Below are 57671 nucleotides of genomic sequence, written 5' to 3' on the forward strand. Positions count from 1 at the left end.
CTCCGAGAAGCGGATCTCCTCGCCCGCGCGCAGTTTGCGCAACGGCTTGGCCAGCGCCATCCAGCCGCCCTCGGGGGCCGGTTCGAGCAGCGTCACCTCGATCTTCGCCGTGACCTCACCCTGCGCCGAGTGGCGCGTGCGCGTGCCCGACAGCCGCGCCGGGATCACCTTGGTGTTGTTCAGCACCAGCCGATCCCCGGGCCGGAACAGATCCGGCAGAGCGCGCACATGCAGATCGCGGATCGTGTCGCCCTCGGCGACGAGCAGCTTGGCGCTTTCACGCGGGCTGGCGGGCCGGGTTGCGATCAGCGCCTCGGGCAGTTCGAAATCGAAATCGTCGAGTTTCATTCGCTCAGAACCTCTGGCGGTGCGCGGCGGAAAATCTCGCGGAACATGCCGGGCGTCAGGATCGAGAGCGGGTTGACCGTGATTTGCGGCGCGTCCTTGGACCCCGAGAGCCGATAGGTCACACCGAACAGCCCCTCGCCGCGACGGGTGAGGATCTGACCGATCCCGTTGAGCAAATAGAACGGCGAAACAACGCCTTGCATGTCGATCTTCCCGCTGGACGGATAGAAATTGCCCTGCATCGTCACCCCCATGGAAGCGCCGATAGCCTCGCCCCTTGTGACGCTGACCCCGTTGGGCGTCAAGCGAAAGGCCCCGTCCACCTCGGAGAAGAGCAACCCCTCTCCGTTGAGCTGTTCGAGCAGCCCGATCACCGAGGCCGCCGACAGCAGAGACGCCAGAACCGGGGCGTTGCGCACCCGCAGATTGGCCATTTTTACCTGCCCGTCATAGGTCTCGCGCCCCGACGGCGTCAGGGTCATATCGAGGCTGCCACCCCGTGCACGATCAAAGATGCCGGCCGCGGCCATCGCCTGCCCGGCATCGTCCGCGCGCAGCCGGACCGCGCTGCGGCCCGACCTGTGCGGCGCGAGCGTGCCCACAACCGGGGCCGCGCCATTGATGCGTCCGTTGAACGTGCCGCTGAACCCGCCACGCGTCGAAAACTCCCCCCGGAACCCGGTGAGCGCAATGGAGTCGCTCACCTGAAGCCGGTCTAGCGCAGCGGTGATCTTGCCTCCGCCCGCACCGCCCCCGCTGCCCGATCCGGCAGTGAACCGGCGCAGGTCGAAGCGCCCCTCGCGCACCACCACATCCGGGGCCGCGCCACCGCGCCCCACGAGATCGGCGGCACCGGTGAACCAGTTGGCGATGGCCAGCCGGTCGAACCGCGCGCGCTCCAGCCCGCCTGCCGCGCGCAGGGTCAGATTGCCCTCGGCGCTGAGCCCCGGCGCCTCAAGGGTCAGCGCCTCCACCGTCGGCGGCTGGCCAAGCGCCCCGCTGAGCGCCAAACGTCCCGTGCTCTGCGCCCCCATCGCAAAGCCGATCTGCGGGATCGAAAGCGCGATGCCCTTAAGGTCGGTTGCCACGTCATAGCGCGTCGGCTCTCCGCGTCGCAGGTCAAGCCGCACCCGCCCCCAGCCTTTCCCCGTCAGCGCCCCCCGTGGCAAAGCAATATCAAAGGCGTCAAGCGCGGCGGGGGTGATCTGCACATGGCCCTCGACGGTCGAACTCCCCTGGGCTTCGGGCCCGAATGCCTGCGACCAGCGCGCGTCGAAGGGCACGCCGGAAAGCGCGCCCTTGCCCGAGAGGCTGATCCCCGCCCGGTCGGCCCGCAAATCGAAAGCCTCGGCGGTAAGCGTGCGCCCCGGAACGATCTTTTCAGAGGACACCTCAGTCAGGCGTGCGGTCACGTCAAAGCTGACATCCTCGGGCGCAACCTTTTGGGCCAGCCGCAATTTCAGCACCGTCAACGCATCGGCCCAGCCCTCGGCCAGATCGGTCGGCTGCCCGGCCTTGCGCATGAATTCAAACGGCGGCTGATCGAGCAGCGAGAGCGCCGCCGGGATCTGTGAGCGGGTGCGCAGCTTGACCACCGCGGGCGGCGGCTTGATGCGCACATCGGGCACCACCATGACCGTGTCCGCCACCTCGACCGAGCCACCCGAAGGGGCGACGACATGGCCTTCCTCGACCATCAGCCCATGACGCTGCCCCAGGATCGCGGCAAAGCCCCGGCCCTGCTTCACATTGGGCAGCGTGCGCAAAATCCGCACATCCGCCCCGCGGAATTCGTAATTGAGTGCCAGTTCCGGCTCTTCGGCGGGCCGAATGCGCAGCGCGGCACGGACATTGTGCAGCTCGCCCGTAGTGACGTTCTGCGCCACCCAGTCACGGGTCTTGGGCACCACGAAGGTCGGCCAGAGCGCCAGCATCCGCTCGGCTCCGATCGCGTTGATCGCGGTATCCAGCGCAACATGCCAGCCCTGCGCGCGGACTCGTGCGCCGCCGCGCATCGAGATCCGCGTCTCCTCGCTGTGAAGCTGCACCTGCCCCAGTTCGACCTCGAACGGGTCGAGCCGGAGGCGCAGATCGACCTCGCCGCCCGAAAAACGCGCGGGGGATTCAAACAGGCCCTCGGGATCGAGTTGCAGATCGGTAATCTGCACCTGACCGAGGATCGAGCGCGGCAGGCCCCGCTCAAAATCGCGGATCAGGGTCTGACCATTGGCGCGCAGCCGGATCGCTCGGCTGTCAAACCGCAGATCGGTGAACGAGACCCTCTGCGCGACCGGGTCGTAACCAAGATAGACCTTGCCGCCATCGAAGGGGATCGCGGCTACCGCCGGATCAGGATGCACCGCGCCCGCCCCGATCTCGAGCACCGCATTCATCCCGGTCAGCGCCCCTGCATCGTCGAGCCCGGAGCGCAGCGAGCCGGAAATCGGCGCATCAAGCACCTGCAAGGCCGCAAGCGCAGGCGATTGCACCGCAAGATCGCGCGCCGGCACATCGGTGATCGTCGCGGCGAATTCGGCCGCGCGCCCGCGTTTGCGCGTCGCCCCTGTCACCGAAACCCGCGCGGGCACCTCGCCCGCCGCCGCGATCTGCACATCAAGCGCCATCGCGATCTTTTCGTCATCTTGCGTCAGCCGCATCTGGTCGCCGCTCAGATGCCAGACCCGCCCCAGCCGCAGATCGTCCACGCGCAGCGCGACATTCTCGATTTGCACGCGCTCGAGCATGGCAAGGGCCGGCACCTCGAAGACACGCTCGAATTCTTCGACCGCTTCGGACAGGCTCGCCACCGCGATCGCGGGCATCTCCTGCCCCTGGTTGAACCCGAAATCGAACCGTCCATCTTCCAGCCGTCGCAGCGCGATCTGCGCGCCCCGGATCCGAAAGCCGCGCGGCACGACATGGCCGCGCAGCAGCGGTTGCGCATAAAGCGTCGTGCGCAGCTCGGGAAAGACCGCGATGGTGGTGCCGTTCGCCCGCGTCAGCTCGACATCGTGAAAGCGCACCCGCGGCACGATCCCCTCGTCGACGATGACATCCGCCCCCCCCGCGAGCGTGACCGTCATCCGCCCCGCTAGCGCCGCGTTGGCGCGCGCCTCGAAGCGGGTCACCATCCAGTCAGGAAACGACAGCGCGCGATGGGTGATCGCCAGCGCCAGAAACACCACGACCAACCCGACAATCGGGAGGCTCATCAAGAGCCACAGCCCGAAATGCCCGGCCTGCCGATGCAGCCCCGGCCCGCGCCCTTGCGGGTCGGCCGCCTGCGCCTCGGGGGGCGCCGGATCGGGAAGCTGCGTCATCCTACCTCGTCCTCGGATCGGTTTTTCTTTGTCTTGAACTTTATAATTGCGCAAGGCGGGCTAGAACGTAAGCCAAAAGCAATTGACGGAGGTCCCAAATGATCGCGATTGGCGAAACCGCGCCTGATTTCACCCTGCCGCGCACCCAGACCGGAGCCGGTTCCGGTTCGGAAACGCTGACCCTCTCGGCGCTGCGGCCCGCACCGGTGGTGCTCTATTTCTACCCCAAGGACGACACCCCCGGCTGCACCACCGAGGCGCTCGATTTCACCCGGCTTGCCGAGGAATTCGCCAAGGCAGGCGCCGTTGTCGTCGGTATCTCCAAGGACACCCCCGCCAAGCACGACAAGTTCTGCACCAAGCACGGGCTGGGCATCACGCTTGTTTCGGATGCCGAGAGCGATACCTGCGAGCGTTACGGCACATGGGTCGAGAAGAACATGTATGGCAAGACCTACATGGGCATCCAGCGCGCGACCGTGCTGATCGGCGGGGATGGCAAAGTGCTCGAGGTCTGGGACAAGGTGAAGGTCAAGGGCCATGCCGAGGAGGTTCTCGCACGGCTGCGTGATCTGTCCTGAAGCTCGGCGAATAAGCCCCCGCAAATAGGCGAAAAATCGCCCAAGGCCGCCCTCGGCCCGGACAATGGGTCGCGGCACGGCCATTAACGGTTGCGCCGCGCCGCCCCCCCTTGTTAAGCCCTTGCTGCGCGCCCCTCCCTGACGGGCGCGCCTTTGCAGGTTGAGACCCGCGAAGTCGTCGGAACGAGAGCAGGACTTACGGTTTGCACAGACGCATCCTTGATCGCGCCAATTCGGGGCTTGAGAAATGGCTTCCCGAACAGCGCCTCTTCATGAAATCGGACAGCGCCACGCGCTTCGTGCGGCTGCGTCCGCTGACACAGGCCGGGGTTCTGGCCGCGGGCGGGCTGTTGTTCACATGGTCGGTGATCGCAACCGCGATGCTGTTCATCACCGGGATTTCCTCGGGTCCGGGCGACGATCAGGGCCAGATTTCCACCGCCGCTTTCGAGGCGCGTCTCGAAACCCTCTCGCAAGAGCGCGACACCCGCGCCAAGGAAGCCGCGGATGCACAAAGCCGGTTCCAGCTCGCGCTGGAGCAGGTCTCGCAAATGCAGTCGCAACTGCTCAGCTCCGAAGAGCGCCGCCGCGAGCTTGAGACCGGGATCACCGTGATCCAGTCGACCCTGCGCCGCACCATGATCGAGCGTGACAGCGCCCGCGAGGAACTCGCCACGCTACAGACCGGCGATGCCGCGACGCCGGGTCAAAGCCTCGCTGCGCGCGCCGACGAAATGGAAAAGACGCTCGACGTGCTGACCTCTGCGCTTGGCGAGACCGCCGAGGAACGCGACAGCGCCACGCTCGAAGCCGAGGCCGCGCGCCTTGAAGCCGAGCAGATCGCGCTGGAGAAACGCCTCCTCGAAGAACGCAACGACGAGATTTTCACCACGCTTGAAGGCGCTGTGAAAGTGTCGATGGAGCCGCTGGACCGCATGTTCAAGGCCGCGGGCATGAGCCCCGACACGATCCTGAACCAGGTGCGCCGCGGCTATTCCGGCACGGGCGGGCCGCTCTCGGCGATCTCGCTTTCGACCAAGGGCACGCCGGGCAGCGATCTCGACGCAGAGCGCGCCTCGGGCATTCTCGATCGGCTCGACGAGATGAACATGTATCGCATCGCTGTCGATCGCCTGCCCTTCGCCATCCCGGTCAAGCAAGGCCAATTCCGTTTCACCTCGCCCTATGGCCATCGCTGGGGCCGGCTCCACGCCGGGGTCGATCTCGCTGGCCCCGTGGGCACGCCGATCTACGCGCCCGCCGACGGTGTCGTGCTCAAGGCGGGACGCGAGTCGGGCTATGGCAACGTGATCCGCATCCAGCACGATTTCGGCATCCAGACCGTCTATGGCCACCTGTCCAAATTCCGCGTGAAGACCGGGCAAAAAGTCTCGCGCGGGGAGAGGATCGGTGATATGGGGAACACCGGTCGGTCCACCGGGCCGCATCTGCACTATGAAATCCGGGTGGGCGGTTCACCCATCAACCCGATGAAATTCATCAAGGCTGCACAAGATGTTTTCTAAGAGCAAAATCCACGAGCCCGGCCCCAAGGCCGCGCAGGACTCCGACAAGGCCAAGGGCCCCGAAACCAGCCCGATCCCGGCACGTCCGGCGGGTGACTTCACGCCCTCGATGCCGCGCACCAAACCGGCCGCTTCGGTGCTATCCTCGGATCTCACCGTGACCGGCAACATCAAGACGACCGGCGACATTCAGGTCGAAGGCGTCGTCGAAGGCGACATCCGCGCGCATCTGCTGACGGTGGGTGAAACCGCGACGATCCGCGGGGAAATCATCGCTGATGACGTGGTGGTCAATGGCCGCGTCGTGGGGCGTGTGCGTGGCCTCAAGGTCCGTCTGACCTCGACCGCCCGCGTCGAGGGCGACATCATCCACAAGACCATCGCCATTGAATCAGGCGCCCATTTCGAAGGCTCCGTTCAGCGTCAGGACGACCCGCTGCAAAGCGGTCAGGCCACGCCGAAACTCGCGCCGCCCGCGGCACCGGGCACCGAGAGCGACGCCTGAGCGCAAGACGATCCGAAACAGATGAAGGGCGGCCCCGAGGGACCGCCCTTTTTTCATGTCTGCGTGGCCCGGATCAGGCCGTCAGGTGGCGATACATATGCCAGCTCGCATGACCAAGAATCGGCAGCACTACGAAGAGGCCGATAAACGCCGGCAGCATCCCGAGGAACAGCAGACCCGCGATCGTCGCCGCCCAGATCGCCATCGAGGCCGGGTTGGCGAGCACCGCCTGCACCGAGGTGATGATCGCGGTGATAAAGTCGATCTCGCGCTCCAGCAGAAGCGGCAATCCGACCACGGTAAAGGCGAAGAGCACGGCGGCGAAAGCGGCTCCGACGGCTGTTCCAAAGCTCAGCATGGCCAGCCCGTTCGCACTCAGCAGCACGTCGATCGGGGAGGTATTCCCGCTGAACGCCTTGGTTCCGAGGAACAGCGCGAAACTGGTATGAGCGATGAAAATCCAGAACATGAACAACAGCAGGATGACCACTGACATCGAGGGCATCTGACGGTCCTTCTGGGCAAAGACCACGCCCAGCACGTCGCGCCACAAAAGCGGCTCGCCCGCCTCGATGCGACGGCTGACCTCATAAAGCCCAATCGCCGCGAAGGGCGCGAAAAGCGGGAAGCCGAGCATGAACGGCACCAGCCACCATTCCCGCCCATTGGCCGCGAAGACCAGATAAAGCACGATGCCCCCCAGCACATAGACCAGCGAGAAAAAGATCCCGAAGGCCGGGGCGCGAAGAAAATCCCGCATCCCAAGGCGCAGAACCTCGGGGATCGCCGCGACCGGCATATCCTTGATCTGCGGAAGTTCTGACGGTTCTGATGGGCGCTCCATCACTTGCTGCATCGGCTCTCTCCCTCATGCTGTAAGGCGTGGGATGCGTTGGCCCGGAACCTCTTCATGGCATTGCCGGCCCTCCCTGCCTGCTATGCCGATCCGTCCGCCTGCGGCATCCCGCCGCAGCTCCAGAATGATCGGGGCGAAGCGGATTTGGCAAGAAAATCTCTCGCGGCAGCGCAGCATCGCGGTCCGGATGCGCGGGCGCGCGCACCGGATGGCTAAAGGATTTCTGAAAAAGGAACGGGCCCTCGGGTCTCAGTGTCCCAAGGCATCAAGCGCCGATTTGAGCTGCGCTTCGACGGCCTCGCCGCCAGAAAGCTCCAGAATGGGTTCCTTGCGTCTTGCCAGCCAGTCTCGGTGGCGTTGCAGCGAGCGCCCCGAAAAATAGGGATCGTCATAACCTGCCGCCCATTTCAGAAAGGCCGCGTGGTTATGCGCCATATCGCCGCCCGGACGGATACGGTCTCCAAACCGCGCGCCTTCGCGCTTGCGCAGCCGCGCGAGCCGAAGCGGCGTCGGAGCGGTCACGAATACGATCAGGTCCAGCCCCTTGAGGATCGGCTCGCCCCAACCATCGGCGGAGCCCGACAGAACCCAATCGCCGCCCGCCTTGGCCTGCGCCTCAAGGATCATCTCGATGCGCTCGACAGCGGGGCGTTTGTCGGTGAAGGGAATGGCGCTTTCGCGCCAGTAATAGTCATCGGTATCGAGATGGGTGACCCCCAGATGCGCGGCAATCGCGCGCCCAAGGGTCGAGGTTCCAGACCCCGCAGCGCCAGTCAGATAGACCCGCGCCGCCACCCGATCAGTCGTCCGCTTGCGCGTCGGCGCGAGACTTGCCCTCGACGCCCATCGCCAATGTTGCCGCCATCAGACCGTCGAGATCACCGTCGAGCACCCCTTGCGTGTCCGAAGTCTCAAACCCCGTCCGAAGGTCCTTCACCATCTGATAGGGTTGCAAGACGTAGGACCGGATCTGGTTGCCCCAGCCCGCCTCGCCCTTGGCCTCGTGGGCCTCGTTGATGGCGGCGTTCCGCCGGTCCAGCTCCATCTGGTAGAGCCGCGATTTAAGCGCGTTCATCGCGATCTCGCGGTTCTGGTGCTGCGATTTCATCGACGAGGTCACGACGATATTGGTCGGGATATGGGTGATCCGCACCGCCGAGTCGGTGGTGTTGACGTGCTGACCGCCCGCACCCGAGGAGCGGTAGGTGTCGATCCGAATCTCGGACGGGTTGATGACGATGTCGATATTGTCGTCGACCACCGGATAAACCCAGACCGAGCAGAAGGACGTATGCCGCCGTGCCGCCGAGTCGTAAGGCGAGATCCGCACGAGCCGGTGCACGCCCGATTCCGATTTCAGCCAGCCATAGGCGTTGGGGCCGGAAATCTTGTAGGTCGCCGATTTGATGCCCGCCTCTTCGCCGGGGGTCTCGGCCTCAAGCTCGACGTCGTAGCCTTTTTTCTCGGCCCAGCGGACATACATCCGCGCAAGGATCGAGGCCCAGTCGCAGCTTTCCGTGCCGCCCGCGCCCGAGTGAATCTCGAGATAGGTGTCGTTCCCGTCCGCTTCACCATCGAGAAGCGCTTCAAGTTCCTTCGAGGCCGCATCAGCCTTCAGCGCCTTGAGCGCGGATTCGGCCTCCGAGACGATCTCGGCATCGTCCTCCATCTCGCCCAGCTCGATCAGCTCGACATTGTCGGTCAGCTCGCGCGCGATGCGTTGATAGGTCTCGTATTTGTCCATCAGCTGCTGACGGTCGCGCATCAGCTTTTGCGCGCGCGCCTGATCGTCCCACAGCGTGGGGTCCTCGATCATCGCGTTGAATTCCTCGATCCGGTGCGGCGCGGTCTCGAGATCGAGCCGCTGCCCCAGCAGGGTCAGGGATTTCTTGATCGCATCGACGGTGTTTTGCGTCTCGGCGCGCATGGGGTCGGTCCTTCGTATCGGTCTTGGGCGGGTGATAGCGCGAAGCCGGGCGGCGGGCAAGCGCCCGGCCCGGCTTTGGGTTCGCCACGCGTGTCAGTAAAGCCCGCCGGAACTCAGCGTGCCGAAATCGGCCTTCTTCGGGATCACCTTCTGCTGGCCGGTCGAGGTGGTGATGGCGGTGCCGCCGACATCGTCCTCACCCGGTGCGAAGAGCGGCAGGTTCATCCCCATCGCAAAGCCACCGTCGATCACGATCCCCAGCCCGGCCATGTCCTGACCGTCGCGCAGATATTCCGAGACGACGAAATCGCCGGTCGCGTCTGCGGACAGACGCTCACCGGTGAAGCGGTTGATCTTGACCCAGTGCCCCCCCGGCGGAACGCGGAACTGCGAGCCGCCGAATTTCTTGACGGCTTCCTTCATGAATTCGTTGAAGACCGGCACACAAAGCGTGCCGCCATAGGCGCCGCGACCAAGGCTGCGCGGGTTGTCATGGCCCATGTAGCAGCCCGCCACGATATTCGAGGTATAGCCGATGAACCAAACATCCTTGGCGTCATTGGTGGTCCCGGTCTTGCCCGCAACCGGCACCGGCAGGTTCACGCCCTTGCCCGAGCCGCGCTTGACCACGCCTTCCATCATCGAGGTCAGCTGATAGGCGGTGATCGCATCCATCACCCGCTCGCGGTTCGAGACCACGCGCGGACCGAGCCCGGCGGCGAGGTTCGGGTCGCTACAATCCGCGCAATCGCGCTGGTCGTGACGGTAGATCGTGCGCCCGTAGCGGTCCTGCACGCGGTCCACCAGCGTCGGCTCCACCCGCTCGCCGCCATTGGCGAACATCGCATAGGCCGCGACCATCTGGAACATCGTGGTTTCCTGTGCGCCAAGCGCGTTGGCGAGGAACGGACGCATCGGATTGTAGACGCCGAAGCGCTCGGCATAGCCCGCGACGGTCTCCATGCCGATTTCCTGCGCGATCCGGATCGTCATCAGGTTCCGGGATTGCTCGATCCCGGTGCGCACGGGCGTCGGGCCGTAAAACTTGTTCGACGCGTTCTTGGGGCGCCACAGGCCCTGCGGCGTGTTGATCTCGATCGGGGCGTCGACCACGATCGTGGCCGGGCTGAACCCGGAGTCGAGCGCCGCCGCATAAACGAAGGGTTTGAACGACGAGCCGGGCTGACGCATCGCCTGCGTCGCGCGGTTATAGACGCTCGCCTGATAGCTGAAGCCACCCTGCATCGCGATCACGCGGCCCGTATTCACGTCCATCGCCATGAACGAGCCCTGCACCTCGGGCACCTGACGCAGTGTCCAGCGGATGAAGCTGCCATCCGCATCCGAAGTCATGGCCCGCACCAGCACCACATCGCCGACCGCGACCAGATCCGAGGCGACCTGCGCCTTGCGGCCCAGCTTGCCGTCGGGCAGCAGCTTGCGCGCCCATTGCACATCCTTGGCGGGCACCCAGTGACCGTCGTCATCCTCCGCGATCCCCTCGATCCCGATACGCGCGTCATTCTCGCCAAGCGCGAGCACCACCGCAGGCATCCAGCCCTCGATGTCGCGCGGCGCCTTGTCGGTCGGCACTTCGGCGAGCGCGGCGCGCCAGCTTGCTTCGTCGGTCAGGCGGTCGGCGGGAATGCTCACCCCGGTGCCGCGCCAGATGCCCTGATTGCGGTCGTAATCCTCAAGCGCATGTTGCAACGCTTTGGACGCCTGATCCTGCATCGCCGGATCGACGGTCGCACGGATCGTCAGACCTCCACCAAAGAACTCATCCTCGCCGAAGGTGCGCGAAAGCTGGCGGCGAATTTCGTCGGTGAAATAGTCGCGCGGCGGCAGCGCCTCGCGGAAGGGCGGGAAGTCGCCATTCTGCACCGAGCGCACCGGCTCCAGCCGCTCGGACTGATAGGTCGCCTCCGAAATATAGCCGTTCTGCCACATCTCGCGCAGCACGTAATTCCGGCGGCCCTGAAGCCGCTCCATGTTGCGCACCGGGTGGAAATTCGACGGCGCCGCCGGCATCGAGGCAAGGGTCGCGGCCTCGTGCGGGGCAAGCTCCGCCAGCGTCTTGTTGAAATAGGTCTGCGCCGCGGCCGCCACCCCGTAAGAGTTTTGTCCGAGGAAAATCTCGTTGAGGTAAAGCTCGAGAATTCGATCCTTGGACAGCGCCTCTTCGACGCGCGAGGCGAGGATCAGTTCCTTGATCTTACGCTCGACCGAGCGGTCCGAGGACAGCAGGAAGTTCTTCATCACCTGCTGCGTGATCGTCGAGGCACCGCGCACGTTCTGACCGCGTGATTTGACCGCATCGATCAGCGCCGCCACCATGCCACGCGCATCGTAGCCCTTGTGATGGTAGAAATTCTTGTCTTCGGCCGAAACGAAGGCGTTCTTGACCAGATCCGGCATGTCCTGAATCGGCACGAACAGACGGCGCTCCTGCGCGAATTCGTCGATCAGCCGGCCCTCGCCATTATAGATCCGCGAGATGGTCTTGGGCGTGTATTGCGCAAGCTGCTCATGGCTCGGCAAGTTGCTGGAATAATACCAGAAAATCGCGCCCAGCACCAACGCGCCGAAGAACGCCGCCGTCACCAGCCACGAGAACAGCCCACCGATCGAAGACATCACGAAACGGATCAATACGCACCCCCATGGGGCCATGCGCCCCCGATTGCGCCTGCGTATACCGCGCGCGCGCGACCGGGTCAAAACAACTTGCCCTCACGTTGGCGAGAAGTTGCGCCCGGTTTCCCCCGCCCGTCGGGCTATTGCCGCAAGAGCCGTGCCTCGGCCGCATCGGCCTGTGCCCAGGACTGCACGCCCGCGACGATGGCGCGAACCATGCGCGCGCGCCAGTCGGGGTCGAGAAGGCGCTTGCGGTCCGCCTCGGAGGACATGAAGCCAAGCTCCAGCAGCGCCGAGGGGATGTCGGGCGATTTCAGCACCGAAAAGGCCGCGCCCTGCACCGGATGGCGATGCATCTTGAGCCCCTCGCCCTTGATCGCCCCGGCCAGCACCTGCCCCAGACGGGTTGCACGCGGCTGTGTCTCGGTGCGCGCCAGATCCATCAGGATCGTTGCGACCTCGTCGTCATGGCCTTCAAGATCGACCCCGGCCAAAAGGTCGGCGCGGTCGTGGCGCTCGGCCAGCTTTTGCGAGGCCGAATCCTCTGCCTGCTCATCAAGCAGATAAACCGTCGCTCCCGTCGCCTGACCTTCCAGCACGGTATCGGCATGGAGCGAAAGGAACAGGTCGGCCCCCGCAGCCCGCGCCACGGTGATCCGCGTTTCAAGCGGCACGAAAACGTCCTCCTCGCGGGACATCAGCACCTCGACCCCGGCCCGGCGCAGCCCTTCCTTCAACTCGCGCGCGAAGCGCAGCACGATGTCGGCCTCCTGAAGCCCTTCGACCTCGGCCCCCGGATCAATCCCGCCATGGCCGGGATCGAGCACGACGAAGAGCGGACGCTCTCCCATCTGACGACGATGCGGCGGATCGGTGACGGCGGGTTGCGGCAGGTCCCAAAGCGCGGAATCCGACGCGCCCGAACGCGGCGCAAAAGCATCGGCGGAGACCGGCTCAAGCCGCACCCGGATGCGCGCCGTCCCGGCCAGCCCCTCGGTCTCTTCGACCGCCTCGACCAAGCGCGCGGGTCCCGAAAGCTCGGCCACGAGGCGCGACCAACCGGGCCGGAAGCGGCCCCATCGAACGGCCTCGATCAACCCGTCAAGCGCCAGCACCTCGGGCCGCTGGCCCGCGAAGTCGACCTCCCGGAAATCCATGACAAGCCGGGGCGGCTCGCCCAGAAGGTAGGCGCGATAGGGCACTGGTTGGCTCAGCCCGAGTGTGATCTCGGTTGCCTCCGCCTTTACAGTGACGCGGCTTTCGGCCGGGTCAAGCCGCGCCAGTGCCGAGAGGTCCTGCGCAAAGCCATACCCCGACCACCACAACGCGATCAGATAGACCAGCGCCACTGCCAGAACCGTGTAAAGTGCCCGTTTCATGCCCGCTCATGCCTTGGTGTTTTGCCCGACTATAGCGGCATTCGGCGTTGGGCGAAACGGCTCAGCCGTGCTTTGCCATGAAGGCCTGCAAGCGCGCCAGCCCCTCGACGATATCCGCAGTCTGACGCGCGTAAGAGAAGCGCAGGCTCTGCGCGCCGCGATGCGGGTCGAAATCAAGCCCCGGTGTCACCGCCACGCCCGCCTCTTCGAGGATCTGCTGCGCGAAAGCCCGGCTATCCTGGGTCAACTCCGACACATCGGCATAGACGTAAAACGCCCCGTCCGGCGGCGCGATCTTGTCGAAACCGGCCTTGGGAAGCCCCTCCAGCATCAACCGACGGTTCTCGGCATAAACCGCACGGTTCGCCTCCAGCTCGTCGATGCAGTCTAGCGCAGCCAAAGCCGCGATCTGGCTTGCATGGGGCGGGCAGATGAACATGTTCTGCGCCAGCCGCTCGATGGTGCGGACGTGATCCTCGGGGACCACCATCCAGCCCACACGCCAGCCCGTCATCGAGAAGTATTTCGAGAAGGAATTGATCACATAGGCCTGATCCGAGACCTCCAGCGCACTCACCGCGCGGTGCTCGTAATGGAGACCGTGATAGATCTCATCCGAGATGAAGCTGATGCCTCGCGCCTGCGCCGTGCCCATCAACGCCGACAGCTCGGGCTTGCCCAGCATCGTGCCAGACGGATTCCCCGGAGAGGCGACGATCAGGCCCTGAACGTCCTCGGATATCTCGTCCGGCACCGGCTGATAGCGGTTCTCGGGGCGCGTCGGAATGCCTACCGGCTCGACCGACATCGCGCGCAGGATCTGGCGATAGCTCGGATAGCCCGGCTCGCCGAGGGCCACCTTGTCGCCCGCCTCAAAGAGCGCCGAGAACGCCAGCAGGAACGCCCCCGAAGAGCCAGAGGTCACGACGACCCGCGCCGGGTCGAGCTCCACCCCATACCAGCCCCCATAAAGCGCCGCGATCCCCTCGCGGAGTGCCGGAAGCCCGAGCGCCACCGTATAGCCGAGCGCATCGTTCTCCAGCGCGGCAGCCAAGGCGGCGCGGGCGCCGGCGGGCGCTGGCGTGGACGGCTGTCCGACCTCCATATGGATGATGTGACGCCCTGCCGCCTCGGCTGCGCGCGCGGCCTCCATGACATCCATCACAATAAAGGGATCAACCTGTCCGCGGCTTGAGAAACGCATCCATTGCCTCCATTCTGCGCTGGTCGTTTCAGCGCGGATAGGCTGCACCACATCCAAGGTCAATGGTGAACGCCCGATATTGGACACCCGGTCGCAGCCCCGCCCCCTTGCGCCGCGCGCCGCAAATGGCCAGTTTGGCCCGAACCGCCCGTCAGGGCTCCACGCCCCAAAGGGCCTCGACCACAGGAAGACTTGATGACCCGTTCGATCCTCGCCGCGCTCGCGCTCTCCGCCGCTACCGTGATGCCTGCAAGCGCCTTCGACATCTCGGCGATGAGCGAGGCCGAAAAGGCCGCTTTCGGCGACGCGGTGCGCGAATTCCTGATGGCCAATCCCGAAGTGCTGATCGAGTCGATCAACGTCCTCGAAGAGCGCCAGCAGGCGCAAGCGGCCGAAAACGACAAGCTGCTCGTGCAGACAAACGCGAAAGACATCTTCGAAGACGGCTACTCCTGGGTCGGTGGCAATCCCGAGGGCGATGTGACCATCGTCGAATTCATGGACTATCGCTGCACCTATTGCCGCAAGGCCTATACCGAAGTCGAAAAACTGCTCGAACAAGACGACAATATCCGCTTCGTGGTCAAGGAGTTCCCGATCCTTGGCGAAGAATCCGAATTGTCGGGACGCTTCGCCGTGGCGGTGCACCAGCTTGCGGGCGATGAGGCCTACAAGACCATCCACGACGCGCTGATCGCGTTCCGGGGGGCCGTCACGCTCGACAGCCTGAGCAAGCTCGCCGAAAGCAACGGTCTCGACGCCGATGCGATCGTGAAACGGATGAACGAGGAAGAGGTGACGGCTGTGCTGCGTGCCAATCACCAGCTGGCTGAGCGCATGCGTATCTCGGGCACGCCCGCCTTCGTGATCGGCGGCGAGCTGATGCGCGGCTATGCACCCGTCGATGTCATGGCCAAGATCGTCAAGGATCAGCGCGGCTGAGCAAAGCCCACACAGAGACAAGCAAGGGGGGCTCTGCCCCCCTCTTTACTGCGTAAATTCACCCCCCGGGATATTTGATGCGATTGGAATAGACGCTTTCTGTCCTCCAATCGCTGGAAATATCCCGGGGGAGTCTGCCGCAGGCAGGCGGGGGCAGAGCCCCCTGCCCGGCTTAGTCTTCCGACTGCGCGTCCAGCTCTGCCGCGCGCTTTTCGACCAGCTCGACAATATGGTCGATCATCTTCTCGTTGGACAGCTTGTGATCTTGCTTGCCCGCCATGTAGATCATCCCAGATCCCGCGCCGCCGCCGGTAAAACCGATATCGGTCATTAGCGCCTCACCCGGCCCGTTCACCACGCAACCGATGATCGACAGGCTCATCGGCTGCTTGATATGTTCGAGCCGTTTCTCAAGAATTTCGACGGTCTTGATCACATCAAAGCCCTGCCGCGCGCAGGAGGGGCAGGAGATGATCTGCACGCCGCGTGTGCGCAGGCCCAATGACTTGAGGATCTCGAAGCCGACCTTGACCTCTTCGACCGGGTCCGCCGAGAGCGAGACACGGATCGTGTCGCCGATGCCCATCCAGAGCAGGTTCCCAAGCCCGATCGCCGATTTCACCGTGCCCGCCATGAGACCGCCCGCCTCGGTGATACCTAGGTGGATCGGCGCGTCGGTCGCCTCGGCCAGCGCCTGATAGGCGGCAGCGGCGAGGAACACGTCGGAGGCTTTCACCGAGATCTTGAACTCGTGAAAATCGTTGTCTTGCAGGATCTTGATGTGATCGAGCCCGCTTTCCACCATAGCCTCGGGGCATGGCTCGCCATATTTGTCGAGCAGGTGTTTTTCGAGCGAGCCCGCATTCACGCCGATGCGGATCGAGCAGCCGTGGTCCTTCGCGGCCTTGACCACTTCGCGCACGCGGCTGGCGTCACCGATATTGCCCGGATTGATCCGCAAGCAGGCGGCGCCGGCCTCGGCGGCCTCGATCGCACGTTTATAGTGGAAGTGGATATCCGCCACGATCGGCACCGGGCTTTCGCGGCAGATCTCGCGCAGAGCGCGGGTCGCGGCCTCGTCGGGGGTCGAGATGCGGACGATATCGGCGCCCACATCGGCGGCGCGCAGCACCTGATCGAGCGTTGCGCGCACGTCCGAACTGTCGGTATTGGTCATCGTCTGCACCGAGATCGGCGCATCTCCTCCGACCGGCACCGATCCAACCATGATCTGACGGGATTTGCGGCGGTAAATATTGCGCCACGGGCGGACGTGATTGAGCGACATCCAGCTCTCCTTCGCAGTCTCGCGCAGACCCTAAGCCAGCCGCTGCCCAAGGGCAACGGCTCTTCGTATCACACGATGGTGGGGTTACTGTCCGTTAGCCTCGGGCGCGATCAGGGCAGCCCCCGCATCGGCGACCGCGACCATGGCAGCGAGATCCGCATCTTGCGCGATATCGGCGGCGGCGTATTTCTCGGTCAGCGCCTCGGGCGAGAGCACGATATTCTTGGTCACCGAACCGCGCGAACCGGCCGGTCCATGGGCCACGCCATTGACCGCGAAATAGATCGCACCCGATTCCCCGGTGCGCATCACCGGCGCCTCTTCGAGCTTGGGCAGCGCGTAGCGTTCACCCGCGTCGAGAACCTTCTCGAAGAGGATCGAACCATCGGGGCTGGTCACCCGCACCCAGGACGGGCGCACGGCCAAAATTTCCACTTCCGGCGCATCTGCGCCAAGCGTCTGAACTCGCGGCGCCTCGAGCGCGGCGGTTTCCATGGCGGGCGTCTCGACACCGGTCTGCTCGGGTGCGACCGGGGTCAAGCCAGCCAGAACGCCCGTTTGGCTCGGGTCGATGGCCGAGATCGGCCCATCGCGCGACACCAGCTTGGGCACATCGAGCGCCGCGGGGCGATAGATACGGTCGAGCGCCTCGGCGCGCGGCATCTCGGGCAGCGCGTCGTTTTCAGCGGTGACGATCGGTTGCACGGATTGCAGCGGGTCAAGCTCTGCCACGACACCCGGGGCCTGATCGACCGGGGCAAGTTGCACGCGCTGGACCTCTTGCAGGACGGACCAGCCGCCATAACCGATCCCGCCAGCGAGCAGAGCGAGCACGAGAACCGAACCAAGCGCACGCGGTTCGATTTTCGTCCAGAAGGCTTCGGTGCGAGGCACGAATGACGCGTTGGGATTGGCCAGCGCCTCGGCCACATCCGCCGGGCGGCGCTGCGGTTTCGGGCCGGATGCGGCGGGGGCCATGCCATGAGTGGGCGAAAAATCCGCCTCGACGCAGAAACGTTTGAACGCCCAATCGGGATCGAGACCCAGATAGCGCGCGTAGGAGCGGACATAGCCCGCAATGAACGAGGGCGTTTCAAACGCGCTGACATCGCAGGCTTCGATCGCGGCGATATGGGCCGCTTTGATCCGCAATTCACGCTGCACATCGAGGAGCGATTTGGACAATGTCGCGCGCTCGCCGCGCATCACATCGCCCAGACGCAATTCGAAATCGTCGAAGCCCATAGGCTTGAACTCTTCCTGCGTCGAAGGATTTTGCCTCCGCCCGATCATGTGCCCGTTCCTGCCCCAGTTATAAAATGCAGTCGATTCGGGGGCTTTATCCCCCAATCGTTACAGAAAACCTATCACAAGCCAGAGAGCGATGCACTCGGGGAAACGGATCAGGCGCTCGCTTCGGCACGATTCAGCGCACAGCGCGACCAGAGCATGTCCATACCCTTCACCAAGTGATCAATCTGCAGGCTGTCATGCACCGGCGAGGGCGTGAAGCGCAGACGTTCCGTGCCACGCGGCACGGTCGGGAAGTTGATCGGCTGGACATAGACGCCGCATTCCGCCAGCAGCATATCCGAGAGCGCCTTGCAGTGCACCGGGTCGCCGATGATGACCGGAACGATATGGGTGCCGTGGTCGATGATCGGCAGGCCCAGCCCCTTCAGGCGCATCTTGAGAATCTTGGCGTGAAGCTGTTGCGCATCGCGCAGCTTCTGTCCGTCCTCGGTCTTGAGGAAGGCGATCGAGGCCGCAGCCCCGGCCGCAATCGCGGGCGGCAACGAGGTGGTGAAAATGAAGCCAGGGGCATAGGAGCGGATTGCATCGACCAGCTTGGCCGAGGCCGCGACATAGCCACCGAAGACGCCGAACGCCTTACCCAGCGTGCCGTTGATCATGTCGATCCGATGCGCGAGGTTGTCACGCTCGGAGATGCCGCCGCCGCGCTTGCCATACATGCCGACCGCGTGGACCTCGTCGAGATAGGTCAGCGCGCCGAATTCCTCGGCGAGGTCGCAGAAGCCTTCGAGCGGGCCGATATCGCCATCCATCGAGTAGATCGATTCAAAGGCGATCAGCTTGGGCGCGGCCGGATCGTCCGCTTCCATCAGCGCGCGCAGGTGATCGAGATCGTTATGGCGGAAGACGCGCTTGGCGCCGCCATTGCGCTTGATGCCTTCGATCATCGAGGCGTGATTCAGCTCATCGGAATAGATGATGAGACCGGGGAAGAGCTTCGGCAGCGTCGAAAGCGTCGCGTCATTGGCGATATAGGCCGAGGAAAAGACCAGCGCGGCCTCTTTGCCGTGCAGATCGGCGATCTCCGCCTCAAGGCGTTTGTGATAGGCCGTGGTGCCCGAGATATTCCGGGTGCCGCCCGAGCCTGCACCGACCGCGTCGAGCGCCGTGTGCATCGCTTCAAGCACCGCCGGGTGCTGGCCCATGCCCAGATAATCGTTGCCGCACCAGACGGTGATGTCCTGCTTGGACCCGTCAGGCTTGTTCCAGACCGCTTTCGGGAACGCGCCCTTCTCGCGCTCGATGTCAATGAAGGTCCGGTAGCGGCCTTCGTCGTGCAAGCGTTGCAGCGCCTGATCGAGTGCAAGATTATAGTCCATTGTGCATTTCCTCGCCTTGGTTCGCTCGGTTAGCCTTAGCGGCCTGATACGCGCGCGACCTTGATAAAGGTCAAACGCTCTCGAGTGGAGGGAAAAAATGTCGCGCCCATGCATCAAATGCAAACATTCATTTTTCGAAATTCGTTTTTTCTGCCCTCGCGGCGGTGCTGGACAGTGCCGATGGCGCTGATAGGGTCGGCCCAAACAGGAGAATTGACATGCCGCTTTCCAAGGTTCTGGACCGTATCGACACCGCTCTACCGGACGCGATGGACCGTCTTATGGCGCTGTTGCGCATCCCGTCCATTTCGACCGACCCGGCCTATGCGGCGGAATGTGACAAGGCGGCCGATTGGCTGGTGGAGGAGCTTCAATCCCTTGGTTTCAAAGCGGAAAAGCATGAAACACCCGGTCGTCCCATGGTTGTCGCACGCCACGAGGCCCCCGGCCCGCACATCCTGTTCTACGGTCATTACGACGTGCAACCAGTCGATCCGCTATCGCTGTGGCACCGTGACCCGTTCGATCCGGCCATCGAGGAAACGCCCAAAGGGCCAGTGATCCGCGGGCGCGGTGCCTCTGACGACAAGGGGCAGTTGATGACCTTCATCGAGGCCTGTCGGGCTTACAAGGATGTGACCGGCGCTCTGCCCGGCAATCTGACGATTTTCCTCGAAGGCGAGGAAGAATCAGGCTCGCCCTCGCTCATTCCCTACATGAAAGCCCATGCCGACACGCTCCGCGCCGAGCTTGCACTGATCTGCGACACCTCGATGGTTTCGCCCGGCGTGCCCTCGATTGCGGGGCAATTGCGGGGGATGCTGAAGGATGAATTCACCCTGCACGGGCCGCGCATCGACCTGCATTCGGGCCATTACGGCGGCCCTGCGCTCAACCCGCTGCGCGAAATCTCGAAGCTGATCGCCTCGCTCCATGATGACACGGGCCGCGTGACGGTCGAGGGGTTTTACGACGGCGTGCCGGACCCCACGCCCGAGCAAAAGGCGCAATGGGCCGATTGCGGGTTCGACGAGGCCGAGTATCTGGGCAGCGTTGGCATGACCCGCGCGCATGGCGAGGACGGCTATTCCACGCTGGAACAGCAGTGGGCGCGCCCGACGATCGAGATCAACGGGCTTTGGGGCGGCTATCAGGGCGCGGGCTCGAAGACCGTGATCCCGGCCGAGGCGCATTGCAAGATCACTTGCCGTCTGGTGGGGGATATGGACCCCGATGACGTGCGTGCAAAGCTGCGCGCCCATATCGAGACGCGCCTGCCCGTGGATGCACGGATCACGTGGGACAGCGACCTCGAGGGCTCCCCGGCGGCGGTGATGAACACCGCCCGCCCCGAATTCGAGGCCGCCCGTCAGGCGCTTTCGGAAGAATGGGAGCGCGAGGCGGTGATCGTCGGCATGGGGGGCTCAATCCCGATCGCGGGCTATTTCAAGGAAATCCTCGGCATGGATGCGATGCTGATCGGTTTCGCCAATGACGACGACGCAATCCACAGCCCGAACGAGAAATACGACGTGAAGAGCTTTCACAAGGGCATCCGCTCCTGGGCGCGGATCATCGACCGGATCGCGGGCTGAGACCGGGCCGGGGGCTCTGCCCCCGGACCCCCGGGATATTTGGAGCGATTGGAACGGAAGTGGCTCGGCTCTGCAGGGCCTTCCTGTTCAGGGTCAGGCATTGCCGATGGATCTAATCGCCGAGCGCTCCGAAGTACGCCGCGCCGGCATCAGGGACCTTCGCGCGGTGCTTAGCCGACCACCATATCATCACGGTGGATCAAGGCGGCGCGTCCCGGGTAACCGAGAATGGTCTCGATCTCCTGTGAACGGTGGCCCGCGATCTGGCGGGCCTCGTCCGAGGTGTAGCGCATCAGCCCTTTGCCAAGCCCGGCCCCGTCGGGGCCTGCGATGGTCACCGGCTCGCCGCGACCAAAGCGGCCCGAGACTTTGGTGACCCCTGCGGGCAGAAGCGATTTGCCTTGCATCAGCGCCGCGACCGCGCCCGCATCGACGATCACCTCGCCACGCGGTTTCATCGCGCCGATCCAGCGTTTGCGGGCGGCTTGCGGGTCGCCCTCGGGCAGGAACCAAGTGCAGCGGGCCCCGGTTTCGAGCGCATGGAGGGGCCGGGTCACGAAGCCCTCGGCAATGACCATGGCGCAGCCCGCCGCGACCGCCGTGCGCGCGGCCAGAAGCTTGGTCTTCATACCGCCCTTGGAGACGCCGGAGATCGGATCGCCCGCCATCGCCTCAATCTCTGGGGTGATCCGCTCGACCACCTCGAAATGGCGCGCGGTGGCGTCCGATTTGGGATTGGCGGTATAAAGCCCGTCCACATCCGACAGAAGCACAAGCTGATCCGCACCGATGGTCACCGCGATCTGCGCGGCGAGCCGGTCGTTATCGCCAAAACGGATTTCGTCGGTGGCGACGGTGTCATTCTCATTCACGATAGGCACGGTGCCGAGGCTGAGCAGCGTCTCCATCGTGGCGCGGGAATTGAGATAGCGGCGCCGGTCGGACGTATCCTCGAGGGTGACAAGCACCTGCGCGGTGGTCACGCCATGCGGCGCGAGCCCCTCCTCATAGGCGCGGGCGAGGCGGATTTGTCCGACCGCCGCCGCCGCCTGCGATTGTTCAAGCGAGAGCGTCCCGGCAGGCAGGCCCAACACCCGGCGCCCCAGCGCGATCGAGCCGGAGGACACCAGCACCACATCGGTGCCGCGCGCGCGCAGGGCTGCGACGTCCTCGGCAAGCCCACGCAGCCAATCGGCCCGCAAGCCCTGCTCATCGACCAGAAGCGCCGAGCCGATCTTCACGACCAGCCGCTTGGCGGCGGACAGATCCGGTTTGCTCACGGCGTCCAGGGCTCCTCTTTGTCTTCGGCCCGGCGATCATCCTCGATCTCGGACCAAAGCGCACGCAGCACGATGTTCACGCCTTCCTTCGAGACCCCGGACATGAGATGCACGGGCGCACCCGTCACCTCTTCGAGCGCGGCCTTGCGTTCGGCCAGCGTTTCGGGGTCGATCGCGTCGATCTTGTTCAACACGGTAATCCGCGGCTTGTCGTAAAGCGCCTCGGAATAGGCCTCGAGTTCGTTCAGGATCGTCTCGCAATCCTCGGCGACGGTCTCGGAGGTGCCGTCGACCAGATGCAACAGGACCGAGCACCGCTCTACATGGCCAAGGAACTGGTCGCCAAGGCCACGGCCTTCGGAGGCGCCCTCGATCAGGCCCGGAATATCGGCGATGACGAATTCCTTGCCGTCGATGCCCACCACACCGAGGTTCGGCACCAGCGTCGTAAACGGGTAATCCGCGATCTTGGGGCGGGCGTTCGACACAGCCGCGAGGAAGGTCGATTTGCCCGCATTCGGCAGGCCCAGAAGCCCCGCATCCGCGATCAGCTTGAGCCGGAGCCAGATCGTGCGCTCGACGCCGTCCTGACCCGGATTGGCACGCGACGGTGCCCGGTTGGTCGAGCTTTTGAACCGCAGGTTGCCCCAACCGCCATTACCGCCCTTGGCGAGCAGCACGCGCTGCCCAACCTCGGTCAGATCGGCGATCACGGTTTCCTCGTCCTCGTCGATCAGCTCGGTGCCGACCGGCACCTTGAGCACGATATCGTCGCCATCCTTGCCGGTGCGCTGCGAGCCCATGCCGTGCTGGCCGTTCTTGGCGAAGAAATGCTGCTGATAACGGAAGTCGATCAGCGTATTCAGCCCCTCAACCGCCTCGGCATAGACCGAGCCGCCCTTGCCGCCATCGCCGCCATCGGGGCCGCCGAATTCGATGAACTTCTCGCGCCGGAACGACGAACAGCCCGCCCCGCCCGAACCCGAGCGGATATAGACTTTGGCGAGGTCGAGAAATTTCATGGGTCGCGTCCTTGTTGCAAGGCGCTCAGATACGCCGCCCCGGCCCGGTATTCAAGTGATTTGAGGCGCTTCGGAGGATGGGCGGCTCTGCCCGCACCCGGTTCGGGGCGCGGGCAGGCAAGCTCAGACCATCTTCTTGAGATAGGTCCAGGTCGGCACATGGGCGCCACGTGCGAGAGACCAGCTCTCGGCATCGCCCAGATATTCGAAACCGCAATTGGTCAGGACACGGGCCGAGCCCGGATTGTCCTGAAAGACCTCGGCCAGCAGCGTGCGGTCATTATGCGGGTTGGCGGCCACCAGCGCGGCCACCGCCTCCGAGGCGAAGCCGGTGTTCCAGAAACCCGCACCGACCCAAAAGCCGACCTCGGACTGGCCGTCCTCGATCCGCTCAAGCGAGACCACGCCCAGCACCTCGGCCAGCCCGTGCGACGAGCCGTCGAGAACCCAGACATCCTCGTTGCGATCCTCGGCCATGGCGCGCGCGATGAAATTCTCGGCGGCGCCCGGCGGCAGCGGATGCGGAATTGCGCGGGTGCCCTCGGCCACCCGTTTGTCGGAGGTATACATCGCGATCAGCCCGGCATCGGACTTGCGCAGCGGGCGCAGCACGAAACGCTCCGCCTCGATCACGGGTTGCGCGGAAATAGCTTCTTGAAACATTACGCTCCTCCTCGAACGCATCGGGCCAAGCCCTAACGTCTAATATGGGCGATTACATGACATCCGTCATGTCCCCGCACGAAAATCTTATCTCGGTTCCGGCCCCGTCCTCCTCGGCTCCGAAACGAGAAAGGGGACCGGCTTGTCGCCGATCCCCCCAATTTCACCTGGTTCAGGTTCGGCTTATTCGGCCGCCTCCGCAGTGGGAAGAACCGAAATGAAGGTGCGGCCCTTGAGGCCCTTGCGGAAGGTGACTTTGCCTTCGGTCGTGGCGAAGATCGTGTGATCCTTGCCCATGCCGACGCCTTCACCCGGCCACATCTTGGTGCCGCGCTGGCGGACGATGATGTTGCCCGGAATGGCTTCTTGGCCACCGTAGAGTTTCACACCGAGGCGACGACCAGCGGAGTCGCGACCGTTGCGGGACGAACCGCCTGCTTTCTTGTGTGCCATGGGTCTGTCTCCTTACTTCGCGAGGTCTTGGGCTTGCGCCACCCAGCCTTCACGCTCGATGCGGCCTTTGAACGAGAGCTTTTCATCGAATGCAGCGATGTCGGCTTCGGTCCAGGCGGCGATCTGCGCAAAGCTGGTCACACCGGCTTCGTTCAGTTTTTTCTCGAGCGCCGGGCCAACGCCCGAGAGCAGCTTGAGATCGTCTTTCACGTCGGTCGCGGCAGCCGCTGCCTTTTTCGGCGCGGCTTTCTTGGCCGGCGCGGCAGCGGCGGAACCATGTGCGGCACGACGTGCGATAGCGGTGCCGACAGCTTCCTTGATGCCCGATTTGTCCGCGCCCGAGGCGAGAACGTCGGTCACGCGCAGCAGGGTGAGCTGCTGACGGTGGCCACGGGTGCGCTGCGAGGAGTGCTTCCGGCGACGCTTGTGGTAGGTGATAACCTTGTCGGCCTTGATGTTGTCGATGACTTCTGCCTGAACGGCCGCACCTTCGACGAAGGGCGCGCCAACGGTCAGCTTGTCGCCACCGAGCATCAGAATTTCGTTGAACTGGACTTTGTCGCCAGCTTCTGCCGCAAGCAGTTCAACGCGGAGCAGATCGCCCGCCTGAACCTTGTATTGCTTGCCGCCAGTCTTGAGGACCGCAAACATGGGTCTTTCCTTCGTGTCAGCCGCGCCCTGTGGCCCCTCTCGGGTTCGTGGGTTGCCCCGCCTCGGACTGCGCGTCCCGTTGGGGACGAGTTGCAAAAATGATGACCGGCGGAAAGAGAGTCCTCCCGCCGGGTTCGCGGCTTATCGGGGATCAGTGGGCGCGAGTCAAGCGATTTGCCAAGATAATCGCGTGAATGCGATCTCAGGCTTTCCAGCGCGCCAGAGCCTCCGCCGGGCTGAGCCGGTTGCGGTCCGACCCCGCCCCGATGGCGCCCGGTGTGCGCGAGAGTTTCGGTGCCGGTGCGGGGTGTTCAAGCCCGTCATGGCTAACAAAGGTCGCGCGGGCCCGGTTATGCGGATGCTGGGGCGCCTCGGCAATGGTCAATACCGGGGTGGCGCAGGCATCGGTTCCCTCAAAGACCGCCGTCCAGTCCTCGCGCGAGCGCATGGCGAAGCAGGCGGCAAGGATTTCGCGCAGGCGCGGCCAGTTCGCACGATCCGCCCGGTCGGGCAGCGCGTCGGCCTCCAGCTCCAGCCCCTCGATCAGCGCGGTCCAGAATTTCGGCTCGATCGCGCCCACCGCCATATGGCCTCCGTCCGCGCATTCATAGGTGGTGTAGAAGGGGGCGGTGCCATCGAGCAGGTTCTCGCCGCGCCGGTCGCTCCACGCGCCCTGCTGCGCCATGCCCGAAATCATCGCCATGAGATGCGCGGTGCCGTCGGTGATTGCCGCATCCACGACCTGCCCCTGCCCCGTCGCCCGGGCATGGATCAGCGCGGCCAGCATCCCAAAGGCGAGATACATGCCCCCGCCCCCGAAATCGCCCAGGAGGTTGAGCGGAATCGCCGGGCGCTCGGGCGTGCCCATCGCGTGCAGCGCACCGGTCAGACCGATATAGTTGATGTCGTGGCCCGCGCGGTCGGCCAGAGGGCCGCTTTGGCCCCAGCCGGTCATCCGACCGTAAACGAGGGCGGGATTCTCCGGAAAATCCTCGGGGCCAAGACCCAAACGCTCCATCACCCCCGGGCGCATCCCCTCGACCAGCGCGTCGGCGCACACGATCAGCGCCCGGGCGGTCGCGCGGTCCATGTCGGATTTGAGGTCGAGTTCAAGCACATCGCGCCCACGGTCGAGAATGTCGCGGTCAAGCCCGAGCACATGCGCCTCGGCCCCGCCCGATCCGGGTCGCGCGATGCGGATCACATCCGCGCCCATATCGGCCAGCAGCATCGCTGCGAAGGGCGTCGGCCCCAGCCCCGAGATTTCGACGATACGTAGCCCGGCCAGCGGCCCCTGCCCCGGTTTGGTCATCTGCTCCTCCCGCAGGCCGGGGGTTTTGCACCCCCGGACCCCCGCAGGATATTTGGAGCAGACTGACGGGGGGAAGCCCCGGCAGGCGTGACGCTACGTCACGCCCGGGTCAGCTGGCGGCTTTTTCTTCGAGCGTGAGCCATTCCTCTTCGGCCGCATCGAGCGCGCCCTGACGTTCGGCCAGCATCTCGGTGGCTTTGCGGAATTTGACCGGCTCGCGGGTGAAGAGGTCGGGATCGGACAGCAACGCGTTGAGCTTGCCGATCTCGAATTCGAGCTTCTCGATCACGCCCGGCAATTCTTCGAGACGGTGTTTCTCGGTAAAGCTCAGGCCGGATTTGCGCGCGGGGGCGGGAGTGGCGGGTTTTTCCGGCGCGGGTTTGGCCGGGGCGGTGGTCGGCTTGACCGGTTTGGCCGCAGCCGGCTCGGCGGCCAGCGCCTTTTGGGTCTGGTAGTCGCTCCAGCCGCCCGCGTAGACGGTCGCGCGCCCGTCGCCCTCCATCGCAATGGTCGTGGTCGCCACCCGGTCGATGAAATCGCGGTCGTGGCTGACCAGCAGCACCGTCCCGTCATACTCGCCCAGAATGTCTTGCAAGAGGTCCAGCGTCTCGACGTCGAGGTCGTTGGTCGGTTCGTCGAGGATCAGCAGGTTCGAGGGTTTCGCCATGATCCGCGCCAGCAAGAGCCGCGCGCGCTCACCGCCCGAAAGCGAGCCGATGGGCGCGCGCGCCTGTTGCTCGTCGAACAGAAAATCCTTGAGATAGGCGACGACATGGCGGGGCTGGCCGCGCACCATCACCTGATCCGAACGGCCCGAGACGCGCATATCGGGGTCGTTCACCATCCCGTCCCACAGCGTCATGTCGAGATCGAGCGTCGCGCGCGCCTGATCGAACACGGCGATTTCGAGATTGGTGCCGAGCGTCACGCTGCCCTCATCGGGGGCGACCTCGCCGGTGAGCATTTTCAGCAGCGTGGTCTTGCCGACGCCGTTGGGGCCGACAAAGGCTACCCGGTCGCCGCGCAACACGCGCAGGTCGAACCCCTTGACGATCTGCTTCTCGCCGAAGCGTTTCGAGAGACCGCGCGCCTCGATCACGCGCTTGCCCGATTGGCCCGAGCTTTCCAGCTCCATCGCGGCGGTGCCTTGACGGCGGATCTGGGCGGCGCGTTCGGCGCGCAGGTCCTGCAACGCGCGCACCCGACCCATGTTGCGTTTGCGCCGCGCCGAGATGCCTTCGACGGCCCATTTCGCCTCGGCCTTGATCTTGCGGTCGAGCTTGTGGCGGGCCTCATCTTCCTCGGCCCATGTCTTCTCGCGCCACTCTTCGAAATGCTCGAAGCCTTGTTCGTTGCGGCGCACCTGTCCGCGGTCAATCCAGAGCGTGGCGCGGGTCAGCGCCCGCAGGAAGGCGCGGTCGTGCGAGATCAGGACAAAGGCCGTGCGGGTCTCGCGCAACTGGTCTTCGAGCCAGCCGATCGCCTCGATGTCGAGGTGGTTTGTCGGCTCGTCGAGCAGCATGAGTTCGGGCGCCTCGGCCAAGAGTTTCGCCAGCGCGGCACGGCGACGTTCCCCACCCGAGGCAGTCGCAACCGGGGTTTCGGGGCGGAATTTCAGCCCCTCGGCCACCATCGCAACCTTATACTCTTCGCCCGCATCGAGCGCGGAGGCCGCGAAATCGCCCAGGGTCTCAAAGCCCGAAAGGTCGGGTTCCTGCTCCATGTAGCCCACGCGCACGCCGGGCGGGACGACACGAGACCCGTGATCGGGTTCGACCAGCCCCGCCATCACTTTCATCAGGGTGGATTTGCCCGAGCCGTTGCGCCCGACCAGCGCGACGCGGTCGCCCTGCTGAACGACAAGATCGAGCCCGTCGAAAACGGGGTTCCCGCCGAAGGTGAGGCCAATATCGGAAAGCTGAAGAAGAGGTGCGCGTGCCATGCGCCTGCGCTAGCGCCCGCGCGCGGAAAGGTCAACGGCGCGCGTGCAGGGATGAACGCGCTAGCCCGCAAGTTCACGCAGCGCCCGCGCCCGCGCCGGGGGAATCGCCGCAATGTCGATGGCAGTGAAGACATGGAGCGTGCCCAGATCGCGGTCGATCACCGCGTGATCGCTGACCCAGCCGCCCATGCTCAGATAGGTGCGCAGAAGCGGCGGCATCTGCGCCTGCGCCGCGCGCAGATCGAGGGGCCGCGCCGCGACCATCTCGGGATAGGCGACCGTCTCGGGGGCGCGGGGGCCCGGCCGCAGGAGCGCAGGGGCAAGGTGACGGGCCGCCAGCGACGCGAACGCGTCCTGATAGGCCCTCCAGTCGGTGCCGGAAAAGCTCGAGCAGCCGATGAGCCCCCGCGCACCGACCCCATCGACAAGCCGCGCAAGCGCCGCCCAGCCCAGACGCAGGATGTCCGGATCGGTCCATTCAGGCGCGACGCAGAACCGCCCCAACTCGCACCACGGCCCCGACCCCGAGGCCAGTGCCGAAAGGTCGTAATACTGCGCGGAGTAGCTGTGTTCCGGACCCGTCTCTCCCGCCAGCACAAGCGCCCGAAAACACCCGACCAGCGCACCCTCGTCCCGCGTCTCGATCAGGAAATGCCGCGCCCGCGCGTCGAATTCATCGGCATCGCGCATGCCCTCGCCCCGAAAGCAACGCCCCCGGAGCGCCTGTGCCGCGGCGATATCGGCCTCGGTCTCTGCGAGTCGCACCACGTAGCGCCCGCGTTCGATGCGAAGCGCAACCATACGCGATCACCGGTTGAGGATTTGCGATGCGTTGACGCGACCGAAGTTGCCGAGCAGCTGACGGATCAGGCCGATGCCTTTCACGTTGCTTTCGGTGACGCGGCGCGACAGCGCCACGACCTCGCCATCGGCCAGTCCGAAACGCTCTACATTGGAGACCGTGCCGCCTTCGTCGAAGCTGATGGCGACGACCTGACGGTCGATCTCTTCGGGGGCGCGGGCGCCGTAATGCTTCCAGCGCGAGCCAACATAATACCAGCCGGACCCTTCCAGAAGACCCGAGGAAGACGGACGCCCGACGGCGGTGGCGACATCCTGACGGGTGCTTGTGCCGACCTCGACAAGGGCCAGATCGTCTTCGGTGGGAACATAGCCGTGGTTGCGGTAGATGGCCGTGCAGCCCGAAGCCGCCAGAGCCGCGCAAAGCGCCAGTGCGAATGCGCCCCGCCGCGTCATGGTCGATAGTGCCACGAATACCCCCTCTTGCCTCACTGCCTTCGGCCTTTTATCCCGATTACATCAACCCGGCCCGGCCCTCAAGCGCGTTGGACGCAAAAGGGCATTTGGACCGGGCAGCCTGAAAGGAAGCCCATGACCCGCGCGCCCGAGCCCACCGCCCCCCTTCCCTGGTCGAAGCCGCTGCGTGTGGCCGACCTGCCCGGCCGCAAGCCGACCCGGTTCGACCTCTCGCCCGATGCCGGGACCGCCGGGGCGATTGCGGATTGGGCCGATATTTCGGCGCTCAACTCCCTGCGGCTCAAGGGCGAGATCGTCCCGGCCGGTCGGCACGATTTTGACCTGCGCGCAAGTTTCGAGGCCGAAGTGGTGCAGCCTTGCGCGATCACGCTGGAGCCGGTGACCACCAAACTCAGCGAAACCGTGACCCGCCGCTATGTCGCGGGCATGGAGATGCCCAAGGGCGACGAGATCGAAATGCCCGAGGATGACAGCGCGGAACCCCTGGGCGACGTGATCGACCTCGCGGCCGTGGCACTCGAGGCGCTTGAGCTGGCGCTGCCGCTTTTCCCGCGTGCGCCGGGGGCCGAACTGGGCGAGGCGCTGGCCTCCGAGCCCGGCACAGCGCCCCTGCGCGACGAGGATACGCGTCCCTTCGCCAACCTTGCGGACCTCTTGAAATCCAAGGAAAACAAGGACTAAAGGGGCCGTCTGGGCGCATCGCGCCGGGGCCGGAACGGTGCATTTGAAAAAGCTGCAAGAAAGACCTTGCACCATCAAAGAATCCGAGTATGTTCCCGGCCTCATTCAAAGTTTGGGTTCGCACCCGGTCAGCCTTGCGGCGCCAGTGACGAAACTCCAGGAAAATCAGGGCTGTAACGCCCCCGAACACCCGAGGTTGTGACATGGCTGTCCCTCAGAACCGAGTTACGCGCTCCCGCCGCAACATGCGCCGCGCGCATGACGCTCTTGTTGCCGCGAACCCCGCGGAATGCCCGAACTGCGGCGAGCTGAAGCGCCCGCACCACGTTTGCGGCGCTTGCGGTCACTATGACGACCGCGAAGTGGTGGCACAGGCCGCCGAAATCGATCTGGACGACGACGCGGCGTAAGCCCGGTATCCGGGGGCCCGCACGTCATGCCGCAAGCGCAGGACCACATGCAGGCCTCTGGCCGCGAGGCGTCTTCTGACGCAGCGCGTCCCGATATCGAGACCCGTATCGACGACAAGGCGCTGGCTTTTGCCGGCGCTATTGTCATTTCCGTCGATGCGATGGGCGGCGACCGTGGCCCCGAGGCCGTGATCGAGGGAATCGCTCTGGCCGCGCGCCAATATCCGGCGATCCGCTATATCGTGCACGGGCAAGAGCCCATGCTGCGCCCGCTGGTCGAGGCCCGCGGGCTTGGTGCCGTTTGCGCCATCCGCCATGCCGACTGCGTGGTCACGATGGAGGACAAGCCGAGCCAAGTGATGCGCAGCGGCAAGGACACCTCGATGTGGTCCGCCGTCGAGAGCGTGCGCGAAGGCGTGGCCGAAGTGGCGGTGTCTTGCGGCAATACCGGCGCGCTCATGGCGATCTCGATGATCCGCCTGCGCAAGGTTCCGGGCGTGAACCGTCCCGCGATTGCCTCCTTCTGGCCCTCGCGCAACCCGTCTGGGTTCAACGTGATGCTCGACATGGGGGCCGACGTAAAGGCCGATGCCCCCGATCTTCTGACCTATGCGTTGATGGGCAGTTCCTACGCCCGCAACGCGCTTGGGCTGGAACGTCCGCGCGTGGGTCTGCTCAATGTCGGCACAGAAGAGCACAAGGGCCGCGCCGAGTTGAAGGCCGCCTATGAGCTGATTGCCGCCAATGAGACAGCGGGTCAGTTCGAATTCATCGGCTTTGTCGAGGGCACCGACCTTCCCTCCTCGCGCGTGGATGTGATCGTGACCGACGGTTTTACCGGTAATGTCGCGCTCAAGACCGGCGAAGGCACTGCGAAACTTGCCAGCGAGTTGCTGCGCGAAGCGCTTGGCAGCTCGCCTCTGTCGAAACTCGGCGCGCTGCTGGCGATGCGCGCGCTCAAGCGGCTGTCCGCGCGCCTCGATCCGCGCCGGGCCAATGGCGGCGTGTTTCTGGGCCTGAACGGCACGGTGGTGAAATCGCACGGATCGGCGGATGCGACCGGCATCGCCGCGGCGATTGAAATGGCCGTGAAGCTGGCGCAATCGGGATTTGGCGCGCGTCTCGCGGCGCGGGTTGCCTCTGCGGCAGTCTCGGGGCAGGATGCGCTTCCCGAGGCCGAGACCCAGAACGAGGCGAATGCATGATTACCAGATCCGTGGTCCGCGGCGTGGGGCATTACCTGCCCCAGCGTGTCGTCGAGAATGCCGAATTCGAGGCGACGCTTGACACTACGGATGAATGGATCCGCTCGCGCAGCGGGATCGAGCGGCGCCACTTCGCCGCCGAGGGCGAAACGACCTCGCAACTGGCTGTAAAGGCTGCCGAAGCGGCGCTGGCAGATGCCGGGATGACCGCCGACCAAATCGACGCGATCGTGGTGGCGACCTCGACCCCGGACCTCACCTTCCCGTCCGTTGCGACGATGGTTCAGGCCGGTCTGGGGATGACGCGCGGCTTCGCCTATGACGTGCAGGCAGTCTGTGCGGGCTTCGTGTTCGCGCTGGCCAATGCCAACGGGCTGATCGTCTCGGGTCAGGCCGAGCGCGTGCTGGTGATCGGCGCGGAAACCTTCTCGCGGATCATGGACTGGACCGACCGGGGCACGTGCGTGCTCTTTGGTGATGGTGCAGGGGCGCTGATTCTCGAAGCGGCGACCGGGTCGGGCACCAATGCCGACCGCGGCGTGCTGGCCACCGATCTCAATTCTGACGGGCGCTACCGCGAGTTGCTCTATGTCGATGGCGGCGTGTCCTCAAACGGTCAGGCCGGGCATCTTCGGATGCAGGGCAATCAGGTGTTCCGCCACGCCGTCCAGAAGCTTGCCGAGACGGCCCATGCCGCGCTCGACAAGCTGGGCCTGTCGGGCGGCGATGTGGACTGGATCGTCCCGCATCAGGCCAACCTGCGCATCATCACGGCCACTGCAGAGCGGATGCAGGTGCCGATGGATCGCGTCGTTGTCACCGTTCAGGACCACGGGAATACCTCGGCGGCATCGATTCCCCTCGCCCTGTCGATCGGACGCGAACGCGGCCAGATCAAGGACGGCGATCTGATCGTCACCGAGGCCATTGGTGGCGGTCTGGCCTGGGGCGCGGTGGTCTTGCGCTGGTAATCGCCCTGCCGACCGGCTTTTTGCGCCAATTCCCGCCGCAATTCCTGTCTGAACAACGGCTTGCAAGCCATTGATATTGACTCGGGATTTTTCTCGCCCCATCGTTGCGAAAACAATCCGGGGGGATTACATGTCCGACAAGACACTAACGCGAATGGATCTGAGCGAAGCGGTGTTCCGCGAGGTCGGTCTGTCGCGCAATGAATCGGCTTCGCTCGTCGAGAGCGTGCTGCAACATATGTCCGACGCGCTGGTTGCTGGCGAAACCGTCAAGATCAGCTCTTTCGGCACCTTCTCGGTGCGCGAAAAGGCGTCGCGGATGGGCCGCAACCCGAAGACCGGCGAAGAGGTTCCGATCAGCCCGCGTCGCGTGCTGTCGTTCCGCCCCTCGCATCTGATGAAAGACCGCGTCGCCGAGGGCAACGCGCAGTAACGGGGGCGGCGGATGCCCAAATCAGCCGACGCCTTCCGGACGATCTCGGAGGTGGCCGAAGTGCTCGACACGCCGGCCCATGTTCTGAGATTCTGGGAGAGCCGTTTCACACAGGTCAAACCCGTCAAGCGCGCGGGCGGGCGGCGCTATTATCGCCCCGCCGATGTCGAGTTGCTGGCCGGGATCAAGAAGCTTCTGCATGAGGATGGGCTGACCATCCGCGGCGTGCAGAAAATCCTCAAAGAGGACGGCGTGCGCCATGTGGCGGCTCTGGCCGGGCCGGTGACGCTGGGTGACGAAGAGGCAGCCGCGGAATCGACTGAGGCCTCCCCCGCATCGGTCGAAACCGCGCCCACGCCACACTGGCCAGAGGCCCCCGCGCCGGAACCGGAATCGGCGGAACCGGAAGCCGCTTTCCCGCAGGACCCGGACGATACAGCCCCCGAGACGCCCTACTCCGCCCCCGAAGCGGCCCCGACCGTTGTGCCCTTGGCCGCGTCCGGGACCTCGCGCAAGCCCAAGGACCCTTGGAACCAGCCCTCGCTTTTCGATGAGCCGGTGCCCGAGGCGCCGATGGCCGAGGACGTGGAACCCGAGGAGCCAGAGCTTTCCGAGCCACGTGGCGAGGTCGTGAGCCTGATGGTCGGTCGTGAGCCGGAACCGGAACCGGAACCGACGACCACCGCCGCCGCCACCGCCGCGCAAGACAGTCCCGAAAGCGATGTGGTCGCGCTCGATCACGTGGCCCGCGCCCTTCGCGCGGTTGCCCCGGACGCGCTCTCGTCCGAACAAATCGGTGTGCTTGCCAACGCCCGGACGCGGCTTGCCGCGCTCCGCGCGCAGCTCGGCCAAGCGCCCCGTCCGCGCGGCGAATAGACCCGACCCGCGGGATCGCACCGCGAAAATTCGAGGGACGAGAAAAGATGCGTTTTGCCGCTTGCACCCACCGCCCCGATGCCTCTATATGCGGCTCGTCGGGCCGTGGCGCAGCCTGGTTAGCGCGTCCGTCTGGGGGGCGGAAGGTCGCGAGTTCGAATCTCGCCGGCCCGACCATCACGACAAACGCCCATCCCTTTTCAGGGGTGGGCGTTCGTGTATCCAAGGAGAGCTGAGCCATGACGCTGGGTGTGCTGCCCGATACGGTGCTCAAAGCGATGATCGCGCGCGGCGAGATTTCCGCGCAAACGCCGATCATTCCGGAACAGATCCAGCCTGCGAGCCTTGATCTGCGGCTTGGCCGCGTGGCCTATCGCATCCGCGCCTCTTTCCTTGCCGGCAAGGGCCGCCGCGTCGATGCGCGCCTTGAAGAGTTCGAGATGCACCGCATGGACCTGACCGATGGCGCTGTGCTCGAGAAGGGCTGCGTCTATCTCGTGCCGCTCATGGAATCGCTCGCCCTGCCCGACGGGTTGACGGCGGTCGCCAATGCCAAAAGCTCGACCGGGCGGCTCGACCTGCTGACGCGCGTCATTACCGACGACGGCACCGAATTCGACCGCATCCCCGAGGGCTATGTCGGCCCGCTCTATGCCGAGATTTGCCCGCGCAGTTTCTCGGTTCTGGTGCGGCCCGGTATGCGGCTCAACCAGATCCGTTTCCGCGCCGGGCAGGCGGCGCTAAGCGACACCGAGCTGCGTGTCCTTCACGCCGAGGAACCCCTTGTCTCCGGCGAGGCCGTGATCGACGCGGGGCTCGGGTTTTCGGTCGATCTGCGCCCCGAGGCGGGCGATCTGGTCGGCTATCGCGCGAAACCCCATACCGGCGTGATCGACCTCGACCGCATCGCGCATTACCCCGCGTCGGAATTCTGGGAGGAAATCCGCACCAAGGACGGGCGCATCATCCTCGATCCGGGCGCCTTCTATATCCTTGTCTCGCGGGAGGCCGTGACGATCCCGCCCGATTTTGCCGCCGAGATGGCGCCTTATCTGGCGATGGTCGGCGAGTTCCGCGTCCATTACGCGGGCTTCTTCGATCCGGGCTTTGGCCATGGTGCGGCGGGCGGCACGGGCTCGCGCGGCGTTCTGGAAGTGCGCTGCCACGAGGCGCCTTTCGTGCTCGAACATGGGCAGGTCGTCGGGCGGCTGGTCTATGAACGAATGGCCGAGCGACCCGAGCGTCTTTATGGCGCGGGCATCCAGTCGAATTATCAGGGACAGGGCCTCAAGCTCGCCAAGCATTTCCGCGCCGGATAGGCTTTACATCGGCGGTTTATGCCGTTTTTTTGACCATTCAATTCACTTTTCGCGGAAAAACCCCACGTAAATTTGACAGCGCCCCGCGCGTCATGCCTTCTGGATATATCCAAAGGATAGTCTGAAGGAGGTTCTCGTGAAAACTGTTATTCTGAGTCTTCCGATCATGCTGGCCGCGGCGGCTGTCTCGGCACAGAGCATGAGCGAAACCGAAACCAAGGGATTTGTCGGGGTGAACTGGGTCTTCGGCCAGGGGTCGAGCGGCCTCGAAGGCGTGCTCGGCGTGGCCCGGATCAAGACCGAGTCCGATGGCGATGCCCGTGGTGGCAAGCTCTCGGCGCATTTCGGGCTGGGCAACGGCGTGGCCTTTCGCAACGTGAAACTGAGCGGGCTGTCGGGCGATGACGACCTGATGGGCGAGCTTGGGATTGGCTGGGGCACCAAGGGGCTTTTCGGCAATGTCGGGCTGTGGGGCGACTATGCCAATATCGGCGCGAATATCTATCGTGACGATTGGGAAGGCTATGTCGGCATCCATTCGCTCGATATCGACGCACCAAGCGGGGCCGCGCCGGTCGTGGACGAAGGTGAAACCCCGTCGATCATCACACCGGGCGACACCGACAATCCGCAATAGGGCGCGCCCCAGCGTTCAGAAGAACCGCCGGGTGATGCGCGCAGCCTTGCGCGCCTTGGCGGCGGTTTGCTTGGCTTGCTGTGCCTGCTTGCGCTCTTCAGGGGTCATGGCGCTCGGCGCCTTGCCCCGGCGCGCGGCGAGGTCGATCCCCTTGTTGATGCCCATGTTGATCCCACGGCGCATCACCATGCGGATGACCATGTTGATGATCTGATTCAAGTTCATCCCGGTCTCCTCAATCCTCGAACATTTCGGACTGACCGTCGGGATCGGCCTCGTCCTCTTCGTCGCCCGGCCCTTCCGACCCCGGCATCGCACGGCTATCCAGCAGCCCCGCCGCCCGGAGTTCCTTGAGACCCGGCAGATCGCGCGCGGACTCGAGGCTGAAATGGTCAAGGAACGTCTGCGTGACGACGAAGGTCACGGGCCGTCCCGGCGTCATCCGGCGGCGGCCGAACCGTATCCATTCCATTTCGAGAAGCTGGTCGATCGTGCCGCGCGACACGGCTACGCCCCGTATCTCTTCGATCTCGGCGCGGGTGGCGGGCTGGTGATAGGCGATGATCGCCAGTGTCTCGATCGCAGCCCGGCTGAGCTTGCGTGTCTCGACCGTCTCTTTCTGCATCAGGAAAGCGAGGTCCGGCGCGGTGCGGATCGCCCAGGCGTCGCCCACCTTGACGACGCGCACGCCCCGCCCCTCATAGCGCTTGCGCAGATAGGCTAGCGCTTCGGCAGGGTCAGAGCCATGGGGCATCCGCTCTTCCATCTCGCGCAGCGTGACGGGTTCGGCGCTCGCAAAGAGGATTGCCTCGACCATGCGTTCCTGTTCCGCGATGGGCGGCGCTTCGAACAGCGTCTTCTCGCGCTTGCGGCGGGGATGGTCTTCGGCCTCGGGGCTCTCGGTCTCGGGCGTATCGGTCATGGCTTCCTGCGGATCGAAATCGGGGCGAAGGTCTCGGACTGGCGGATCTCGATCTGGCCCTGTTTGGCCAGTTCGAGCGAGGCGGCAAATGTCGCGGCGGTGGCCGAGCGGCGACGGCGCGGATCGCCGCCCCAGCCCTCGGGCAGGTAGCTGACGATATCGGTCCAGTCACCTGCAAAGCCGATCAGCCCGCGCATCCGGTCAAGCGCCTGCTCCATCGTGAAAACATTCGTGCGATCAAAGGCATAGGGGCGGAACTCGTCACGGGTGCGAATGCGCGCATAGGCCTGCATCAGATCGAGAAGCGAGGCTGTGTAGGTCACCTTGCGCACCCGCTCGACCTCTTCGCCGATACCGCGCGCGAAGGTATCCCGACCAAGCTGATCGCGCGCCATAAGCTGCGCCGCCGATTGCCGCATCGCTTCAAGCCGCTCAAGCTGAAAGGCGAGGTGCGCGGCGAGATCCTCGGCGCTTGGACCCTCAGCCTCGGGATCGGGAGGCAAGAGCAGCCGCGACTTGAGGAACGCAAGCCACGCCGCCATCACCAGATAATCTGCGGCAAGCTCGATCCGCAGCGCCTTGGCCTTGTCGACGAAGGCCAGATATTGCTCGGCCAGTTGCAGAACGGAAATCTTGCGCAGATCGACCTTTTGCGTCCGCGAGAGCGTCAGCAAAAGATCCAGCGGTCCTTCGAACCCGTCCACATCGACGATCAGCGCCTCGGCCTGAAGCCGCTCCGCCACGCTCTGGCTGTCAAACAGGTTGATTTCGGTTTCGGCCATAGGCTCCGCACTCACAAGAGTGCTTCAAGTTCGGCTTCCAGCGCGGCCATGTCAACCGCCTGCGGCCCCTTGCGCAGGGCAAGAGCCCGCTCGGCGCGGGTGTTTGCCGCATCGCTCATCGCCCCTGCGGCAGCAACAGCCGCTTCCATCTCGTCGCGCGCGCCATTGCAGTGCAGGACCAGATCGCAGCCTGCCCGCATCGACGCGGCCGCCCGCTCGCCAATGGTGCCCGAGAGCGCCTCCATCGAGATGTCATCGGTCATCAGGAGTCCGTCAAAACCGATCTCATCACGGATCAGCCCGATCATGCGCGGGCTCTGCGTGGCAGGCGCGTCATCAAAGGCAGTGAAGCGGATATGTGCCGTCATGCCCAGAGGCAGGTCATTCAGCGCCCGGAACGGGGCGAAATCGCTCTCGCGCAGATCGTTGGCGGGCGCATCGACCACGGGGAGGTCCTTGTGGCTGTCGGCCTCGGCGCGGCCATGGCCCGGCATATGCTTGATGACCGGCAGCACGCCCCCGGCCAGAAGTCCCTCGGCCGTCGCGCGTGCGCCCAAGATCACAGCCTCGGGCGTTGTGCCGAAACAGCGGTTGCGCAGGAACGGATGGGTGCGCGGCCCCGCAATGTCGCAGGTCGGCGCACAGTTCACATCAATCCCGACCGCGCGCAGTTCCTCCGCCTGCATCCGCGCGCGCAGCCACAGGCCACGGCGCGGATCAGCGCTGTGCTGGGCCTGCTCAAGCGGCGGCAGCCACTCGCGCCAATGCGGCGCGCGCAAGCGCTGGACCCGGCCACCTTCCTGGTCGATCAGGATCGGCGCATCCCAGCCAACAGCCTCGCGCAAGGATGAAGTCAGGCGCGTAACCTGTTCGGGTGTTTCGATATTTCGGCCAAAGAGAATAAAGCCCCAAGGGGACGCATCGCGGAAGAAAGTGCGCTCGTCCGCCGACAGTGTCAGCCCTTCACAGCCGAGGATCGTCGCGCTGGCCGCCACGGTCAGCGCACCAGAGCGGGGATGCAGTTGGTTTGCTCGGCCTGAAGCGCCGCGCAGAAACGGCGGGCCTCGGCCACATCCGTGAAGCCCTGCACGCGGAGCCGGTAGAAGGTCCGCCCACCCGAGCTTGCCTCCTGGATCACGCGCTTCTTGCCATCCATCAGGGTCTCGAACCGTTCGGCCACCCGGCCCCATTCGGCCTTGGCCAGATCGACGCTGTCAAAGGCGCCCAGCTGCGCGAGGCGCGTGCCTTCGGGAAGGCTCGCCGGGTCGATATCGACGCTCACCGGGGCCGGATCGCCAAAGCTGCCGGCAACGGCCTGCGCAGCCGCTTCGGCCACCAGATCGCGCGCGGGGCGCGCCATCGGGCGCGGAGAACGGCTTACACCCGGCACCGAGGCCGGGATGACCTTGACCTCGGCCGCAGCGATGTCGGGCGCGGCTTCGGCAGGGGTATCCGCAGCGGGCGGCTCAAACGCGACCGGCTCGACCTGGGCTTCAGGCTCGGCCTGAACCTCGGGCACAGCGAGGGCCGCGATGTCGCCCATCGGGACGTCCTCATCGGTCAGATCAACGAGATCGGGCGCAAGTGCGACCTGATTGGGCGCGGGCGCAGCCGTGCCGGTCCCGGCCACCGCGTTCACCGACAGGCCGACATGGCGAGCCAGATCGCCGCCCGGATCTTCGGGTGCAATGCGGGCGGGGCCTTCCATCGCGCGGATCACCGGCACGCCGGAAACATCGCGCACGGCCAGTTTATAGCCCCAGACCACCACACCGCAGATCAGCGCAACCGAAGTCGCCGCCCCGGCCAGATTGATCCAGCGCTGCATCGGGTTCGGGGGCGCGACAGGGACGGGATGCGCTTCGCCCATGGGCGAATGGGGCGCATATGCGCCCTCATGACCGTAATCGCCGCTGTCGCGGTAATTCATGCTCGCCATTCATGCCTCGCCGCCGGTCACCCGGCTTGTCTGCCTCTCCCGGCGGCGGCACGCTTCAGCGCATCTCTTCCGCAGGGGTCACGCCAAGAATAGCAAGACCGGCGGAAATGACAACGGCAGAGGCCCGTGCAAGGGCGATTTTCGCCGATGATGCGGCCTCGTCACCCTCCTGGAAGAAGCGCAGCGCCGGTTCCTCGTTGCCACGGTTCCACAGCGCATGCAGATCAGACGCCAGATCGTAGAGGAAGAACGCGATCCGGTGCGGCTCGTTCGCGCGCGCGGCGATTTCGACATGGCGTGGCCATTCGGCAATCTTCCTCACCAGCTCCAGCTCCGCCGGGTGCGTATTGCCCGACAGATCGGCGCCTGCCAGACGCGCATCCGACATGTCCCAACCCGCCTCGGCGGCCTTGCGCATCACCGAGCAAACCCGTGCATGGGCGTATTGCACATAGAAGACCGGGTTATCCTTGGACTGTTCGAGAACCTTGTCGAAGTCGAAATCCAAGGGGGCATCGTTCTTGCGGGTGAGCATGTGGAAGCGCGTCACATCCGCACCCGCCTGCTCGACCACGTCGCGCAGCGTCACAAATGTGCCCGCGCGTTTCGACATCTTGAAGGGCTCGCCATTCTTGAACAGCTTCACCAGTTGGATCAGCTTGATATCGAGCGGCACCCGGCCCTCGGAGAGCGCAGCCACCGCCGCCTTCATCCGCTTCACATAACCGCCGTGATCGGCGCCGAACACGTCGATCAGCATGTCAAATCCACGCTCGACCTTGGTCCAGTGATAGGCGATGTCGGGGGCGAAATAGGTCCATGCGCCGTCCGATTTCTTCACCGGACGGTCCACGTCGTCGCCAAATTGCGTCGATTTGAAGAGCGTTTGCTCCCGCTCTTCCCAATCTTCGGGCAGCTTGCCTTTCGGCGGCTCCAGCACGCCTTCGTAGATCAGGCCAAGGTCTTCGAGGCGCTTAAGCGCGGCCTCGATCTGGCCCGTCCCGTAGAGCGACTTCTCGGAGTAGAAGACATCCATCTTCACGCCCAAAAGCGCCAGATCGCCACGGATCATCTCCATCATGGCTTCGGTCGCAAAATCGCGCACATCGGCCAGCCAATCGGCCTCGGGCTTGTTCAGGAGGCTGTCACCGTATTTTTCCTTGAGCGCGGCGCCAACCGGGATCAGGTAATCGCCCGGATAAAGCCCTTCGGAAATCTCGGGTTCGAGGCCATGCGCCTCGCGGTAGCGCTCATAGGCCGAGCGGGCCAGCACATCGACCTGCGCGCCGCCGTCATTAATGTAATATTCGCGCGTGACATCGTAGCCCGCAAAATCAAGCAGGCTCGCCAGCGCGTCACCAAAGACCGCGCCGCGGGTATGGCCGACATGCATCGGACCGGTCGGGTTGGCCGAGACATATTCGACATTCACCTTGATGCCCTGCCCCAGCGTGGCGCGACCGAAATCGGTACCAGCGCGCAGCGCCGCGCGGGTCACATCGGCCCAGATCGCGGGCGCAAGACGCAGGTTGAGGAAGCCGGGGCCCGCCACCTCTGCGCTCTCGATGCGCGGATCGGCGGCGAGTTTCCCGGCCAGAGCCTCGGCAATGTCGCGCGGTTTCATCTGCGCGGGCTTGGCCAGAACCATCGCGGCATTGGTCGCCATATCGCCATGCAGCGGGTCGCGCGGCGGTTCGACGGCCACATTGGCGGTGTCGAGCCCGGCGGGCAGCGTGCCTTCGGCGGTGAGATCAGACAGCGCGGTCAGCACCGCTTCGCGGATATCGGCAAAGATGTTCATGGCATGGGTCCTTCGTTGCCGCTTCCCTGCCAGAGCGCGGGCGCGGCGTCAACAGGCGCGAGGGGCGCGCCCCTCTGGGCCTTGCGGCCCATTCACCCCTGAACATTTCGGGTTTGATGAAAGCTCAGGGCAGGTTTGCCTTGGGCACCGCGAGTTCGGCCACCGGCCCCGCACCCAGAGTGTCGCCCGCAGGTGCCGGGTCCTCGAAGGCATCGGGCGGCAGCAGCGCCACGATCCGCGCGCCGGGCTCGCCCTTGACCGCATCGCGGCTGGGCACGAAACGCAGCTCGCCCTTGGGCTTGATCCGCATGATCGGGATCGCATTCGGGCGTTTTTCCTTCCAGTCCTCGACCGTGTATTCCTCGGAGAGTTTCGTCACCCGGAAACGCCAGCCCTCGCCGATCAACCCTTTGAGCGTCTCGAAGGTGCGGCCATTTGCAAAGCCGCGCCCGCCCAGCTGGGTCGGGAGGGTGTGGCGCGGGCGGTCATCCTTGGCGCGGGCAATCTGCCAGACGGCATCGCGGCCCAGTTCCGGCGCAAGGTCGGTCGCAACCAACGTGTTATAGGCGTCGTTATCCGTCGCGGCGAGCAAGGTCCCATAGGCGATCAGCTCGACGCTGTCCTCGGCGGCCTCGCCCAGAATGTCGCCGTAAAAGGTCTTGATCCCCGCCGCGCGCGGGCGGATCAGGTGGGCATGGTTGGGATCGGTGATCAGCACCGGCACCTCGGTTTTCTGAAGTGTCTCGGCCAGTTGCGTCGTGAAGCGCGAGCCGCCGACGATCAGAAGCCCCGGTTTTTCCTTGTTCGCAAGACCCAGCCAGCGCCCCAGCGGGGCGAGCGTGAAGCCATGCAGCACCACGGTAGACAGTACGAGAATGAAGGCCAGCGGCCCCATCCGCGCGCCATCCTCGATACCGGCCTCGGCGAGGCGCTGCCCAAACAGACCCGCGACCGCCACCAGCACAACCCCGCGCGGGCCGGTGAACGCGATGAACAGCCGCTCTTTCATCGGCAGCTTGGTTCCCAAGAGCGAGACCAGCACCGTGAGCGGGCGCGCCAGCAGCACGACCGAGACGACAAAGAGCGCCGCGCGCCAGTCGAGCATGGCGATCTGTTCGGTGGTCAGCCCCGCTGCGAGCAGGATGAACACGCCCGAAACGAGGAGCACGGTTGCATGTTCCTTGAAACGGCGCAGCTCCGTCATCGAGGGCAGGTCGGCATTGGCGATCACAAGCCCCATCACCGTGACGGCCAGCAATCCGCTTTCGTGCAGCAGGCGATCCGACGCCGCGAATGCGGCCAGAAGCGCCACGAAGAGGACCGGGACTTTCATGAATTCGGGCACCCGCCCCCGGCGGAACGTGTAGGCGATGCCATAGCCCGCGGCGATGCCGATCAGGGTCGCCGCCCCGATGCCCACGGCCAGATCGGCCAGTGCCGCCCCCGCCGAATGGCCGGCACGCAGCACCAGCACCACCTCGAAGGCCAGCACCGCGGCCAGCGCGCCGATCGGGTCGTTGACGATCGCTTCCCATTGCAAAAGCTGCGCGGGCCGCCGGGCCAGACGCGCCGAGCGCAGCAAGGGCGCGATAACGGTCGGGCCGGTCACGATCATGATGCCGCCGAACACCGCTGCGGCCTCCCAGCTCAGCCCCGCGGCGTAGACCAGTGCCAGCGTCGAGGTCAGCCAGCCCAGCGGCGCGCCGATCAGCACCAGACGTTTCACCCCGCCACGCGCATCGCCCAGCCGGTGCAGATCAAGCGAGAGCCCGCCCTCGAAGAGGATCACCGCAACGGCCAGTGAAATCAGCGGGCCTGTCAGCGCCCCGATATCGCGCGCGGGGTCGAAAATTCCGGTCGCGGGCCCCACAAGAAGCCCCGCCGCCAGCATCAGAACGATGGCCGGCAACCGCAGCCGCCATGCGAGCCATTGCGCGCCGACCCCACAGACCCCCACCAGACCAAAGGCCGTCACAGGATCGAGACCTACCGATTGAATAGCCACGCGCGCACCCTCTGAAATCTAAACCGAACCCGGATGAAGGCAGGATTGACGCCGGGATGCAAGCCCAAGCCTCACGTCACAGCGTGCAGATTGACCTCTGGCCTCAGATGAAGTAGCAGATGCCCACCCGCAATCCGGCGGGTCTAAACCGGGGCGCCCGATCCGTTTGCGTCCCTTCACCCTGCGGTCCGACACCGCAAGACAGGACGTATATGACCAAGTTTTCCGACCTCAACCTTAACCCCAAGGTTCTCAAGGCTATTGAAGAAGCGGGCTACGAGACGCCCACGCCGATTCAGGCTGGCGCGATTCCGCCCGCGCTTGAGGGCAAGGATGTGCTGGGGATCGCCCAGACCGGTACCGGCAAGACCGCCTCTTTCACGCTGCCGATGATTACGCTGCTCGCCCGTGGCCGCGCTCGCGCCCGGATGCCGCGCAGCCTTGTGCTCTGCCCGACCCGCGAACTTGCCGCACAGGTCGCCGAGAACTTCGACATCTACGCGAAGCATACCAAGCTCACCAAGGCGCTGCTGATCGGTGGCGTCTCCTTTGGCGAGCAGGACAAGCTGATCGACAAGGGCGTGGACGTGCTGATCGCGACGCCGGGCCGTCTGCTCGACCATTTCGAGCGCGGCAAGCTGATCCTGACCGATGTGAAGGTCATGGTCGTGGACGAGGCCGACCGGATGCTCGACATGGGCTTCATCCCGGATATCGAGCGCATCTTCCAACTGACGCCCTTCACGCGCCAGACGCTGTTCTTCTCGGCCACGATGGCCCCCGAGATCGAGCGGATCACCAACACCTTCCTGCACGCGCCCGAACGGATCGAAGTCGCGCGTCAGGCGACCACCTCGGAAAACATCACCCAGCGTCTGATCGAAGTCACGCCCGCGCGGCGCGACCAGACCGCCAAGGCGAAACGTGAATTGCTGCGCGCGCTGATCACCCAAGAGGGTGAGACCTGCACCAACGCGATTGTGTTCTGCAATCGCAAGGTCGATGTGGATATCGTCGCCAAATCGCTCAAAACGCACGGCTTCAACGCGGCGCCGATCCATGGCGACCTCGATCAGTCGCAGCGGATGCGCACGCTCGACAGCTTCCGCGATGGCTCGTTGCAGATCCTCGTGGCCTCGGATGTGGCCGCGCGCGGTCTGGATATTCCCGCCGTGAGCCATGTGTTCAACTTCGACCTGCCGAACCATGCCGAGGACTATGTCCACCGGATCGGCCGCACCGGACGCGCCGGGCGCAAGGGCGCGGCTTTCTCGATCGCGTCCCCGTCGGATGCGAAATATCTTGAGGCGATTGAAAACCTCGTGAAGCAGGAAATCCCGCGCGGAGAACTGCCCGAGGGTTTCGAACTCTCGGAAGGTGCGAAATCCGCGCCGCGCAAACGCGATGACGACCGCAAGAGCAGCCGCTCGCGCGGTGGTCGCAGCCGCGACCGAGATCGGGACCGCGCCCCCCGCGAGGACAACCGCGCGACTTCGCGCGCGGAAGAGCCGAAGACGGAAACCGTCGTGGCAGAGGCCCCTGCGCCCGCCGCCGAAGAGGCGAAACCCGCAGCCGCCGCTCCGCGTGAAGATCGTGGGGACCGTCGCAGCCGGGATCAAAATCGCAATGATCGCTCGGGCCGCAATGGCGGACGTGGCGACAAGCCGGTGGTCGGCATGGGCGATCACGTCCCCGACTTCCTGACCCGTAGCTTCCGCACCACGAAAGCCAAGGACAAGGCCGAGGACAACGCGCCCGAGGTCGAGACCGAAGCCGACGAAAGCTGATCTCAGCCCAGATAAACAAAAGGCCCGGAACCACGTTCCGGGCCTTTGTCATTTCGGTCTGTCGCGCACTCAGCCCGCCATCAGACGGCTGACCACAACGGTGACCTCGGGCTTTTTGCCGACCTCTTCCATGGTGACCTGACGCGCGATCCGGCGGATCGCCTCGTCCATCTTGTCGTCATTGGCGATGACCTTGTCCGAGGCACGCTCGAGAAATTCCGACAACTCGTCCTCGATCTGATCGGCCACGGCCGCACCGCGCTTGCCGACTTCCGGCAAGCCCATCAGCTCGACCCAGGCATCGCCCAGCGGCACGTCATCCTCGTCGATGATGACGGTAATGAGCACATGCCCGTTCAGCGCCATCCGGATGCGGTCGCGCACCACCCCGTCGAAGGCGCCGATCAGCACCGAGCCATCGAGATAGGTGCGCCCGGTCTCGATATATTCGACGACTTTCGGCACATCGCCGGTCAGGTCGATCATCGTGCCGTTCGTGGCGACTTCGGACTGGATACCCTTGGCCATCGCCAGTTTCGCATGCTCGCGCAGGTGGCGGTGTTCGCCATGCATCGGGATCAGGATCTTGGGGCGCAGCAATTCGTGCACCGCCTCGATATCGGGACGGTTCGCATGGCCCGAAACGTGGTAACGCCCGCCCCGGTCATCGACCACCTCGACCCCCATTTCCGAGAACGCGTTCATGATGCGGATCACGCCGCGCTCATTGCCGGGAATGGTCTTGGAGGAGAACAGGAACGTGTCGCCCTCTTTCATCTCGAGGCCAAGGTATTTCCCGCGGCTCAGCGCCGCCGAGGCCGCACGGCGTTCGCCCTGCGAGCCGGTCACGATCAGCATCAGGTTCTGGCGCGGCACATCCACGGCCTGTTCGGCGGGAATGGTGCCCGGGAAGCCGGTCAGCACGCCGGTTTCCTCGGCCGCCGACACCATGCGCTTCATCGCCCGCCCCAAGAGGCAGATCGAGCGCCCTGCGGCCACGCCCGCCTCGGCCAGCGTCTTCAGGCGTGCAACGTTCGAGGCAAAGGTCGTGGCGACGATCATGCCGTCTTGTGCGGCGATCATCTCGGTCAGCGGACCGGCCAGCGTCGCCTCCGAGCGCCCCGGCTCGGGCGAGAAGACGTTGGTCGAGTCGCAGGTCAGCACCCGGATGCCGTCACCTTCATTGGCGATCTCATGCCACATCTCGGCGTCGAAGGGCTCGCCCACGATCGGGTTGCCGTCGAGCTTGAAATCGCCCGTGTGCACGATGCGCCCGGCGGGCGTGTCGATGATCAGCGCCGAGCTTTCCGGGATCGAGTGCGAGATCGGCACGAATTGCACCTTGAACGGCCCGACCTCGATCACCTGCGGGCGCGGCGCGACGACGGTGATTTCATCCGCCGAGATCCCCGCCTCTTCCAGCTTCATTGCGCCGATCTTGCCGGTGAACTTGCGCGCGAAGATCGGCTTGCGCAGCTTCGGCCAATAATGGGCCAGCGCGCCGATATGGTCCTCATGCGCGTGGGTGATGAAGATCGCCTCGACCCGCGCGGCATTCTCTTCCAGCCAGGCGATATCGGCCATGATCAGATCGACGCCAGGCGAGCTGTCCATATCGGGGAAGGTCACCCCAAGATCGACGACGATCAGGCGCTCTTTCCCCTCGGGACCATAGCCGTAGACATACGCGTTCATGCCGATTTCGCCGGCACCGCCCAAGGGAAGATAGATCAGCCGTTCTTTCACGCCTCAAGTTCCTTGTTGTAATCGTTGATGAGCCGGAGCCCGTGAATGGTAAGGTCATAGTCGATACTGTCAAACAGATCGAAGCCCTGACTGAACAGCTCGGCCAGGCCGCCGGTCGCGACGACCTTCATCGGGCGGTCGCGTTCGATCCGGATCTGGCGCACGATGCCTTCGACAAGGCCGATATAGCCCCAGAACACACCTGACTGGATACAGGCAACCGTATTCGTGCCGATCGCCTTGTCGGGCATGGTCACATCGACATGAGGCAGCGCCGCCGCCGCCATGTGCAGCGCCTCGAGCGAGAGGTTCACGCCCGGCGCAATCACGCCGCCGATATAGGCGCCATCGGTGTCCACCACGTCGAAGGTGGTGGCCGTGCCGAAATCCACGACGATGATATCGCCGCCATAGCGGTCAAAGCCCGCGACCGTATTCACCAGCCGGTCGGGACCGACAGTCGTGCCCTCGTCGACACGCGGCTGCACTGGAAGGGCGCATTCGGGCTTGCCCACGACCAGCGGGCGGCAGTCGAAATAGCGGTTGCACAAGACCCGCAGGTTGAACACGACGCGCGGCACGGTTGAGGAAATAATCACCGAGTTGATCTTGGCGTCGATCTTCTTGAGCGCCATCAGCGTCGAGAGCCAGACGAAATACTCGTCCGCCGTGCGCTTGTGATTGGTCTCGATCCGCCATGTGGAGAGGAACGTCTCGCCGTTCCAGATCGAGAAGACCGTGTTGGTGTTGCCGCAGTCGATACACAGAAGCATGGGCGCCCCTTTCAGAAGAAGATATCCGCCGCCGCGATCGCACGCGGCCCGGCGGAGGTGGCGAGGACCATCGCCCCGCTCTCATTGATGGTCTCGAACCGCCCTTCGACGGTTTCGAGCGTGGTGCGTGCCGTCACGGTCTCGCCCAGACGCGCGGCGCGGGCCAGCCACGCGGTGCGGATCGGCGCAAAGCCGTAGGATTCGAACTGCGCCTGATATTTTGCAAAGGCGCGCGCCAGATAGGGCAGGAAATCGGTGGGGGGGATATCGGTGCCGGTCTCGCCGCGCAGGCTTACCGGGGCCATGGCACCGGGTTCGAGCGCACCGGGATCTGGCGCTTCGCGCAGGTTCACGCCGATGCCAATGGCCAGATGGCTGATCTGCCCGCCCGCACCGAGGCTTTCGAGCAGGATGCCCGCGATCTTGCCGCCATTCAGAAGCACATCGTTCGGCCATTTGATCGACAGCCGCGCATGGGGACCCGCGACCTGCGCCAATGCCTCGTCGAGCGCGAGCGCCGCGACAAAGGAATACAGCGCGGCTTGCTCCACGCCCTGCCACGGGCGGATCACCAGCGTCGCCGAGAAATTGCCCTTGGGGTGTTGCCACGCCCGGCCCCGCCGACCGCGCGCGGCCGTTTGTTCAAGCGCCAGAATCCAAGCGGGCCCCGCAAGCTGCGGGGCCAGTCTGGCCGCTTCCATCATGGTGGAGTCGGTGCGCTCGAGGACGTGGCGCGCCACGCCCTCGGGCCAATCCTGCGCCTTATTGGACAAGCGCTGCCGCAGCCGCCTGCGCGGCGCCCTCGATCCCGAACAGGTTGAGCGCGCCCAGCACCATCACCACGGCACTTGCGATCAGAAGCGCCCATTGCACTGCCGGCATGCGGGTCTGAATGCCCTCGCCCTCTTCACCAAAATACATGAAGTAGACGATGCGGAGGTAATAGAAGGCCCCGATCACCGAAGCGATCACGCCCAGCACTACGATCCAGACATAGCCCGCCGAAAGTGCCGCCGTCAGCACGGCGAACTTGGCGAAGAAGCCCAGCATCGGCGGCACGCCCGCGAGGCTGAACAGGAGCACCAGCATGGCCAGCGCCTTCACCGGCTCGGCCTTGGCATACATGTTCAGCGCCGAGATGTCGGTCACCGGCTGGCCGTCGCGCTCCATCGAGAGGATGAAGGCGAAAGTGCCGATATTCATCGCGACATAGATCGCCATGTAGAGCAGCGTCGCCTGCACGCCCGCCTCGGTGCCCGCGGTCAGACCGAGCAGCGCAAAGCCCATGTGGGCGATCGAGGAATAGGCCATCAGGCGCTTGATGTTGGTCTGACCGATCGCCGCGATGGCGCCGACGAACATCGACGCGATGGCGAGGAGCCCGATCACCTGCCCCCATTCGCCCGGCACGTGACCAAAGGCATCGAAGGCCAGACGCGCGATCAGCGCCATGGCCGCCATTTTCGGCGCGGTGGCGAAGAAGGCGGTCACAGGCGTCGGCGAACCTTCGTAAACGTCCGGGGTCCACATGTGGAACGGCACGGCCGAGACCTTGAACGCGAGGCCGATCAGCATGAACACGAGGCCAAAGAGCACGCCCACCGGCAGGTGGCCCTCTTCGATCACGGTGATGATGCCGTCAAAGCGCGTGGTGCCCGCGAAACCGTAGACGAGCGAGGCGCCGTAAAGCAGAACACCCGAACTGAGCGAGCCGAGCACAAAGTATTTAAGGCCCGCCTCCGAGGACTTGGTGCTGTCACGGCGCATCGCGGCCACGACATAGAGCGAGAGCGATTGCAGCTCGAGCCCCATATAGAGCGACATCAGATCGCCCGCCGAAACCATCATCATCATGCCGACCACGGCCAGCGTGATGAGGATCGGATATTCGAAGCGCAGCAAGCCGCGGCGGTTCATGTAATCCGCGCTCATCGCGAGCACGGCTGCCGCCGAGAGCATCACCGTCACCTTGGCGAAACGCGCGAAGGCGTCATCGACAAACAGCCCGCCAAAGGCCTGACGCGCACCGGAACCGCCAAAGCCCATCCACGCGCCGAACAGCACGAGGATGCCGACCGTGGCCCAAAGCACCGCGCCCGCCATCTTGTCCTTGCCCATGTAGACGCCGCCCAAAAGCGCCGCCATCGCGAAGAGCGCGAGCAGGAATTCCGGCAGGACCGTGGAGAAATCCGCAGAAGTCATTGTGTTTTCTCCTTAATGCGCGGCCGCTTGGGCCAATTCGGTGGCCGGCAGGCTGGCGTGGTAGTCGGTAACCAGCGCCTCGACAGAGGGGCCGATGATATCGGTGACAAGGCTCGGATAGATGCCGAGGATCAGGGTCATCGCCACGAGCGGCGCGAAGATCCATTTCTCACGCGCGGTCATGTCGGTGATGGTCTTGAGGCTCTCCTTGATGAGATCCCCGAACACCACCCGGCGATAGAGCCAAAGCGCATAGGCCGCGCTCAGGATCACCCCGGTCGCAGCCACAGCCGCCACCCAGGTGTTGACCTGGAAAATGCCCATCAGCGTCAGGAATTCACCCACGAAGCCCGAGGTGCCCGGAAGCCCCACATTGGCCATGGTGAAGAACATGAAGATCAGCGCATAGGCCGGCATCCGGTTCACGAGGCCACCATAGGCGTCGATCTCGCGGGTATGCATCCGGTCGTAGATCACGCCCACGCAAAGGAACAGCGCCCCCGAGATGAACCCGTGCGAGAGCATCTGGAAGATCGCCCCGTCGATGCCTTGCTGGTTCACCGCGAAGATGCCCATGGTCACATAGCCCATGTGGGCGACCGACGAGTATGCGATCAGCTTCTTCATGTCGGCCTGCGCCAGCGCCACCAGCGAGGTGTAGACGATAGCGATCGCCGAGAGCCAGAGCACGAAGCCCGACATCACGTCCGACCCCACCGGGAACATCGGCAGCGAGAAGCGCAGGAAGCCGTAGCCGCCCATCTTCAGCAGCACCGCCGCCAGCACCACCGAGCCTGCGGTCGGCGCCTGAACGTGCGCGTCGGGAAGCCAGGTATGGACCGGCCACATCGGCATCTTGACCGCAAAGCTGGCGAAGAAGGCGAGGAAGAGCAGCGTTTGCAACCCGCCAACAATCTGGAAGCCAAAGAGCTTGAAGCTCTCAGAGGCGAACTCGAATTGCAGCAGTTGCACCATGTCGGTGGTGCCAGCCTGCAGATACATCGCGATCATCGCCACCAGCATCAGCACCGAGCCAAGGAAGGTGTAGAGGAAGAACTTGAACGCCGCGTAGATGCGATCCTTGCCGCCCCAGATCCCGATGATGAGGAACATTGGGATCAGGCCTGCCTCGAAGAACAGGTAGAAGAGCACGAGGTCAAGCGCGACGAACACGCCGATCATCAGGCCTTCGAGCACGAGGAAGGCGATCATGTATTCCTTCACGCGCTTCTCGACGCCCCAGCACGAGGCAATCGTGATCGGCATGAGGAAGGTGGTCAGCATCACGAAGAGGATCGAGATGCCGTCTACGCCGAGCTTGTAGTTCAGGCCCATGATCCAGTCGCGGTCTTCGACGAACTGGAAGCCGGTATCGGCCGGATCGAAGCCCGCCAGCACGAAGAGCGAGATCAGGAAGGTCACCGTGGTCGCGGTCAGCGCGAACCATTTCGCGTTGCGATCCGCCGCCGCACCGCCACCGCGCTGCACCAGCGCGAGGATGGCCGCCGCGACGAGGGGAACGAAAGTGATGATGGAAAGAAGGTTTTCCATTAGTGCGACCCCCCGGTCAGGACGACCCAGAACATGAGCGCCACGATGCCAATGACCATGGCGAAGGCGTAGTGGAAGAGATAGCCGGACTGAACCCGGCCCGCGAGGCGGGTGAGCGCGGGGATGATCCCCATTGCGACCCCGTTGATGGTCCCGTCGATCGTCGCGCCATCGCCCTTCTTCCACAGGAAGTTGCCAAGCCACTTGGCCGGGCGGACGAAGATCGCGTCATAGAGCTCGTCGAAATACCATTTGTTGAGCAGGAACTGGTAGAGCGCGGGCTGCGCATCGGCCAGTTTCTTCGGCAGTTCCGGCGAGCGGATATAGAACAGCCATGCGGTGAACAGGCCGATCAGCATCGCCACGAAGGGTGAGACCTTGACCCAGACCGGCGCGTGGTGCGCGTCGTCCATCACGGTGTTGTCCGCCGCAAGGAAGATCGCCCCCGAGGTCATGTCGGGCGCGCCCGCATGTTCGGTTGCCGGAGCCGCATGCTCGGCGGCCGGGGCTGCGTGTTCTGCCGCTGCCGGAGCACCGTGATCGCCACCTTCGACTGCCGCCGCTTCGTGTGCGCCCGGCATGTGGAAGAACTCGGTCACCTTGTGGTGGTCGCCGAAGAAGCTGCCATACCAGAGCATCCCCGAGAACACCGCGCCAAGCGCCAGAACGCCCAGCGGGATGGTCATGACGGCGGGGCTTTCGTGCGCGTGCTCATGCGCGTGATGATCGCCACGCTCCTTGCCAAAGAAGGTCATGAAGATCAGACGCCACGAGTAGAACGAGGTGAACAGCGCCGCGATGACCAGCAGCCAGAAGGCGTAGCCGCCATTGGTGCCGGCATAGGCGCTCTCGATGATGGCGTCTTTCGACAGGAAGCCCGCGAAGCCGATGGTGGTCAGCGGGATGCCGACGCCAGTGATGGCGAAGGTGCCGATCATCATTGCCCAGAAGGTCAGCGGGATCTTCTTGCGCAGGTTGCCATAGTTGCGCATGTCCTGCTCGTGGTGCATCGCGTGGATGACCGAGCCGGCGCCAAGGAACAGCATCGCCTTGAAGAAGGCGTGCGTCAGCAGGTGGAACATGGCCGCGCCGTAGACGCCCACGCCCGCCGCCACGAACATATAGCCCAGCTGCGAACAGGTCGAATAAGCGATGACGCGCTTGATGTCGTTCTGCACGAGACCCACGGTCGCCGCGAAGAAAGCGGTGGTCGCGCCGAGATAGACGATGAAGGTCTTGGCCTCGGGGGCGAATTCATAAAGCGGCGACATCCGGCAGACGAGGAACACGCCCGCGGTCACCATGGTTGCGGCGTGGATCAGCGCCGACACGGGCGTCGGGCCTTCCATCGCATCCGGCAGCCAGGTGTGCAGGATGAGCTGAGCCGACTTGCCCATGGCGCCGATGAACAGCAGAACCGCCAGAAGGTTGGCCGCGTTCCAGTCGGTCCACAGGAAGTGGAGCTGGGTCTCGGCCAGGTGGGGCGCTGCGGTGAAGACGGTGTCCATGTCGATCGAGCGGGTCAGGTAGAACAGCCCGAAGATGCCGAGCGCGAAACCGAAGTCGCCGACCCGGTTGACGACGAAGGCCTTCATGGCGGCCGCGTTCGCGGAGGGCTTCTTGTAGTAGAAGCCGATCAGCAGATAGGACGCGACACCCACGCCTTCCCAGCCGAAGAACATCTGGAGCAGGTTGTCCGAGGTCACCAGCATCAGCATGGCAAAGGTGAAGAACGACAGGTAGGCGAAGAAGCGCGCCTTGTAGTGCTCTTCATGCGACCAGTTGTCGTCATGGGCCATGTAGCCCATCGAGTAGAGGTGCACGAGCGCCGACACGGTGGTCACCACGATCAGCATGATCGCGGTCAGACGGTCGAGGCGGATCGCCCAGTTGGTCGAGAGGTCGCCCGACTGAACCCAGTCAAGCAGCGCGATGTGTTGCGTGTGGCCGTCGAAACCGAGGAAGGTCACCCAGCTCAGGGCGCAGGCGAGGAACAGGAGGCCCGTGGTCACGACCTGGGCGCCTTTTTCCCCGATGATGCGCCAGCCGAAGCCCGCGATCAGGGCGCCGACAAGCGGCGCGAAGAGAATGATCTGTGCCATCGGCCCTTACCCTTTCATCACGTTGACGTCTTCGACGTCGATGGAGCCGCGGTTGCGGAAGAACACCACGAGGATCGCCAGACCGATCGCGGCCTCAGCCGCGGCCACGGTCAGGATGAACATGGTGAAGATCTGCCCCGCCAAGTCCCCGAGATGCGCCGAGAAGGCGACCATGTTGATATTCACTGCCAGAAGCATCAGTTCGATCGACATCAGGATGACGATGACGTTCTTGCGGTTCACGAAGATCCCGAAGATCCCGGTGACGAACAGAGCCGCCGCCACGCCCAGGTAATGTTCAAGTCCGATCATTTCTGTCCCTCCGGGTCTTTTGCCCGCGTCTTTCCATGAATTCCGTTGTCTGACATCACAGCCCCTGCCCCGGCTTGACGTCCACCATCTCCATCGCCTTGGCCGGATCACGATGCATCTGCGCGAACACGTTCTGGCGCTTGACGTCCTTGCGGTGGCGCAGCGTGAGCAGGATCGCCCCGATCATCGCGACCAGCAGGATCAGACCCGCCGCCTGGAAGAGGTAGAGATATTGGTCGTAAATCAGCAGGCCGAGCGCCTTGGTGTTCTCCACGCCCTCGGTGACCGGCGCCATGCGCAGCGCTTGCGCGCCCTCTGCGGCTTTCCAGGTGCCAAACGCCACGCCCAGTTGCAGCAGCATCACCACACCGATCAGAAGCCCGAGCGGCATGTAGCGCGCCAGCTCACCCTTCAATTCGGCGAAATCGACGTCCAGCATCATCACCACGAAGAGGAACAACACCGCGACCGCGCCGACATAGACGATGATCAGAAGCATCGCCACGAACTCGGCACCCAACAGGACGAACAGCCCCGAGGCCGACAGGAAGGCCAGGATCAGCCAGAGAACCGAGTGGACCGGGTTTTTCGACACGACCACCATGAAGCCCGCGACCACCGCCGACAGGGCGAAGAGGTAGAAGGCAAAAGCAAACACCGTCATGTGTTTTCCCCCGATTTTTCGTCAAAGACCGCGCGCGCGATCTCCAGCGCCTTGGTCATGGCGGGAACCCCGCCGAACATGCTCATCTGGAAGATCACCTCGGCGATCTCCCGCTGCGTTGCCCCGGCTTCGAGCGCATGGCGGATCGTCAGGCGCAGCTGCGCCTCGGCCTGCGCGCCCAGCACCGTGAGCGCCGCGATGGTGACCAGAAGGCGCGTGCGCGCATCCAGCCCCTCGCGGTTGAAAGTCTTGCCGAACCACATCTCCATCATGTCCTTGGACATGGTGGGGAAGAGTTTCTCGAAGGCGCCCGGGTCGAAGCTTTCCAATGCGGGATTGAACAGGCGGGCCATCTCGGCCCCCTGCTCCATCATCGTGCTGAAAAGTTTCTGGAATTCTTCGTTCATGATATCCGTCGCTTAGCGATAGGGCGCGTCCAGTTCGAGGTTGCGGGCGATTTCGGCCTCCCAGCGGGCGCCGTTCTCAAGGAGTTTCTCCTTGTTGTAGAACAGCTCTTCGCGGGTCTCGGTGGCGAATTCGAAATTCGGCCCCTCGACGATGGCATCCACCGGGCAGGCCTCTTGGCAGAAGCCGCAATAGATGCATTTCGTCATGTCGATATCGTAGCGCGTGGTGCGGCGCGAGCCGTCGGCGCGGGGTTCCGCGTCGATGGTGATCGCCTGTGCGGGGCAGATCGCCTCGCAGAGTTTGCAGGCGATGCAGCGCTCTTCCCCGTTGGGATAGCGGCGCAGCGCGTGCTCACCCCGGAAACGGGGCGAGAGCGGGCCCTTTTCATGCGGATAGTTCAGCGTGGGCTTGGGCGCGAAGAAATACTTCATGCCCAGACCGAAGCCTTTGATGAAATCCACCAGCAGGAAGTATTTCGCTGCGCGTGCGTAGTCGAACGCCATCGGATTAGCCTCCAATCATCCAGCGGGCCCAGAAGCCGCCGAGAATTTCGAATTTCGCAAGGAAGGACACGATCACGACCCAGGCGAGCGAGAGCGGCAGGAACACCTTCCAACCGATGCGCATGAGCTGGTCGTAGCGGTAGCGCGGCACGATCGCCTTCACCATCGCGAACATGAAGAACATGACCCACATCTTGCCGACCATCCACAGCGCGCCGTCCGGGATGCCGGGAATGGGCGAGAGCCAGCCGCCGAAGAACAGGATCGACATCAGCGCGCACATCAGGAAGATCGCGATATATTCGCCAGCCATGAACAGCAGGTAGGGGGTCGAGGAATATTCAACCATGAAGCCCGCGACGAGTTCGGATTCCGCTTCGGGAAGGTCGAAGGGCGGGCGGTTGGTTTCGGCCAGCGCCGAGATGAAGAACAGCGCCACCATCGGCAGGTGCGGCAGCCAATACCAGTTGAACAGCCCGACATTGCCGCGCTGCGCCTCGACGATCGCGCTCAGGTTCATCGAGCCGGTCGAGATGATCACGCCGATGATGATAAGACCCAGCGAGACCTCATAGGAGATCATCTGTGCCGCCGAGCGCAGCGAACCGAGGAACGGGTATTTCGAGTTCGAGGCCCAGCCGCCCATGATCACGCCGTAAACCTCAAGCGAGGAGACCGCGAAGACGAAGAGGATCGCCACGTTGATATCGGCGAGCACCCAGCCCTCGTTGAACGGCACCACCGCCCAGGCGAGGATGGCGAGCACGAGGCTCAGCATCGGAGCGAGGAAGAACACGAACTTGTCCGCGCCCGCCGGAACCACGATTTCCTTGACCACGTATTTCAGCGCGTCGGCCACCGATTGCAGCAGGCCGAAGGCGCCCACGACGTTCGGGCCCTTGCGCATCTGGACCGCGGCCCAGATCTTGCGGTCGCCATAGACCAGGAACAGAAGCGAGAGCATCACGAACGCGATGATCCCAAGACCCTGCACCGCGATCAGAAGCGCCGTGCCCAGTGGTGTTGCCAGAAACTCAGCCATGTTGTCCCTCAGACCGCCTTATTCTCAAACCGTCGGTATGCCGCGATCCGCGCAATCCTCGACCGTCACTTCGGCGTCGATTGTGCGCAGACCACGCGGCAGCGCGGGCGAAATCGTGTAAACAGCATCCGCCCGCCAGATACCGCCCTCTTCTTGCGTGACATTCGTGCGGACATGCCGCGCGAAGCCGTAGCCGCGGATCAGCGCATATTGCGCCGCCGCGCAGGTGGCGTAGGCCGCCACGTCGTTCTCGTCCCCGGTCCCCTGAACGGAGACCCTGAGGCTCACCAGTTCCGCGTCGATCATCCGCGTCTCGACACCGCCATAGACCGGCTGCGTCGCTGGGCGCTGATCGGCCCCGGCCCCATCCGCAGGCATGCAGGCGGCCAGCCCGACCAGAAGGCCGGGGGCGATCGCCTGAGCTTTGGACAGGAGACGGGCCATACGCTTACTCCGCCGCCATCGGGGCCGAGGCGCGCGCCTTGGCCGCAGCGGACAGCTCCGCCATCAGCACGCTGGCGCGGGCAACCGGGTTGGTGAGGTAGTAATCCTTGATCGCGCGGCGGAAGGTGGCCGCGCCCATGTCGCGCTTGGCGACCGGGGTCCAGGCGTTCTCGACGACCTGATCGACCTGTGCCAGATGCGGCACCGCCGCGACCATCGCCTGACGCAGACCGGCGAGCGAGTTCCAGCCCTGGGTCGCGCCCAGTTCCGCCGAAAGCGCGCGCAGGATCGCCCAGTTCTCCTTGGCCTCGCCCGGCGCAAAGGCCGCGCGGAAGGCAAGCTGCGGGCGGCCTTCGGTGTTCACGAAGAGACCGTTTTCTTCCGTATAGGCCGCACCCGGCAGGATCACGTCGGCACGGTTCGCCCCACGGTCGCCATGGCTGCCCTGATAGATCACGAAGGGACCACCTTCGGAGGCCGGGGTGATCTCCACCTCGTCGGCACCCATATTATAGATCACTTCGACGCCCTGGACGGCGGCATTCAGCCCGCCCTCGGTGACAGCGCCAACGTCCATCGCACCCACGCGGCCAGCGGCCGTGTGCAGCACCAGCATCTTGCCCGAGAGCGCCATCGCATGCGCCAGAACGGCTTCGCCATCGGCTTCCGAGATCGCGCCCTGACCCACGATGACCAGCGCCCCCTCGGCGGCCTTGGCCTTCGACAGGGCCGCGCGGTCGGTTCCGAGATGCTCGTAATCATAGGTCAGATCGACAGCTTCGCCGATCAGCTTGACCGGGGTGCCACGGCTCCA

54 protein-coding genes and 1 tRNA gene (2 of these 55 only partly in view) are annotated in these 57671 nt (G+C 64.6%); 15 read left to right on the forward strand and 40 right to left on the reverse strand.

The features are described from left to right. Positions 1–348 carry the 5' end (the start) of a tRNA preQ1(34) S-adenosylmethionine ribosyltransferase-isomerase QueA gene (queA, locus tag P0X85_RS05905; protein WP_275809985.1) on the reverse strand. It extends 699 nt beyond the left edge of the window, so only the first 348 of its 1047 coding nucleotides appear in the window; it begins with the start codon at positions 346–348; its stop codon lies off the left edge, out of view. Beyond that, positions 345–3668 (reverse strand): AsmA-like C-terminal region-containing protein, encoded by a 3324-nt coding sequence (locus tag P0X85_RS05910; protein WP_275809988.1) that lies wholly within the window; start codon positions 3666–3668, stop codon positions 345–347. The genes queA and P0X85_RS05910 overlap by 4 nt, the downstream gene beginning before the upstream one ends. Positions 3669–3766: 98 nt before the next feature. Between P0X85_RS05910 and P0X85_RS05915 the strand changes: the two genes are divergently transcribed. The 3 genes from P0X85_RS05915 (at position 3767) to P0X85_RS05925 (ending at position 6280) form a co-directional block, all read left to right on the forward strand. Continuing rightward, positions 3767–4249 carry a peroxiredoxin gene (locus tag P0X85_RS05915; protein ID WP_275809991.1) on the forward strand — a complete coding sequence of 161 codons (483 nt, stop codon included), beginning with the start codon at positions 3767–3769 and terminating at the stop codon, positions 4247–4249. Positions 4250–4452: 203 nt separating this feature from the next. Beyond that, positions 4453–5775, forward strand: coding sequence for a M23 family metallopeptidase (locus P0X85_RS05920; RefSeq protein ID WP_275809995.1), 1323 nt, complete (start codon positions 4453–4455; stop codon positions 5773–5775). Then, positions 5765–6280, forward strand: coding sequence for a bactofilin family protein (locus tag P0X85_RS05925; RefSeq protein ID WP_275809998.1), 516 nt, complete (start codon positions 5765–5767; stop codon positions 6278–6280). Before P0X85_RS05920 ends, P0X85_RS05925 begins: the two co-directional genes overlap by 11 nt. 73 nt (positions 6281–6353) lie before the next feature. On the opposite strand, the gene P0X85_RS05930 is transcribed toward P0X85_RS05925, so the two are convergent. The 6 genes from P0X85_RS05930 to P0X85_RS05955 all read right to left on the reverse strand — a co-directional run bounded on the left by P0X85_RS05930 (position 6354) and on the right by P0X85_RS05955 (position 14283). Further along, positions 6354–7136 carry a DUF2189 domain-containing protein gene (locus tag P0X85_RS05930; RefSeq protein ID WP_275810001.1) on the reverse strand — a complete coding sequence of 261 codons (783 nt, stop codon included), beginning with the start codon at positions 7134–7136 and terminating at the stop codon, positions 6354–6356. 249 nt (positions 7137–7385) lie between these two features. Next, positions 7386–7931: an AAA family ATPase gene (locus P0X85_RS05935; protein ID WP_275810004.1), complete on the reverse strand. Its 546-nt coding sequence runs from the start codon at positions 7929–7931 to the stop codon at positions 7386–7388. Between the two features lie 4 nt (positions 7932–7935). Further along, positions 7936–9063 carry a peptide chain release factor 2 gene (prfB, locus tag P0X85_RS05940; RefSeq protein ID WP_275810007.1) on the reverse strand — a complete coding sequence of 376 codons (1128 nt, stop codon included), beginning with the start codon at positions 9061–9063 and terminating at the stop codon, positions 7936–7938. A gap of 93 nt (positions 9064–9156) precedes the next feature. Further along, a complete protein-coding gene (locus tag P0X85_RS05945; protein ID WP_275810010.1) occupies positions 9157–11715 on the reverse strand; it encodes a penicillin-binding protein 1A in 2559 nt (852 codons plus the stop codon). Positions 11716–11840: 125 nt separating this feature from the next. Next, the gene (locus P0X85_RS05950) at positions 11841–13079 is read right to left on the reverse strand and encodes an N-acetylmuramoyl-L-alanine amidase (protein WP_275810013.1); all 1239 of its coding nucleotides are present in this window, start codon (positions 13077–13079) and stop codon (positions 11841–11843) included. Positions 13080–13140: 61 nt separating this feature from the next. Next, positions 13141–14283: a pyridoxal phosphate-dependent aminotransferase gene (locus P0X85_RS05955; protein WP_275810016.1), complete on the reverse strand. Its 1143-nt coding sequence runs from the start codon at positions 14281–14283 to the stop codon at positions 13141–13143. A 195-nt stretch (positions 14284–14478) separates the two neighbouring features. Between P0X85_RS05955 and P0X85_RS05960 the strand changes: the two genes are divergently transcribed. Further along, on the forward strand, positions 14479–15225 hold the full coding sequence (locus P0X85_RS05960; RefSeq protein ID WP_275810019.1) for a DsbA family protein: 747 nt from the start codon (positions 14479–14481) through the stop codon (positions 15223–15225). A gap of 172 nt (positions 15226–15397) precedes the next feature. Here the strand turns inward: P0X85_RS05960 and ispG are convergent, their stop codons facing one another. From ispG to hemA, 3 genes are all read right to left on the reverse strand, one after another. Further along, the gene (gene ispG / locus P0X85_RS05965; RefSeq protein WP_275810022.1) at positions 15398–16513 is read right to left on the reverse strand and encodes a flavodoxin-dependent (E)-4-hydroxy-3-methylbut-2-enyl-diphosphate synthase; all 1116 of its coding nucleotides are present in this window, start codon (positions 16511–16513) and stop codon (positions 15398–15400) included. Between the two features lie 84 nt (positions 16514–16597). Next, positions 16598–17806 carry a helix-turn-helix domain-containing protein gene (locus P0X85_RS05970; protein WP_275810025.1) on the reverse strand — a complete coding sequence of 403 codons (1209 nt, stop codon included), beginning with the start codon at positions 17804–17806 and terminating at the stop codon, positions 16598–16600. Between the two features lie 110 nt (positions 17807–17916). Next, positions 17917–19146 (reverse strand): 5-aminolevulinate synthase, encoded by a 1230-nt coding sequence (gene hemA, locus P0X85_RS05975; protein WP_275810029.1) that lies wholly within the window; start codon positions 19144–19146, stop codon positions 17917–17919. A 218-nt stretch (positions 19147–19364) separates the two neighbouring features. Here hemA and P0X85_RS05980 point away from each other — a divergent pair, with 218 nt between their 5' ends. Next, the gene (locus P0X85_RS05980) at positions 19365–20741 is read left to right on the forward strand and encodes a M20/M25/M40 family metallo-hydrolase (protein WP_275810032.1); all 1377 of its coding nucleotides are present in this window, start codon (positions 19365–19367) and stop codon (positions 20739–20741) included. Positions 20742–20911: 170 nt separating this feature from the next. On the opposite strand, the gene proB is transcribed toward P0X85_RS05980, so the two are convergent. From proB to P0X85_RS06025, 9 genes are all read right to left on the reverse strand, one after another. Continuing rightward, positions 20912–22021, reverse strand: a complete 1110-nt coding sequence (gene proB / locus P0X85_RS05985) for a glutamate 5-kinase (protein WP_275810035.1) — start codon at positions 22019–22021, stop codon at positions 20912–20914. Further along, positions 22018–23043 (reverse strand): GTPase ObgE, encoded by a 1026-nt coding sequence (obgE, locus tag P0X85_RS05990; RefSeq protein WP_275810038.1) that lies wholly within the window; start codon positions 23041–23043, stop codon positions 22018–22020. The genes proB and obgE overlap by 4 nt, the downstream gene beginning before the upstream one ends. Before the next feature lie 123 nt (positions 23044–23166). Further along, positions 23167–23706, reverse strand: coding sequence for a GNAT family N-acetyltransferase (locus P0X85_RS05995; protein WP_275810041.1), 540 nt, complete (start codon positions 23704–23706; stop codon positions 23167–23169). 183 nt (positions 23707–23889) lie between these two features. After that, positions 23890–24159, reverse strand: a complete 270-nt coding sequence (gene rpmA, locus P0X85_RS06000; protein WP_275810044.1) for a 50S ribosomal protein L27 — start codon at positions 24157–24159, stop codon at positions 23890–23892. Positions 24160–24171: 12 nt separating this feature from the next. Continuing rightward, positions 24172–24810, reverse strand: a complete 639-nt coding sequence (locus tag P0X85_RS06005) for a 50S ribosomal protein L21 (protein WP_275810047.1) — start codon at positions 24808–24810, stop codon at positions 24172–24174. A gap of 202 nt (positions 24811–25012) precedes the next feature. Next, the gene (locus P0X85_RS06010) at positions 25013–26122 is read right to left on the reverse strand and encodes a CaiB/BaiF CoA transferase family protein (protein WP_275810051.1); all 1110 of its coding nucleotides are present in this window, start codon (positions 26120–26122) and stop codon (positions 25013–25015) included. A gap of 109 nt (positions 26123–26231) precedes the next feature. Continuing rightward, positions 26232–28064, reverse strand: a complete 1833-nt coding sequence (locus tag P0X85_RS06015; RefSeq protein ID WP_275810054.1) for an ABC-F family ATP-binding cassette domain-containing protein — start codon at positions 28062–28064, stop codon at positions 26232–26234. Between the two features lie 60 nt (positions 28065–28124). Beyond that, positions 28125–28865 (reverse strand): GNAT family N-acetyltransferase, encoded by a 741-nt coding sequence (locus tag P0X85_RS06020; protein ID WP_275810057.1) that lies wholly within the window; start codon positions 28863–28865, stop codon positions 28125–28127. Positions 28866–28871: 6 nt separating this feature from the next. Continuing rightward, a complete protein-coding gene (locus tag P0X85_RS06025; protein WP_275810649.1) occupies positions 28872–29321 on the reverse strand; it encodes an outer membrane protein assembly factor BamE in 450 nt (149 codons plus the stop codon). 135 nt (positions 29322–29456) lie between these two features. Between P0X85_RS06025 and P0X85_RS06030 the strand changes: the two genes are divergently transcribed. From P0X85_RS06030 to P0X85_RS06070, 9 genes are all read left to right on the forward strand, one after another. Then, positions 29457–30023: a YceD family protein gene (locus P0X85_RS06030; RefSeq protein ID WP_275810060.1), complete on the forward strand. Its 567-nt coding sequence runs from the start codon at positions 29457–29459 to the stop codon at positions 30021–30023. Positions 30024–30226: 203 nt separating this feature from the next. Next, on the forward strand, positions 30227–30433 hold the full coding sequence (rpmF, locus tag P0X85_RS06035; protein ID WP_275810063.1) for a 50S ribosomal protein L32: 207 nt from the start codon (positions 30227–30229) through the stop codon (positions 30431–30433). Positions 30434–30459: 26 nt separating this feature from the next. After that, the gene (gene plsX, locus P0X85_RS06040; protein ID WP_275810066.1) at positions 30460–31638 is read left to right on the forward strand and encodes a phosphate acyltransferase PlsX; all 1179 of its coding nucleotides are present in this window, start codon (positions 30460–30462) and stop codon (positions 31636–31638) included. Further along, a complete protein-coding gene (locus P0X85_RS06045; RefSeq protein WP_275810069.1) occupies positions 31635–32609 on the forward strand; it encodes a beta-ketoacyl-ACP synthase III in 975 nt (324 codons plus the stop codon). Before plsX ends, P0X85_RS06045 begins: the two co-directional genes overlap by 4 nt. Positions 32610–32739: 130 nt before the next feature. Then, complete coding sequence (ihfA, locus tag P0X85_RS06050; RefSeq protein WP_275810072.1) at positions 32740–33042, forward strand: integration host factor subunit alpha; 303 nt, start codon at positions 32740–32742, stop codon at positions 33040–33042. Between the two features lie 12 nt (positions 33043–33054). Beyond that, positions 33055–33918 carry a MerR family transcriptional regulator gene (locus tag P0X85_RS06055; protein ID WP_275810075.1) on the forward strand — a complete coding sequence of 288 codons (864 nt, stop codon included), beginning with the start codon at positions 33055–33057 and terminating at the stop codon, positions 33916–33918. 99 nt (positions 33919–34017) lie between these two features. Then, a tRNA-Pro gene (locus tag P0X85_RS06060) sits at positions 34018–34095 on the forward strand. A gap of 62 nt (positions 34096–34157) precedes the next feature. After that, entirely contained in the window at positions 34158–35237 is a 1080-nt protein-coding gene (locus P0X85_RS06065) for a 2'-deoxycytidine 5'-triphosphate deaminase (RefSeq protein ID WP_275810078.1), read from the forward strand. A gap of 136 nt (positions 35238–35373) precedes the next feature. Further along, a complete protein-coding gene (locus P0X85_RS06070) occupies positions 35374–35874 on the forward strand; it encodes a hypothetical protein (protein WP_275810081.1) in 501 nt (166 codons plus the stop codon). 15 nt (positions 35875–35889) lie between these two features. On the opposite strand, the gene P0X85_RS06075 is transcribed toward P0X85_RS06070, so the two are convergent. The 7 genes from P0X85_RS06075 to P0X85_RS06105 all read right to left on the reverse strand — a co-directional run bounded on the left by P0X85_RS06075 (position 35890) and on the right by P0X85_RS06105 (position 43323). Beyond that, positions 35890–36099: a hypothetical protein gene (locus P0X85_RS06075; RefSeq protein WP_275810084.1), complete on the reverse strand. Its 210-nt coding sequence runs from the start codon at positions 36097–36099 to the stop codon at positions 35890–35892. Between the two features lie 10 nt (positions 36100–36109). After that, a complete protein-coding gene (gene scpB / locus P0X85_RS06080) occupies positions 36110–36796 on the reverse strand; it encodes an SMC-Scp complex subunit ScpB (RefSeq protein WP_275810087.1) in 687 nt (228 codons plus the stop codon). Beyond that, a complete protein-coding gene (locus tag P0X85_RS06085; protein ID WP_275810090.1) occupies positions 36793–37578 on the reverse strand; it encodes a segregation and condensation protein A in 786 nt (261 codons plus the stop codon). The genes scpB and P0X85_RS06085 overlap by 4 nt, the downstream gene beginning before the upstream one ends. 11 nt (positions 37579–37589) lie before the next feature. Beyond that, positions 37590–38573 carry a beta-N-acetylhexosaminidase gene (nagZ, locus tag P0X85_RS06090; protein WP_275810093.1) on the reverse strand — a complete coding sequence of 328 codons (984 nt, stop codon included), beginning with the start codon at positions 38571–38573 and terminating at the stop codon, positions 37590–37592. 2 nt (positions 38574–38575) lie between these two features. After that, the gene (locus P0X85_RS06095; RefSeq protein WP_275810096.1) at positions 38576–39517 is read right to left on the reverse strand and encodes an SPOR domain-containing protein; all 942 of its coding nucleotides are present in this window, start codon (positions 39515–39517) and stop codon (positions 38576–38578) included. A 55-nt stretch (positions 39518–39572) separates the two neighbouring features. Beyond that, a complete protein-coding gene (gene argS / locus P0X85_RS06100; RefSeq protein WP_275810100.1) occupies positions 39573–41318 on the reverse strand; it encodes an arginine--tRNA ligase in 1746 nt (581 codons plus the stop codon). A gap of 124 nt (positions 41319–41442) precedes the next feature. After that, a complete protein-coding gene (locus P0X85_RS06105; RefSeq protein WP_275810103.1) occupies positions 41443–43323 on the reverse strand; it encodes a cation:proton antiporter in 1881 nt (626 codons plus the stop codon). A gap of 212 nt (positions 43324–43535) precedes the next feature. Between P0X85_RS06105 and P0X85_RS06110 the strand changes: the two genes are divergently transcribed. Further along, entirely contained in the window at positions 43536–45110 is a 1575-nt protein-coding gene (locus P0X85_RS06110; protein ID WP_275810106.1) for a DEAD/DEAH box helicase, read from the forward strand. Positions 45111–45179: 69 nt separating this feature from the next. On the opposite strand, the gene P0X85_RS06115 is transcribed toward P0X85_RS06110, so the two are convergent. The 13 genes in view from P0X85_RS06115 to nuoG are tightly spaced (at most 55 nt apart) and all read right to left on the reverse strand, a layout consistent with a single transcriptional unit that may run on beyond the window. Next, on the reverse strand, positions 45180–46805 hold the full coding sequence (locus tag P0X85_RS06115; protein ID WP_275810652.1) for a ribonuclease J: 1626 nt from the start codon (positions 46803–46805) through the stop codon (positions 45180–45182). A gap of 47 nt (positions 46806–46852) precedes the next feature. Next, positions 46853–47629, reverse strand: a complete 777-nt coding sequence (locus tag P0X85_RS06120) for a type III pantothenate kinase (protein ID WP_275810109.1) — start codon at positions 47627–47629, stop codon at positions 46853–46855. An 11-nt stretch (positions 47630–47640) separates the two neighbouring features. Then, positions 47641–48402 carry a biotin--[acetyl-CoA-carboxylase] ligase gene (locus P0X85_RS06125; RefSeq protein WP_275810112.1) on the reverse strand — a complete coding sequence of 254 codons (762 nt, stop codon included), beginning with the start codon at positions 48400–48402 and terminating at the stop codon, positions 47641–47643. After that, positions 48392–49831, reverse strand: a complete 1440-nt coding sequence (gene nuoN, locus P0X85_RS06130) for an NADH-quinone oxidoreductase subunit NuoN (protein ID WP_275810114.1) — start codon at positions 49829–49831, stop codon at positions 48392–48394. Before nuoN ends, P0X85_RS06125 begins: the two co-directional genes overlap by 11 nt. A 12-nt stretch (positions 49832–49843) precedes the next feature. Continuing rightward, complete coding sequence (locus P0X85_RS06135) at positions 49844–51382, reverse strand: NADH-quinone oxidoreductase subunit M (protein ID WP_275810116.1); 1539 nt, start codon at positions 51380–51382, stop codon at positions 49844–49846. Beyond that, positions 51382–53484 (reverse strand): NADH-quinone oxidoreductase subunit L, encoded by a 2103-nt coding sequence (gene nuoL / locus P0X85_RS06140; RefSeq protein WP_275810119.1) that lies wholly within the window; start codon positions 53482–53484, stop codon positions 51382–51384. The genes P0X85_RS06135 and nuoL overlap by 1 nt, the downstream gene beginning before the upstream one ends. 6 nt (positions 53485–53490) lie before the next feature. Continuing rightward, the gene (nuoK, locus tag P0X85_RS06145) at positions 53491–53796 is read right to left on the reverse strand and encodes an NADH-quinone oxidoreductase subunit NuoK (RefSeq protein WP_275810122.1); all 306 of its coding nucleotides are present in this window, start codon (positions 53794–53796) and stop codon (positions 53491–53493) included. Positions 53797–53851: 55 nt separating this feature from the next. Further along, complete coding sequence (locus P0X85_RS06150) at positions 53852–54460, reverse strand: NADH-quinone oxidoreductase subunit J (RefSeq protein WP_275810125.1); 609 nt, start codon at positions 54458–54460, stop codon at positions 53852–53854. Continuing rightward, positions 54457–54867, reverse strand: coding sequence for a carboxymuconolactone decarboxylase family protein (locus P0X85_RS06155; RefSeq protein WP_275810128.1), 411 nt, complete (start codon positions 54865–54867; stop codon positions 54457–54459). Before P0X85_RS06155 ends, P0X85_RS06150 begins: the two co-directional genes overlap by 4 nt. A 12-nt stretch (positions 54868–54879) precedes the next feature. Beyond that, the gene (gene nuoI / locus P0X85_RS06160; RefSeq protein WP_275810131.1) at positions 54880–55371 is read right to left on the reverse strand and encodes an NADH-quinone oxidoreductase subunit NuoI; all 492 of its coding nucleotides are present in this window, start codon (positions 55369–55371) and stop codon (positions 54880–54882) included. A 4-nt stretch (positions 55372–55375) separates the two neighbouring features. Continuing rightward, positions 55376–56413 (reverse strand): NADH-quinone oxidoreductase subunit NuoH, encoded by a 1038-nt coding sequence (nuoH, locus tag P0X85_RS06165; RefSeq protein WP_275810134.1) that lies wholly within the window; start codon positions 56411–56413, stop codon positions 55376–55378. Positions 56414–56437: 24 nt separating this feature from the next. After that, positions 56438–56857 (reverse strand): hypothetical protein, encoded by a 420-nt coding sequence (locus tag P0X85_RS06170; protein ID WP_420851790.1) that lies wholly within the window; start codon positions 56855–56857, stop codon positions 56438–56440. Positions 56858–56861: 4 nt separating this feature from the next. Then, positions 56862–57671, reverse strand: the 3' portion of a protein-coding gene (nuoG, locus tag P0X85_RS06175; protein WP_275810137.1) for an NADH-quinone oxidoreductase subunit NuoG. It continues 1188 nt past the right edge of the window; 810 of the gene's 1998 nt are visible here — the last part of the coding sequence; the start codon falls outside the window, past its right edge; the stop codon is at positions 56862–56864.

The organism is Pseudothioclava nitratireducens, assembly GCF_029210495.1.
GTDB lineage: Bacteria > Pseudomonadota > Alphaproteobacteria > Rhodobacterales > Rhodobacteraceae > Pseudothioclava > Pseudothioclava nitratireducens.

Coding starts and splice junctions, on each gene's coding strand:
- P0X85_RS05910 (WP_275809988.1), bottom strand. CDS start 3,668: ATGACGCAGCTTCCCGATCCGGCGCCCCCCGAGGCGCAGGCGGCCGAC.
- P0X85_RS05915 (WP_275809991.1), top strand. CDS start 3,767: ATGATCGCGATTGGCGAAACCGCGCCTGATTTCACCCTGCCGCGCACC.
- P0X85_RS05925 (WP_275809998.1), top strand. CDS start 5,765: ATGTTTTCTAAGAGCAAAATCCACGAGCCCGGCCCCAAGGCCGCGCAG.
- P0X85_RS05930 (WP_275810001.1), bottom strand. CDS start 7,136: ATGCAGCAAGTGATGGAGCGCCCATCAGAACCGTCAGAACTTCCGCAG.
- prfB (WP_275810007.1), bottom strand. CDS start 9,063: ATGCGCGCCGAGACGCAAAACACCGTCGATGCGATCAAGAAATCCCTG.
- P0X85_RS05950 (WP_275810013.1), bottom strand. CDS start 13,079: ATGAAACGGGCACTTTACACGGTTCTGGCAGTGGCGCTGGTCTATCTG.
- P0X85_RS05955 (WP_275810016.1), bottom strand. CDS start 14,283: ATGCGTTTCTCAAGCCGCGGACAGGTTGATCCCTTTATTGTGATGGAT.
- P0X85_RS05960 (WP_275810019.1), top strand. CDS start 14,479: ATGACCCGTTCGATCCTCGCCGCGCTCGCGCTCTCCGCCGCTACCGTG.
- ispG (WP_275810022.1), bottom strand. CDS start 16,513: ATGTCGCTCAATCACGTCCGCCCGTGGCGCAATATTTACCGCCGCAAA.
- P0X85_RS05970 (WP_275810025.1), bottom strand. CDS start 17,806: ATGATCGGGCGGAGGCAAAATCCTTCGACGCAGGAAGAGTTCAAGCCT.
- hemA (WP_275810029.1), bottom strand. CDS start 19,146: ATGGACTATAATCTTGCACTCGATCAGGCGCTGCAACGCTTGCACGAC.
- P0X85_RS05980 (WP_275810032.1), top strand. CDS start 19,365: ATGCCGCTTTCCAAGGTTCTGGACCGTATCGACACCGCTCTACCGGAC.
- obgE (WP_275810038.1), bottom strand. CDS start 23,043: ATGAAATTTCTCGACCTCGCCAAAGTCTATATCCGCTCGGGTTCGGGC.
- P0X85_RS05995 (WP_275810041.1), bottom strand. CDS start 23,706: ATGTTTCAAGAAGCTATTTCCGCGCAACCCGTGATCGAGGCGGAGCGT.
- rpmA (WP_275810044.1), bottom strand. CDS start 24,159: ATGGCACACAAGAAAGCAGGCGGTTCGTCCCGCAACGGTCGCGACTCC.
- P0X85_RS06005 (WP_275810047.1), bottom strand. CDS start 24,810: ATGTTTGCGGTCCTCAAGACTGGCGGCAAGCAATACAAGGTTCAGGCG.
- P0X85_RS06010 (WP_275810051.1), bottom strand. CDS start 26,122: ATGACCAAACCGGGGCAGGGGCCGCTGGCCGGGCTACGTATCGTCGAA.
- P0X85_RS06015 (WP_275810054.1), bottom strand. CDS start 28,064: ATGGCACGCGCACCTCTTCTTCAGCTTTCCGATATTGGCCTCACCTTC.
- P0X85_RS06020 (WP_275810057.1), bottom strand. CDS start 28,865: ATGGTTGCGCTTCGCATCGAACGCGGGCGCTACGTGGTGCGACTCGCA.
- P0X85_RS06025 (WP_275810649.1), bottom strand. CDS start 29,321: ATGACGCGGCGGGGCGCATTCGCACTGGCGCTTTGCGCGGCTCTGGCG.
- P0X85_RS06030 (WP_275810060.1), top strand. CDS start 29,457: ATGACCCGCGCGCCCGAGCCCACCGCCCCCCTTCCCTGGTCGAAGCCG.
- rpmF (WP_275810063.1), top strand. CDS start 30,227: ATGGCTGTCCCTCAGAACCGAGTTACGCGCTCCCGCCGCAACATGCGC.
- plsX (WP_275810066.1), top strand. CDS start 30,460: ATGCCGCAAGCGCAGGACCACATGCAGGCCTCTGGCCGCGAGGCGTCT.
- P0X85_RS06045 (WP_275810069.1), top strand. CDS start 31,635: ATGATTACCAGATCCGTGGTCCGCGGCGTGGGGCATTACCTGCCCCAG.
- ihfA (WP_275810072.1), top strand. CDS start 32,740: ATGTCCGACAAGACACTAACGCGAATGGATCTGAGCGAAGCGGTGTTC.
- P0X85_RS06055 (WP_275810075.1), top strand. CDS start 33,055: ATGCCCAAATCAGCCGACGCCTTCCGGACGATCTCGGAGGTGGCCGAA.
- P0X85_RS06065 (WP_275810078.1), top strand. CDS start 34,158: ATGACGCTGGGTGTGCTGCCCGATACGGTGCTCAAAGCGATGATCGCG.
- P0X85_RS06075 (WP_275810084.1), bottom strand. CDS start 36,099: ATGAACTTGAATCAGATCATCAACATGGTCATCCGCATGGTGATGCGC.
- scpB (WP_275810087.1), bottom strand. CDS start 36,796: ATGACCGATACGCCCGAGACCGAGAGCCCCGAGGCCGAAGACCATCCC.
- P0X85_RS06085 (WP_275810090.1), bottom strand. CDS start 37,578: ATGGCCGAAACCGAAATCAACCTGTTTGACAGCCAGAGCGTGGCGGAG.
- P0X85_RS06095 (WP_275810096.1), bottom strand. CDS start 39,517: ATGGCGAGCATGAATTACCGCGACAGCGGCGATTACGGTCATGAGGGC.
- argS (WP_275810100.1), bottom strand. CDS start 41,318: ATGAACATCTTTGCCGATATCCGCGAAGCGGTGCTGACCGCGCTGTCT.
- P0X85_RS06110 (WP_275810106.1), top strand. CDS start 43,536: ATGACCAAGTTTTCCGACCTCAACCTTAACCCCAAGGTTCTCAAGGCT.
- P0X85_RS06115 (WP_275810652.1), bottom strand. CDS start 46,805: ATGAACGCGTATGTCTACGGCTATGGTCCCGAGGGGAAAGAGCGCCTG.
- P0X85_RS06120 (WP_275810109.1), bottom strand. CDS start 47,629: ATGCTTCTGTGTATCGACTGCGGCAACACCAACACGGTCTTCTCGATC.
- nuoN (WP_275810114.1), bottom strand. CDS start 49,831: ATGACTTCTGCGGATTTCTCCACGGTCCTGCCGGAATTCCTGCTCGCG.
- P0X85_RS06135 (WP_275810116.1), bottom strand. CDS start 51,382: ATGGAAAACCTTCTTTCCATCATCACTTTCGTTCCCCTCGTCGCGGCG.
- nuoL (WP_275810119.1), bottom strand. CDS start 53,484: ATGGCACAGATCATTCTCTTCGCGCCGCTTGTCGGCGCCCTGATCGCG.
- nuoK (WP_275810122.1), bottom strand. CDS start 53,796: ATGATCGGACTTGAACATTACCTGGGCGTGGCGGCGGCTCTGTTCGTC.
- P0X85_RS06150 (WP_275810125.1), bottom strand. CDS start 54,460: ATGACGGTGTTTGCTTTTGCCTTCTACCTCTTCGCCCTGTCGGCGGTG.
- P0X85_RS06155 (WP_275810128.1), bottom strand. CDS start 54,867: ATGAACGAAGAATTCCAGAAACTTTTCAGCACGATGATGGAGCAGGGG.
- nuoI (WP_275810131.1), bottom strand. CDS start 55,371: ATGGCGTTCGACTACGCACGCGCAGCGAAATACTTCCTGCTGGTGGAT.
- nuoH (WP_275810134.1), bottom strand. CDS start 56,413: ATGGCTGAGTTTCTGGCAACACCACTGGGCACGGCGCTTCTGATCGCG.
- P0X85_RS06170 (WP_420851790.1), bottom strand. CDS start 56,857: ATGGCCCGTCTCCTGTCCAAAGCTCAGGCGATCGCCCCCGGCCTTCTG.